Source organism: Mesorhizobium sp. M1273, from assembly GCF_040318195.1.
Classification (GTDB): domain Bacteria; phylum Pseudomonadota; class Alphaproteobacteria; order Rhizobiales; family Rhizobiaceae; genus Mesorhizobium.
In genome coordinates, this window is the sequence record NZ_JAMYLV010000043.1 from 1 (window position 1) to 46,092 (window position 46,092).

59 protein-coding genes and 1 tRNA gene are annotated in these 46,092 nt (G+C 63.8%); 37 read left to right on the top strand and 23 right to left on the bottom strand.

The genetic code is table 11. The annotated features are described in order from the left end of the window. Window positions 1-196: 196 nt before the first annotated feature. Window positions 197-520 carry a hypothetical protein gene (locus tag NKH30_RS29090; protein ID WP_352539878.1) on the top strand — a complete coding sequence of 108 codons (324 nt, stop codon included), beginning with the start codon at window positions 197-199 and terminating at the stop codon, window positions 518-520. A gap of 39 nt (window positions 521-559) precedes the next feature. Here NKH30_RS29090 and NKH30_RS29095 read toward each other — a convergent pair whose 3' ends face one another. From NKH30_RS29095 to NKH30_RS29105, 3 genes are all read right to left on the bottom strand, one after another. After that, window positions 560-775, bottom strand: a complete 216-nt coding sequence (locus NKH30_RS29095) for a hypothetical protein (RefSeq protein WP_352473044.1) — start codon at window positions 773-775, stop codon at window positions 560-562. Between the two features lie 17 nt (window positions 776-792). After that, on the bottom strand, window positions 793-1,164 hold the full coding sequence (locus NKH30_RS29100) for a SpoIIAA family protein (RefSeq protein WP_352970331.1): 372 nt from the start codon (window positions 1,162-1,164) through the stop codon (window positions 793-795). A gap of 99 nt (window positions 1,165-1,263) precedes the next feature. Further along, the gene (locus NKH30_RS29105) at window positions 1,264-2,445 is read right to left on the bottom strand and encodes a DUF3182 family protein (RefSeq protein ID WP_352997672.1); all 1,182 of its coding nucleotides are present in this window, start codon (window positions 2,443-2,445) and stop codon (window positions 1,264-1,266) included. 180 nt (window positions 2,446-2,625) lie between these two features. Between NKH30_RS29105 and NKH30_RS29110 the strand changes: the two genes are divergently transcribed. Both NKH30_RS29110 and NKH30_RS29115 read left to right on the top strand, forming a co-directional pair. After that, a complete protein-coding gene (locus tag NKH30_RS29110) occupies window positions 2,626-3,093 on the top strand; it encodes a YbhB/YbcL family Raf kinase inhibitor-like protein (protein WP_352997673.1) in 468 nt (155 codons plus the stop codon). Between the two features lie 49 nt (window positions 3,094-3,142). Then, window positions 3,143-3,337 (top strand): hypothetical protein, encoded by a 195-nt coding sequence (locus NKH30_RS29115; RefSeq protein ID WP_352997674.1) that lies wholly within the window; start codon window positions 3,143-3,145, stop codon window positions 3,335-3,337. A 78-nt stretch (window positions 3,338-3,415) separates the two neighbouring features. On the opposite strand, the gene cyoD is transcribed toward NKH30_RS29115, so the two are convergent. The 4 genes from cyoD to cyoA are packed head-to-tail and all read right to left on the bottom strand — an operon-like array spanning window position 3,416 to window position 7,420. Further along, window positions 3,416-3,844 (bottom strand): cytochrome o ubiquinol oxidase subunit IV, encoded by a 429-nt coding sequence (gene cyoD / locus NKH30_RS29120; protein WP_352473039.1) that lies wholly within the window; start codon window positions 3,842-3,844, stop codon window positions 3,416-3,418. Then, entirely contained in the window at window positions 3,841-4,491 is a 651-nt protein-coding gene (gene cyoC, locus NKH30_RS29125; protein WP_352997675.1) for a cytochrome o ubiquinol oxidase subunit III, read from the bottom strand. The genes cyoD and cyoC overlap by 4 nt, the downstream gene beginning before the upstream one ends. Then, window positions 4,488-6,494 (bottom strand): cytochrome o ubiquinol oxidase subunit I, encoded by a 2,007-nt coding sequence (gene cyoB / locus NKH30_RS29130; protein WP_352997676.1) that lies wholly within the window; start codon window positions 6,492-6,494, stop codon window positions 4,488-4,490. Before cyoB ends, cyoC begins: the two co-directional genes overlap by 4 nt. Window positions 6,495-6,496: 2 nt before the next feature. Beyond that, a complete protein-coding gene (gene cyoA, locus NKH30_RS29135) occupies window positions 6,497-7,420 on the bottom strand; it encodes a ubiquinol oxidase subunit II (RefSeq protein WP_352539884.1) in 924 nt (307 codons plus the stop codon). 358 nt (window positions 7,421-7,778) lie between these two features. Here cyoA and NKH30_RS29140 point away from each other — a divergent pair, with 358 nt between their 5' ends. The 12 genes from NKH30_RS29140 (at window position 7,779) to NKH30_RS29195 (ending at window position 20,162) form a co-directional block, all read left to right on the top strand. Next, window positions 7,779-7,970 (top strand): hypothetical protein, encoded by a 192-nt coding sequence (locus tag NKH30_RS29140; protein WP_352997677.1) that lies wholly within the window; start codon window positions 7,779-7,781, stop codon window positions 7,968-7,970. Window positions 7,971-8,029: 59 nt separating this feature from the next. Further along, entirely contained in the window at window positions 8,030-9,172 is a 1,143-nt protein-coding gene (locus NKH30_RS29145) for an extracellular solute-binding protein (RefSeq protein WP_352997678.1), read from the top strand. Further along, on the top strand, window positions 9,172-10,023 hold the full coding sequence (locus NKH30_RS29150; RefSeq protein WP_352615125.1) for an IclR family transcriptional regulator: 852 nt from the start codon (window positions 9,172-9,174) through the stop codon (window positions 10,021-10,023). Before NKH30_RS29145 ends, NKH30_RS29150 begins: the two co-directional genes overlap by 1 nt. A 23-nt stretch (window positions 10,024-10,046) precedes the next feature. Beyond that, a complete protein-coding gene (locus NKH30_RS29155) occupies window positions 10,047-11,078 on the top strand; it encodes a sugar ABC transporter substrate-binding protein (protein ID WP_352920088.1) in 1,032 nt (343 codons plus the stop codon). A 139-nt stretch (window positions 11,079-11,217) separates the two neighbouring features. Further along, window positions 11,218-12,201 (top strand): ABC transporter permease, encoded by a 984-nt coding sequence (locus NKH30_RS29160; RefSeq protein WP_352997679.1) that lies wholly within the window; start codon window positions 11,218-11,220, stop codon window positions 12,199-12,201. Next, on the top strand, window positions 12,191-13,723 hold the full coding sequence (locus NKH30_RS29165) for a sugar ABC transporter ATP-binding protein (protein WP_352997680.1): 1,533 nt from the start codon (window positions 12,191-12,193) through the stop codon (window positions 13,721-13,723). The genes NKH30_RS29160 and NKH30_RS29165 overlap by 11 nt, the downstream gene beginning before the upstream one ends. A gap of 30 nt (window positions 13,724-13,753) precedes the next feature. Next, window positions 13,754-14,749 (top strand): ABC transporter permease, encoded by a 996-nt coding sequence (locus NKH30_RS29170; RefSeq protein WP_352501149.1) that lies wholly within the window; start codon window positions 13,754-13,756, stop codon window positions 14,747-14,749. Between the two features lies 1 nt (window position 14,750). After that, window positions 14,751-15,536, top strand: a complete 786-nt coding sequence (locus tag NKH30_RS29175) for an SDR family NAD(P)-dependent oxidoreductase (protein ID WP_023677038.1) — start codon at window positions 14,751-14,753, stop codon at window positions 15,534-15,536. Window positions 15,537-15,554: 18 nt separating this feature from the next. After that, on the top strand, window positions 15,555-16,760 hold the full coding sequence (locus NKH30_RS29180; RefSeq protein ID WP_352615121.1) for a CaiB/BaiF CoA transferase family protein: 1,206 nt from the start codon (window positions 15,555-15,557) through the stop codon (window positions 16,758-16,760). Window positions 16,761-16,762: 2 nt separating this feature from the next. Then, window positions 16,763-17,545 (top strand): enoyl-CoA hydratase/isomerase family protein, encoded by a 783-nt coding sequence (locus NKH30_RS29185; protein WP_352769357.1) that lies wholly within the window; start codon window positions 16,763-16,765, stop codon window positions 17,543-17,545. Then, on the top strand, window positions 17,542-19,317 hold the full coding sequence (locus tag NKH30_RS29190) for a CoA-transferase (RefSeq protein WP_352997681.1): 1,776 nt from the start codon (window positions 17,542-17,544) through the stop codon (window positions 19,315-19,317). Before NKH30_RS29185 ends, NKH30_RS29190 begins: the two co-directional genes overlap by 4 nt. 11 nt (window positions 19,318-19,328) lie before the next feature. Further along, window positions 19,329-20,162, top strand: coding sequence for an SMP-30/gluconolactonase/LRE family protein (locus tag NKH30_RS29195; RefSeq protein ID WP_352997682.1), 834 nt, complete (start codon window positions 19,329-19,331; stop codon window positions 20,160-20,162). A gap of 31 nt (window positions 20,163-20,193) precedes the next feature. On the opposite strand, the gene NKH30_RS29200 is transcribed toward NKH30_RS29195, so the two are convergent. Both NKH30_RS29200 and NKH30_RS29205 read right to left on the bottom strand, forming a co-directional pair. Further along, entirely contained in the window at window positions 20,194-20,535 is a 342-nt protein-coding gene (locus NKH30_RS29200) for an antibiotic biosynthesis monooxygenase family protein (RefSeq protein ID WP_352821576.1), read from the bottom strand. 170 nt (window positions 20,536-20,705) lie between these two features. After that, the gene (locus NKH30_RS29205; RefSeq protein ID WP_352539895.1) at window positions 20,706-21,224 is read right to left on the bottom strand and encodes an EF-hand domain-containing protein; all 519 of its coding nucleotides are present in this window, start codon (window positions 21,222-21,224) and stop codon (window positions 20,706-20,708) included. Window positions 21,225-21,247: 23 nt separating this feature from the next. On the opposite strand from NKH30_RS29205, the gene NKH30_RS29210 reads away from it, so the two are divergent. After that, window positions 21,248-21,670 carry a DUF3606 domain-containing protein gene (locus NKH30_RS29210; protein ID WP_352997683.1) on the top strand — a complete coding sequence of 141 codons (423 nt, stop codon included), beginning with the start codon at window positions 21,248-21,250 and terminating at the stop codon, window positions 21,668-21,670. A 33-nt stretch (window positions 21,671-21,703) separates the two neighbouring features. On the opposite strand, the gene NKH30_RS29215 is transcribed toward NKH30_RS29210, so the two are convergent. Together NKH30_RS29215 and NKH30_RS29220 are read right to left on the bottom strand one after the other, a co-directional pair. Then, on the bottom strand, window positions 21,704-22,252 hold the full coding sequence (locus NKH30_RS29215) for a DNA-3-methyladenine glycosylase (protein ID WP_352539897.1): 549 nt from the start codon (window positions 22,250-22,252) through the stop codon (window positions 21,704-21,706). Between the two features lie 94 nt (window positions 22,253-22,346). Beyond that, a complete protein-coding gene (locus NKH30_RS29220) occupies window positions 22,347-22,676 on the bottom strand; it encodes a hypothetical protein (RefSeq protein WP_352539898.1) in 330 nt (109 codons plus the stop codon). Window positions 22,677-22,933: 257 nt separating this feature from the next. Here NKH30_RS29220 and NKH30_RS29225 point away from each other — a divergent pair, with 257 nt between their 5' ends. From NKH30_RS29225 to NKH30_RS29235, 3 genes are all read left to right on the top strand, one after another. Beyond that, entirely contained in the window at window positions 22,934-23,461 is a 528-nt protein-coding gene (locus NKH30_RS29225; protein ID WP_352821632.1) for a metallophosphoesterase, read from the top strand. Window positions 23,462-23,511: 50 nt separating this feature from the next. Next, on the top strand, window positions 23,512-24,810 hold the full coding sequence (locus NKH30_RS29230; protein ID WP_352997684.1) for a cytochrome P450: 1,299 nt from the start codon (window positions 23,512-23,514) through the stop codon (window positions 24,808-24,810). A 73-nt stretch (window positions 24,811-24,883) separates the two neighbouring features. Continuing rightward, window positions 24,884-25,198, top strand: coding sequence for a hypothetical protein (locus NKH30_RS29235; RefSeq protein ID WP_352474772.1), 315 nt, complete (start codon window positions 24,884-24,886; stop codon window positions 25,196-25,198). 106 nt (window positions 25,199-25,304) lie between these two features. Here NKH30_RS29235 and NKH30_RS29240 read toward each other — a convergent pair whose 3' ends face one another. The 5 genes from NKH30_RS29240 to NKH30_RS29260 form a co-directional block, all read right to left on the bottom strand. Beyond that, entirely contained in the window at window positions 25,305-25,538 is a 234-nt protein-coding gene (locus NKH30_RS29240; protein ID WP_352474765.1) for a hypothetical protein, read from the bottom strand. A gap of 38 nt (window positions 25,539-25,576) precedes the next feature. After that, entirely contained in the window at window positions 25,577-25,786 is a 210-nt protein-coding gene (locus NKH30_RS29245) for a hypothetical protein (RefSeq protein WP_352474763.1), read from the bottom strand. A 274-nt stretch (window positions 25,787-26,060) separates the two neighbouring features. Then, on the bottom strand, window positions 26,061-27,035 hold the full coding sequence (locus NKH30_RS29250; protein ID WP_352997685.1) for a DUF2332 domain-containing protein: 975 nt from the start codon (window positions 27,033-27,035) through the stop codon (window positions 26,061-26,063). Window positions 27,036-27,297: 262 nt separating this feature from the next. Continuing rightward, window positions 27,298-27,374, bottom strand: a tRNA-Arg gene (locus NKH30_RS29255). 163 nt (window positions 27,375-27,537) lie between these two features. After that, window positions 27,538-28,458 (bottom strand): zinc-binding dehydrogenase, encoded by a 921-nt coding sequence (locus NKH30_RS29260; RefSeq protein WP_352682358.1) that lies wholly within the window; start codon window positions 28,456-28,458, stop codon window positions 27,538-27,540. Window positions 28,459-28,656: 198 nt separating this feature from the next. Here NKH30_RS29260 and NKH30_RS29265 point away from each other — a divergent pair, with 198 nt between their 5' ends. Continuing rightward, on the top strand, window positions 28,657-29,463 hold the full coding sequence (locus NKH30_RS29265) for an AraC family transcriptional regulator (RefSeq protein WP_352619408.1): 807 nt from the start codon (window positions 28,657-28,659) through the stop codon (window positions 29,461-29,463). A gap of 33 nt (window positions 29,464-29,496) precedes the next feature. On the opposite strand, the gene NKH30_RS29270 is transcribed toward NKH30_RS29265, so the two are convergent. Next, a complete protein-coding gene (locus NKH30_RS29270) occupies window positions 29,497-30,387 on the bottom strand; it encodes a D-alanyl-D-alanine carboxypeptidase family protein (protein WP_352997686.1) in 891 nt (296 codons plus the stop codon). Between the two features lie 251 nt (window positions 30,388-30,638). Between NKH30_RS29270 and NKH30_RS29275 the strand changes: the two genes are divergently transcribed. The 4 genes from NKH30_RS29275 to NKH30_RS29290 all read left to right on the top strand — a co-directional run bounded on the left by NKH30_RS29275 (window position 30,639) and on the right by NKH30_RS29290 (window position 32,888). Further along, window positions 30,639-31,745 carry a hypothetical protein gene (locus tag NKH30_RS29275; RefSeq protein ID WP_352997687.1) on the top strand — a complete coding sequence of 369 codons (1,107 nt, stop codon included), beginning with the start codon at window positions 30,639-30,641 and terminating at the stop codon, window positions 31,743-31,745. A 76-nt stretch (window positions 31,746-31,821) separates the two neighbouring features. Then, the gene (locus tag NKH30_RS29280) at window positions 31,822-32,442 is read left to right on the top strand and encodes a nucleoside triphosphate hydrolase (RefSeq protein ID WP_352997688.1); all 621 of its coding nucleotides are present in this window, start codon (window positions 31,822-31,824) and stop codon (window positions 32,440-32,442) included. Window positions 32,443-32,512: 70 nt separating this feature from the next. After that, complete coding sequence (locus NKH30_RS29285) at window positions 32,513-32,773, top strand: hypothetical protein (RefSeq protein ID WP_352750554.1); 261 nt, start codon at window positions 32,513-32,515, stop codon at window positions 32,771-32,773. Continuing rightward, window positions 32,760-32,888 carry a hypothetical protein gene (locus NKH30_RS29290; RefSeq protein WP_302893450.1) on the top strand — a complete coding sequence of 43 codons (129 nt, stop codon included), beginning with the start codon at window positions 32,760-32,762 and terminating at the stop codon, window positions 32,886-32,888. The genes NKH30_RS29285 and NKH30_RS29290 overlap by 14 nt, the downstream gene beginning before the upstream one ends. Window positions 32,889-32,909: 21 nt before the next feature. On the opposite strand, the gene NKH30_RS29295 is transcribed toward NKH30_RS29290, so the two are convergent. The 3 genes from NKH30_RS29295 to NKH30_RS29305 all read right to left on the bottom strand — a co-directional run bounded on the left by NKH30_RS29295 (window position 32,910) and on the right by NKH30_RS29305 (window position 35,217). Continuing rightward, window positions 32,910-33,614 carry a glutathione S-transferase family protein gene (locus NKH30_RS29295; RefSeq protein ID WP_023677015.1) on the bottom strand — a complete coding sequence of 235 codons (705 nt, stop codon included), beginning with the start codon at window positions 33,612-33,614 and terminating at the stop codon, window positions 32,910-32,912. A 135-nt stretch (window positions 33,615-33,749) separates the two neighbouring features. Further along, the gene (locus NKH30_RS29300; RefSeq protein ID WP_352744792.1) at window positions 33,750-34,958 is read right to left on the bottom strand and encodes a beta-ketoacyl-[acyl-carrier-protein] synthase family protein; all 1,209 of its coding nucleotides are present in this window, start codon (window positions 34,956-34,958) and stop codon (window positions 33,750-33,752) included. 4 nt (window positions 34,959-34,962) lie between these two features. Further along, entirely contained in the window at window positions 34,963-35,217 is a 255-nt protein-coding gene (locus tag NKH30_RS29305) for an acyl carrier protein (RefSeq protein WP_023677013.1), read from the bottom strand. A 202-nt stretch (window positions 35,218-35,419) separates the two neighbouring features. On the opposite strand from NKH30_RS29305, the gene NKH30_RS29310 reads away from it, so the two are divergent. From NKH30_RS29310 to NKH30_RS29330, 5 genes are read left to right on the top strand one after another with little or no spacing between them, the layout of a single operon-like run. Beyond that, window positions 35,420-36,262: an urease accessory protein UreD gene (locus tag NKH30_RS29310; RefSeq protein WP_352615097.1), complete on the top strand. Its 843-nt coding sequence runs from the start codon at window positions 35,420-35,422 to the stop codon at window positions 36,260-36,262. 28 nt (window positions 36,263-36,290) lie between these two features. Continuing rightward, window positions 36,291-36,593 (top strand): urease subunit gamma, encoded by a 303-nt coding sequence (locus NKH30_RS29315; protein WP_352771138.1) that lies wholly within the window; start codon window positions 36,291-36,293, stop codon window positions 36,591-36,593. Between the two features lie 18 nt (window positions 36,594-36,611). Then, the gene (locus tag NKH30_RS29320) at window positions 36,612-36,869 is read left to right on the top strand and encodes a DUF1272 domain-containing protein (RefSeq protein WP_352997689.1); all 258 of its coding nucleotides are present in this window, start codon (window positions 36,612-36,614) and stop codon (window positions 36,867-36,869) included. Window positions 36,870-36,904: 35 nt separating this feature from the next. Further along, the gene (locus tag NKH30_RS29325; RefSeq protein ID WP_352615150.1) at window positions 36,905-37,498 is read left to right on the top strand and encodes a HupE/UreJ family protein; all 594 of its coding nucleotides are present in this window, start codon (window positions 36,905-36,907) and stop codon (window positions 37,496-37,498) included. A gap of 7 nt (window positions 37,499-37,505) precedes the next feature. Next, the gene (locus NKH30_RS29330) at window positions 37,506-37,811 is read left to right on the top strand and encodes an urease subunit beta (protein ID WP_023677008.1); all 306 of its coding nucleotides are present in this window, start codon (window positions 37,506-37,508) and stop codon (window positions 37,809-37,811) included. A 26-nt stretch (window positions 37,812-37,837) separates the two neighbouring features. Here the strand turns inward: NKH30_RS29330 and NKH30_RS29335 are convergent, their stop codons facing one another. Continuing rightward, the gene (locus NKH30_RS29335; RefSeq protein ID WP_023677007.1) at window positions 37,838-38,332 is read right to left on the bottom strand and encodes a hypothetical protein; all 495 of its coding nucleotides are present in this window, start codon (window positions 38,330-38,332) and stop codon (window positions 37,838-37,840) included. A 126-nt stretch (window positions 38,333-38,458) separates the two neighbouring features. Continuing rightward, window positions 38,459-38,842 carry a hypothetical protein gene (locus NKH30_RS29340; RefSeq protein WP_352997690.1) on the bottom strand — a complete coding sequence of 128 codons (384 nt, stop codon included), beginning with the start codon at window positions 38,840-38,842 and terminating at the stop codon, window positions 38,459-38,461. A gap of 179 nt (window positions 38,843-39,021) precedes the next feature. Here NKH30_RS29340 and ureC point away from each other — a divergent pair, with 179 nt between their 5' ends. From ureC to NKH30_RS29375, 7 genes are all read left to right on the top strand, one after another. Continuing rightward, on the top strand, window positions 39,022-40,734 hold the full coding sequence (gene ureC, locus NKH30_RS29345) for an urease subunit alpha (protein ID WP_502895709.1): 1,713 nt from the start codon (window positions 39,022-39,024) through the stop codon (window positions 40,732-40,734). A 47-nt stretch (window positions 40,735-40,781) separates the two neighbouring features. Next, window positions 40,782-41,375, top strand: a complete 594-nt coding sequence (locus tag NKH30_RS29350) for a hypothetical protein (protein ID WP_352539912.1) — start codon at window positions 40,782-40,784, stop codon at window positions 41,373-41,375. A gap of 57 nt (window positions 41,376-41,432) precedes the next feature. Beyond that, window positions 41,433-42,008 carry an urease accessory protein UreE gene (locus NKH30_RS29355; RefSeq protein ID WP_352997691.1) on the top strand — a complete coding sequence of 192 codons (576 nt, stop codon included), beginning with the start codon at window positions 41,433-41,435 and terminating at the stop codon, window positions 42,006-42,008. Next, window positions 41,995-42,690, top strand: a complete 696-nt coding sequence (locus tag NKH30_RS29360) for an urease accessory protein UreF (RefSeq protein ID WP_502901195.1) — start codon at window positions 41,995-41,997, stop codon at window positions 42,688-42,690. Before NKH30_RS29355 ends, NKH30_RS29360 begins: the two co-directional genes overlap by 14 nt. Beyond that, window positions 42,687-43,127 (top strand): DUF3995 domain-containing protein, encoded by a 441-nt coding sequence (locus NKH30_RS29365; protein ID WP_352997692.1) that lies wholly within the window; start codon window positions 42,687-42,689, stop codon window positions 43,125-43,127. The genes NKH30_RS29360 and NKH30_RS29365 overlap by 4 nt, the downstream gene beginning before the upstream one ends. Beyond that, entirely contained in the window at window positions 43,124-43,765 is a 642-nt protein-coding gene (gene ureG / locus NKH30_RS29370) for an urease accessory protein UreG (protein WP_352997693.1), read from the top strand. The genes NKH30_RS29365 and ureG overlap by 4 nt, the downstream gene beginning before the upstream one ends. An 81-nt stretch (window positions 43,766-43,846) precedes the next feature. Continuing rightward, on the top strand, window positions 43,847-44,614 hold the full coding sequence (locus tag NKH30_RS29375) for a class II aldolase and adducin N-terminal domain-containing protein (protein ID WP_352997694.1): 768 nt from the start codon (window positions 43,847-43,849) through the stop codon (window positions 44,612-44,614). A 22-nt stretch (window positions 44,615-44,636) separates the two neighbouring features. Here NKH30_RS29375 and NKH30_RS29380 read toward each other — a convergent pair whose 3' ends face one another. After that, a complete protein-coding gene (locus NKH30_RS29380) occupies window positions 44,637-45,269 on the bottom strand; it encodes an HAD family hydrolase (protein WP_352997695.1) in 633 nt (210 codons plus the stop codon). A gap of 361 nt (window positions 45,270-45,630) precedes the next feature. Here NKH30_RS29380 and NKH30_RS29385 point away from each other — a divergent pair. Continuing rightward, on the top strand, window positions 45,631-46,092 hold a 462-nt coding region (locus tag NKH30_RS29385), incomplete at its 3' end, for a helix-turn-helix domain-containing protein (protein ID WP_352997696.1).

Consider the following 46,092-nt stretch of genomic DNA (forward strand, 5'->3'; position numbering starts at 1 on the left):
TGAGGGAGGGCGGCTACCCTCTCTCAGCGTTCCTTTCTGACCCATTCGGCAGCGAAAGTCATAAGACAAGCAATTCCAGGAAAAGTGTGAAACGGTTTTCCGTTCGGAATTGTGTCAAAACAAGAGAGATCGGTTCAGCGTTTCCCCCGATGAACCGTTCTAGGCTCGGACAGCCCTTCTTCGAGGGAGAACAATCATGGCTCACGCCCAGCAGGAACTGGTCGAATTCGTTATCAGCAAAGCGTTCAATCCGGTCATGCGGGCCAAACCAGACGGAAAATCCGATGCCGAACGCAAGACGCTCGAGCACGTCCAGCAAGCCACGAAGACCGAGATCGAGCGCTATCGCCATTACGGCTCGGCCGAGGAGGTCGCGACCAATTTCAAGCGCGACCTGAGCTCAGATGCCGCCAAAAAGTTGCACGCCCAGCTGCGGCGCCTGCATCTGCCGACGATCGAGGATATTCGCGACGAATTTGAGGACAAAGCCCGCAAGCTCGGGGTCAAGGCCTCGTCGTAGATCCGCGACCGGTCCTCGGTGACGTCCGTCAGGCTGTCATCACAAACCGTCCTTGGTCGGAGGCCACCCTGACCGAACCGTCTCGGGGATGTTGTCCGACGTCAGATCGCCCCGATTGAGCTTTTCAATCGCTTCATCGGCTTCGCTTTCGTCGAGACCGGAAAGCGGCAACCCGCCGACCACGACGGCTTCGTCGCTCTCGCTGTCATAGACCTCCCAGAGGCCTTCCGGATCCTGTCGTTTGTCGAACGGCATGGCACTCCCCAACACCGCTATTGTACGCCTGCCACCCATTTCAGGGCCTGGGCTTTTTCGTCCTCCGGGAACACCCGCGCCTCGATTTGCGGAAACAGCGCGTCCGTCAATTCCGTGGCTGCCTTGATCCATTGCTTGTCGGAAATCACCGCGGCACGTTTGAAGCGGTGGAGCTCGCCAAGTTTGCTCAGCCCATACTGCAGGTCGCGCCGCAAGGCGCCAGCCGTCATGTCTTCGAAATCAGTAAGATCGGTCAGGACGCCGATGTCCTTATGGTCGCTCAGTTTCGCTTCGATTGCCGGGATGACTCTGTCGTAGTCGTCCGCCGTCACAGTGCCGGTGACACGAAAGGCGGCGACGTTCTGGGGAGCCGAAATCATCTCGATCATTTTTTCCTCCGGTTTCTGACTGGCTGGCTGCCTGAAACAAACTCGGGCCATTGGCGGATGTTCCCTGCCGGAGGCGTGCTTGGCTTCAACCTGACATGGTTAGAACGACGATCGGCCGGCCTCCCCGACCGGCGCTCGGATCGCCTGGGTGACGACGGTGTAACGCGTGATTTGGCCCTCCTCGGGGTCCACTCCGTCGAAGTGGATTTCTGCATTCAGCGGCAGCTGCGCGGTGTTGCCGAACTGCTTGACCGCGGAGACATGCACGATCTGCACGTCGGGGTCGCGCTTCATGGCGTCCATCGCCGCAAGCTCGGCGCTGCTGCTGCCGCCGATCCGCCAGCTGGCTTCCAGCACTCCCGATCGCCAGATGCCCGAGGAATCGACACCTTGGCCGATGTCGTAGTTGCGCCGTGAGGCAAAGAATCCGGGATAGCCATCCATCGCGGCGTCGTAGATCCTCGCCTGCGCAACAGCCAAACTTAGCGCCGGAGAAAGCTGCAGCCCGTCCAGCGCCTCCCATCCGCCGCGCACGACGACCAGATCGGATCCGCCGTAAACGGGCTGTCCGGCATTGTCGGCCGTCATTCGCTGCACGCCGTAATAGGCGACCGATGTTCCGTCGATCGCCGTTCTGCCAATGCTCAGCGTGACGATGTCGCGAAGCTCCGTTTCGAGAACAAGGCCGTATTCCCTCAGGTCGGAGGATGGATATCGTTCCAGCAGCCTTTCGATGTCGGCAACGGTCGCGGCGGTGTGCTGGTCGCGGCCTCGCGATGCGCGCGGTGGCTTGAACCGGACCAGCCCCACCTGCAGCAGACGTTCCGCTGCGCGCAGCGCGTCATCGCGTGAAAATGCGGTATAGCCGGGCAGTACGGCAGCGCCGACGGCTCTGCCGAAGCCGGCTGGCCATTCTTTTGGCCGTGCCGCCGACCCGTCCACCAGCTCGTGGGTTATGGCCTTGGTGGTTGCGAGGCGCCAGGGCACCACGCCGCCGAAGAGGTCGTCGGGCCCGTTGATGCCCAGTTGGACCGCATCGGCAGCAAGCAGGCTGTCGTCCGGCACGAAATACACTCGGCGACTGTCACCGCCGCCGTCACGCAGGCCCTCGCGGAAGGAAAATCCCTTCAACGCTGCAATCGTGCGCGCGACGGCAGCGACGGTTTCCCGTTCGTGGGCATAGATGGTCTCGCCGCCCGGCGCGGAGAATGCGACCACAACACCTTTCGCCCCGCTTGGTTGCTTACCGCTTAGCCCGGTCATGTCGCGCCCTTCGTCCATTGCCGAGCCTCTTGCCGCCATTCCGCGGCGATGCGTCCGAACCGAAAAACCCGCTTCCTCGGCGAATGTTCCGGCCAACGGCCGGCAATCCGGTTTGACCGGGTTTGACCGGGGCGGCGACCGGAACATCGGCGGCTCGTAGCTGTTTATGAGGGAATCTCAGACAGGGAGATGGAGACCGTGGCTTTCACTCTCAAAAGCTCTGCCTTTGCCGATGGCGAAAAAATACCGCCGCGCTATTCCCGCGACGGCGGCAACGTCTCGCCGCCATTGGAGTGGACGGACGCGCCGCAACGAACCAAAAGCTTCGTCCTGGCCGTCGAGGACCCCGACGCCCCTTCAGGCATGTTCCGTCATTGGGCGGTCTACGACATCGACGCACAGCGCAACTTTCTTCCCGAAGGCACGACCGCCGGCGCCAAGACCGAGAGCCTCGGACACGGCGTCAACGATTTCGGCAATCCTCATTATGACGGCCCCCAGCCGCCGCCTGGGCATGGGCTCCACCATTACCATTTCCGGCTTCTTGCACTCGACGCCGAGACGCTTCATCTCGGCGAGAAGGCTGCCGTCGAAGACGTGCTGAAACAGGCCGAGCCGCACGTCGTGGGAGGGGCCGAGCTCGTCGGCACGTTCGAACGGGCTTGAGGACGCCACGCCACCCCGTCGCCTGGTTCGGCACAAACGGAGAAGCATGATGGACAACAAATCAAACCCTGTCGACCAACCCATATCCGGCAAGAAAGCCAGCGGCAGCGACAAGGCCGAGGCACCGAAGGAAGCAGGCGATCAGGCACGGAAAGCCCAGGAGTGGGGCGGCGGCTTAAAGGCCTCGAAAGGCGCGATATCGCCGCAGGATCGCAAAAATCAAAACTCCAGCCAGCGCAGCTGATACCGGTCCGTCATCCGGCAACGCGTCTGAAGCGGCGGGCAAGGCCGGGCTGGAGGCACTGCGCTGCGCCTCAAATCGCTAGCGGTTCATGTTCATGATCGCATTCATCGGCATCAAATTGTGGTCGAGATTGGCCATGATCCAGATCGAGCCGCCGATCACCAGAACTACGATCAGCACGCCGAAGGCAAGCGCCAGGGCGTTGTTGGTGTTGTCCGGTCCCGTCGTGATGTGCAGGAAGAAGACGAGATGCACGCCCATCTGGGCGATCGCCAGCACGACCAGCGCCACCGGAATGCCGGGTGCCCATATCAGGTTGGTTCCGGGCAACCAGAACGAGGCGATGGTCAGCAGCGTTGCCAGCCCGAGGCCGATCACATAGCCGCGTAGCCCGGATCCGACCTCGGTGTCGCCGAGGTATTCGTCACCCGGCGCCGTATCGATGTCGTAGCGCTCCAGGCCATCGGTGTCGCGCCGTTGCGCGTGGCGATCGTCCGCATTGCTCATCGACTTGCTCCCAGGAGATAGACCACCGTGAACAGGGCGACCCAGATGATGTCGAGGGCGTGCCAGAACAGGCTGAAGCACATGAAACGCCGAAGAATATCGTCGCGGAATCCCTTGGCGAAGATCTGCGCCATCATCGTGAGCAGCCACAGCAGCCCCGCCGTCACGTGAAGGCCATGGCATCCCACCAGCGTGAAGAACGCCGACAGGAAAGCGCTGCGCGTCGGTCCGGCACCGCTGGCAACCATATGCGCGAACTCGCGCAACTCGAGCAGGATGAAGCTGGCGCCGAGCACGAAGGTGACAGTCATCGCGACATAGAACCAGGAGCTTCGCCGCGCTGTCACGGCAAGGCTGGCGAGACCGCAGGTAAAGCTCGAGAACAGCAAAGCGGCCGTCTCGATCGCGACGTTGCGCAGGTCGAACAGCTCGGCCCCGCTCGGCCCGCCCGCCGTCTTGCCCGCCAGCACGGCATAGGCCGCGAAGAAGGCCGAGAACATCACGATGTCGCTCAGAAGGAAGATCCAGAAGCCGTAGCCCACGACGATCCGGATCGGTGCCGGGCCGCCGTCGCCGTGGCCGGGTGCATGGCCGTGCCCGCCATGGAGGCGGTAGGGGTCACGCTCTCGAACGTCGATCGCGGTCATGGCCTTGGCCCCGTGTAAGTGGCCAGCGCCTCGCGGCGCGCACTTCGGTTGGCGCGGTCGATCCGGGCGACTTCGGCGGCAGGAATGACGTATTCGGGGATGTCGCGCCACGCGAATACGACGAAGGTGGCCAAAGCACCGAGCGCGCCGAGCGCCACCATCCACCAGATGTGCCAGATGAGAGCAAAGCCCATCACGGTCGCAAAGAAGGCGCAGATGAACCCGGTGGGACTGTTGCGGGGCATCTCGATCGGCTCGTAGTCAGGCTCGTCGCGCAGCCGGTTTTGCTCGCGTGCCCGCTGCTTGATGCTCCAGTAGGGCTCTTCGCCCTCGACATGCGGAAGCGCGGCGAAGTTGAAGACCGGCGGCGGCGAGGGCGTGGCCCATTCCAGCGAGCGGCCGTCCCAGGGATCTCCGGTGGCGTCGCGAAGCGCCGCGCGCTGCCGGATGCTGACGACGAGTTGTACGATCTGCGCGACCACGCCGGCGGTGGTGATCAACATGCCGACGCCGGCAACCAGCACCCACGGATGCCAGGCCGGCACGTCGAAATGCTGCATGCGGCGGGTCATGCCGAGCAGGCCGACAGTGTAGAGCGGCACGAAGGTGGCGTAGAACCCGATCAGCGTCAGCCAGAAGGCCAGCTTGCCCCAGCCCTCGTGCAGCCGGAAGCCGAATGCCTTGGGAAACCAGTAGGTATATCCCGCGAAGGCGCCGAACAGCACGCCGGCGATGATGACGTTGTGGAAATGCGCCACCAGGAACAGGCTGTTGTGGAGCAGGAAATCGGCCGGTGGCACCGCCAGCAACACACCCGTCATGCCGCCGATGACGAATGTCACCATAAAGCCCAGCGACCACAGCATTGGCGTCGCGAAGCGGATGCGGCCGCCATACATGGTGAACATCCAGTTATAGATCTTCACGCCGGTACCGACAGCGATGATGCTGGTGGCGATGCCGAACGCGGCGTTGACGTCGGCGCCGGCGCCCATCGTGAAGAAGTGGTGCAGCCACACCATGAAGGAGACGATGCAGATGAAGAGCGTCGCGGCCACCATCGAGCGGTAGCCGAACAGCGGCTTGCTGGAGAAGGTGGAGATGACCTCCGAGAAGATGCCGAACGCCGGCAGGACGAGGATGTAGACCTCGGGATGGCCCCAGGCCCAGATCAGGTTCACGAACATCAGCATGTTGCCGCCAGCTTCATTGGTGAAGAAATGAAAGCCGAAATAGCGGTCGAGCGTCAGCATCGCGAGCGTGGCGGTGAGGATCGGGAAGGCGGCGACGATGAGCAGGCTGGCGGCAAGTGAGGTCCAGCAGAACATCGACATCCTGAGGTAACTCATGCCGGGCGACCGCATCTTCAGGATCGTGGTGACGAAATTGATCCCGGTGAGCAGCGTTCCGACGCCCGCTATCTGCACGGCCCACAGATAATAGTCGACGCCAACGCCCGGCGAATAGGCGGTCTCGCTGAGCGGCGGATAGGGCAGCCATCCGGTACGCGCGAATTCACCGATCACCAGCGAGATGTTGACCAGCAGCGCACCGGTGGCGGTGAGCCAGAAACTCACCGAGTTGAGCGTCGGAAAGGCAACGTCTCGGACGCCGAGCTGCAGCGGCACGACCAGGTTCATCAGGCCGATGACGAACGGCATCGCCCCGAAAAAGATCATGATGGTGCCGTGGGCGGAAAAGACCTGGTTGAAGTGGTCGGGCGGCAGATAGCCGGGCGCCTGGAAGGCGAGGGCCTGCTGCGACCGCATCATGACGGCGTCGCTGAAGCCGCGCAGCAGCATCAGCAGCGCCAGCAGCGTGTACATGACGCCAATCCGCTTGTGATCGACGCTGGTGATCCATTCGCGCCAGAGATAGGGGAAATGGCCGGCCAGGAAGACCCAGGCCAGCACGCCGAGGATTGCCAGGGCGACGACCGCCGAGGCGATCATCGGCAGAGGCTGATCGAACGGAATGACGTCCCAGCTCAATTTTCCGAGCATTGTCAGCCTCCTGCCTTGGGCGATACGCTCGGCCCGGGGCGACCGGCCTGGGGGCCGGGCGCGGGTGGAACGCCCTGCGTCGCGATTTCGTGGAAAAGGTCCGGCTCGACCGAGCGATAGGTCGAAGGCGGCACGTCGATGCTCTGTCTGGCCAGTTCCTGGTAGCTGGCCTTGTCGAGTGCCTGTCCCTGGCTTCGCGCCGAATTGACGAACGCCTCGAAGGCATCGGCCGCGACGGCATGCAGCACGAATTGCATGCCTGGAAAACCGTCACCGCTGAAATGGGCCGACCGCCCATAGAATTCGCCCGGCTGATCCGCCTGCAGGTGAAGCTGCGTCGTCATGCCGTTCATCGTGTAGATCATGCCGCCGAGCTGAGGCACGAAGAACGCATTCATGACGCTTGCCGAGGTAAGCGAGAAATGCACCGGCCTGCCCGCCGGCACCACGAGCTGGTTGATGCTCGCGACATTCTGCTCGGGGTAGATGAACAGCCATTTCCAGTCGAGCGAGACGACCTGCACCTCAAACGGCCTTTGCTGGGAATCCAACGGCTTCATTGGGTCGAGGTCATGCGATCCGATCCAGATGATGCCGCTCAGAAACAGGATGACGAGGATGGGGATCGACCAGACTACCAGTTCGATGCGTCCGGAATAGGCCCATTCCGGCAGGTACCGCGCTCTTGTGTTGGTTTCCCGGAACCACCAGGCAAAGCCGAGCGTCGCCACGATCGTCGGGATGACGATGGCCAGCATGATAGCGACCGAATTGAGCAGGATCGTCCGCTGCGCCGCCCCCACCGGCCCTTGCGGATCGAGCACGCCGCCCTGGCAGCCGGCAAGCAGCGCGGCAACAAGCATCGTCGCGCCGACGCGGCCAACACGGATGGCGGCACAATTTCGAACGATCGCCCTCAGCAACATGACATCTCGCCGTTTCCTGAAAACCGATGGAACGTTGCAGGCAGCGTGGCTGCCAACCCCCGAATGTGCGCGCCGGTGTGCTCCTGGCGACAGTTTCTTCACGCACGGGGCTCCGGCTGGCAGAACCACACGCGGCGGACGTCATCGTTAAGCGGTCAACCTGTCGAGAACCCTCCAAATCCTAAAAACCAGCGGCAAATCCCAAGCAACCAGAGCCAAATCCTAAGAAATCAGAAACAGTGCCCAGATCGAAGTTATCGCCAGAAACGTGGCGAATGCCAAGGCGGTAAACCGGTTCATGGCCCCGCCCACGGTTGGTCCATTTAGTCCGCTCCCTGCGACGTGGCTGCTGATTCCAATGCTGCTGCTCAAGATGGTTGCGCCAACCGAACGAATGTTCGTCGCGAAAGTTCCAAAAAGCCAGATCCGTCGCAGCCTTTGGTTGCAGGCCGGCGGCAACGCGATGCGCACCAGGGATGGTTGGGCGGCTTTCTCGCCAAGCGGAAGCGAGGACTGGCTTTGCGTATGTAAAAACTACTTGTCTAGGTGAAAATAGTTGCTACTAATCGGCTGGGCCGGCGCATGGCCGCCTCTGGGAGGAATTTCGGCATGACAAGACTGCGCGGCCTCGCGTGGGATCACCGACGCTGCTGGGGTCCGCTCGACGCCAGCATCGGGCCGTATTGTGCCGCCAATCCCGGTCTTGAGATCGAATGGGACCGCCGCAGCCTCTATGAGTTCGGCGAGGGCGCGCTTGGCCCGGTGCTCGGCGCCTATGACCTTGTCGTGTTCGACCATCCGTTCATCGGCGATATTGCCGAAGGCGGGCTGATGGTGCCGTTCGATTTGTCGGCCGAGCAGCGCCACGGCTTCGAACGGGATTCGGTCGGCACATCCTGGCAATCCTACGCAAGGGACGGGCTTCAATGGGCGTTGCCGATCGATGCTGCCTGTCAGGTTGCCTCGTATCGCCCCGATCTCCTGGAGCGCTACGGACCGCTGCCGCGCAGCCATGACGAGGTGCTGGAGCTCGGCCGGCGCGCCTTGAAGGACGGCAAATGGCTTGGGCTGCCGTTGGTGCCGACTGACGCCATGTGCCTGCTTTTGACGCTCGGTGAGCCCCGGGAAGACGGCGACGAGTTCATCGCCGGGGAAAAAATCGAGCGGGCCGTCGGGCAATTGCGCCAGCTTGCGGCGCTGTCGCATCCGAACTCGCCGAAATGGAACCCGATCCGTTGCTACGATCACATGATCGCGCATGACGACGTGGTCTACGTGCCGTTCGCCTTCGGCTATGTGAATTATGCCTCCAGGGCCGACAGGCCGTATCTGCGCTTCGCCGACGTGCCGACGCCGCGATCCGCCGGCGCCTTGCTCGGCGGCGCCGGCATCGGCGTCAGCGCCCAATCGCAACACAAGCAAGCCGCCATCGACTACGCGCTGTTTCTGTGCTCGCCCGGCTATCAGCGCGGCGACTATGTGAAATCCGGCGGACAGCCGGGGTCACTGGCGGCGTGGCAGGATACCGAGGTCAACGCTCTCTCGGGCGGCTTCTTCGCCTCGACGCTGGCGACGATCGAAGCCTCCTATCTGCGCCCGACCCATCCGGGCTTCATCAGCTTCTTCCGCCAATGCGCCCCTCATGCCGCGGCGGCGATCGCCGGCGAATTGCAGGCGGCCGAGCTCGCGGATCGGCTGAACCGGCTCTATCGCGAGACCAGGCATGGCCAGCCGCAACGGAGCGTCGCGTAATGGCCGCCGATATTGCCCAGATCGTCGACGAAGGCGAAAGCGGCCGCAACGGCTATCGGGTGCCCGCTGTGGAGAAGGCGCTCGACATACTGGAATTCATGGCTGCCAGCGGCGAGCCGCTGACCCAGACCGAGATCGCCACCGGAATGGGGCGCTCCATTCACGAGATATACCGCATCCTGCTGCTGCTGGAGAAGCGCGGCTACATTTTCCGGACGCAATCGGACCGCTTCCGCCTGTCGCTGAAGCTGTTCGAACTGGCGCATATGCATCCCCCGGTGAACCGCCTGGTCGAATGCGCGCTGCCGGTGATGCGCGGCCTCGCCGCCAATGCCGACCAGAGCTGCCATCTGGTCGTGCGCGAAGGCGAGAGCGCACTGGTCGTGCTGCAGATCGATTCGCCTTTGCCGATGCGTTATTCGGTTGCCCTTGGCTCGCATTTCCCGATCCTCGAAACGAGCTCCGGCGCGGTGCTGCTGGCGCATTCGAGCCGCGCCGAGCGCGACCGCATCGTCGAACGGATCGTCGCTGCAGGCGAAGGCCAAGGCAGCCGGGCGGAAATCGAAGCGCGGCTGAACGAAGTCGCAAGGCTCGGCTATGAAATGCGCGCCTCGCTGGCTGTCGAGGGCTGCACCAACATTTCGATGCCGGTGCGCGACCATACCGGCGCCGTCATTGCCGCGCTCACTGTCCCCTTCCTGCCGCAAAAGGCCGCCCGCTTCGATCGCAGCACCGTGTTCGAGCGGACGAAGGCGGCGGCCGAGGCGATATCGTCGGCGCTGGGCGCGGGCGAAGCTGCCGCCTCTTCACGTGCCGACCCGGAACGGCGGGACTATCCGTTCAGCAACTGACAAGAAATACAGGGAGAAGAAACATGAACTGGTCCAAATCGATGCTGTTTGCCTCGGCGGCGGTGCTTGCTCTGAGCGCCGCCGCGGCACACACCGAAAACATGCCGAAGCGCATCGGCTACGTCACCAACTACGCCACCCATGAGTGGTATCAGAACGTCATCAAGGGCATGCAGTCCCGCGCCAAGGAACTCGGTATCGAGCTCGAGGTGCAGGACGCCAATCTGGACGTTGCCAAGGAGGTCTCCGCCGCCGAAGATTTCATGGCCAAGGGCGTCGACGTCCTGATCATCACGCCCGTCAACGAGGAAGGCGTCGTGCCGCTGCTGCGCCAGGCGAAATCCAACAACGTTCCGGTCGTGCTCGAAGGCAATCCGGTCAAGGGCATGACCACAATGGTCGCGATCTGCGACTACGACACCGGCTACACCGCCGGCGTCGAAGCCGGCAAATACGCCAAGGAAAAGCTCGAAGCCAAAGCCAAGGTGATGAATGTCGGCCTGCCGCTGCTGTCCGCCACCGTGCTGCGGTCGCAGGGTTTCATGGATGGCCTCAAGACCATCATCCCCGACGCGGTCATGGTCCACGACCTCGACGGCGGCGGCAATCCCGATCGCGCGCTCGAAGTCTCTTCGGCGGCTCTTGCCAAGAACGCCGACATCAACATCATCTACGGCATCAACGATTCCTCCTCGCTCGGCGGCCTTCAGGCCTGGAAAGCGGCCGGCAAGTCGCAGGACGGCCTCTTGACTGTCGGCACCGGCGGCGAAGGCCTCGCCTTCATCAATGCGATGCAGAACGAGCCGTCCTACCGCATCGAGGCCGCGATGTTCCCGGAAAAGGAAGGCTACACCGCCATCGATGCAGCGGTTAAGCTCTTCAATGGCGAAGAGGTGCCGGAACACATCGTCAGCCCGACCGCGCCGATGAACGGCGACGACTGGAAGAAGTTCTACGACTACGATGGCACCACACGCAAAATCAAATGGGATGCCGTCAATGCGCTTCAGCCACCGGAAAAATGCATGAAAACTTCCGCCGATCTGAAGAAGTAAGGATTCCGGGTAGCCCTTCCCGCACGGCGGGAAGGGCGGCGGATCGGATATGCCGAACGGCAAAACAGGGCAACCGTCCTGTTTTGGCCGGCAGGTTCGAAACCGCGACGGCACCCGATGGCCCGGAAATGAAATGGACATGAGCGAGCTTACGCAATCCTCTGCGCCAAGGCGTTTCATCGGCGGCCAGCTGCTGGGCAGCAGCCAGCTGGTGCTCGGCGTGATCCTGGCCGTGCTCTGCATCGCCATTTCGATTGCCGCGCCGCAATTCTATTCCGAGGCCAACATCATCGCCATCCTGCGCCAATGCGCGCTGGTGCTGATCGTTGCCTCCGGCATGACGATGCTGATCATCACTGCGGAAGTCGACCTGTCGGTCGGTGCATCGCTGGCTTTTGTCGGCTGCATCGGCATGGCCGTGCTCAATTCAACGCACAGTCTGACGCTCGGGCTGCTGACGGCGCTCGCCTTTTCAGGCGCGGTCGGCCTTTTCAACGGCCTCGTCGTCACCAGCCTCAAGGTGAACTCGCTGATCGCCACCATCGGCACCATGATGATGCTGCAGGGCGGCGTTTACCTGTTCACCCGCGAGGCGGTGCAGAACCACCACCGGCTTGCCAGCTTCACCGATCTCGGCGCCGGCTATCTCGGCGCGATCCCGCTGCCCGTGGTCGTTGCCGCGCTGATTGTCGCGCTGGCCGCGGCAACGCTGCGCTTCACCACGCTCGGCCGCTATCTCTACGCTGTCGGCGCCAATGAGCGCGCGGTCCGCCTCTCCGGCGTGCGCTTGCAACGCTTGAAACTGTTCGCCTTCGTCGTCACCGGCCTGTGCGTCGGCGTCGCCGGCATGATCCTGTCGTCGCTGATGAATGCCGGCCAGCCGACCGCCGGCCGCGGCTTCGAGCTGACGGTGATTGCCGCCGTCATCCTCGGCGGCACCAGCCTGCTTGGCGGTCGCGGCTCGCTGCTCGGCACGTTGCTTGGAGTGCTCGTGCTGAAGGTCATCGACAACGGCATCATCATCCTCGGCTGGAACCAGGACCTGCAGATGGTGGTGCCCGGCATCGTCATCATCCTGGCGACCTATCTCGACATCGTGCGGAACAGAGCCAATGTCGGTTGATTTCCTTCACCCCGGCGAAACCGTGGCCGTCGACAAAAGCGTGCCGGCGCTGGAGATGCGCGGCATCGGCAAGCGTTTTCCCGGCGTGGTGGCGCTGGACAATGTCGATCTGACCTTGGAACCCGGCAAAATCCATGCCCTGATGGGCGAGAACGGCGCCGGCAAGTCGACGCTGATCAAGATCATGGCCGGGGTCTACGGCAAGGCTGCCGGCACCATCCGCCTGCGCGGCCGCGAGGCCGACATCAAGTCGCCGCGCGATAGCCTGAAAGAGGGCATCAAGGTGGTGTTCCAGGAGATCGCGCTGATCGCCGAATTCAGCGTCGCCGAAAACATCTTCCTCGAAGGCTATCCGACCGGCAAAGGCGGCTCGATCGACTGGAAGAAGATCCGTGCCGATGCGGCCGCTCTGTTCAAGCGTATCGGCTTCAACGTCGACCCGGCGGCGCGCACGGGATCGCTGCCGGTCAGCCAGCAGCAGATGGTCGAGATCGCCCGCGCACTCGCCCATGAGGCCCGCGTCGTGGTGATGGACGAGCCGACCTCCTCGCTGACGCCTAACGAGGTCTCGCTGCTGTTCACCGTCATCCGCCGGCTGGCCGCGCTGGGCATCGCGGTGCTCTATGTCAGCCACAAGCTCGACGAGGTCTTCGAGATCGCCGACACCGTGACCGTGCTGCGCGACGGCCGCCACGTCTCGACCAGGCCGATCGGCCAACATACCAACGACACGCTGATCCAGGACATGATCGGCCGGCGCATCGAAAACCTGTTCCCGCGCAAGCGCGGCGCGCCGGGCAGCAAGGTCGCGCTTTCCGTTGAAGGACTCAGCACCGCCAAGAAGCTGAAGGATGTGTCGTTCGAGGCGCATGCCGGCGAAGTCCTCGGCTTCTTCGGCCTGATGGGCGCCGGCCGGACCGAGCTCGCCAAGGCCATCGTCGGCTACGACCCGATCACTTCCGGCGCCATTTCGGTCGATGGCAGCCGGCTGCTGCCGCACGAAACGCACACCGGCGTCCGGCTCGGCATCGGCCTGCTCACCGAGGACCGCAAGAGCGAGGGGCTGATGGGCGAGTTGCCGGTCTACCAGAATGCCAGCCTCGCCTCACTCGGCGCCTTCGCCAGAATGGGCTTCATCGACAAGGTCAGCGAACGCAAGGCGGTGCAGGACTATGTCGACCGTTTCCGCATCCGGACGCCCAGCCTGTTCCAGCAGGTCAAGAATCTGTCCGGCGGCAATCAGCAGAAAGTGCTGATCTCGCGCTGGCTGATGCGCGGTCTCAAGGTGATCGTCGTCGACGAACCGACCCGCGGCATCGACGTCGGCGCCAAGTCGGAGATTTTTGCGCTCATCGACCGGCTCGCCGGCGAAGGCCTGGCGGTCGTCATGATGACGTCCGAAATGCCCGAGCTGCTGGGGCTTGCCGACCGCATCGCGGTGATGTGCGAAGGCCGCCTCACCGCGATCATGCCTCGCGACGAGGCCACGCAGGAGAACATCCTCAATGCGGCAATCGGCTAAGACGATGACGCTTCGCAAAGGGACCAAGCGATGAGCCTGGCAAGCACCGACACCATGAAAGCTGGGCCGTCCATGCTGGCGCGGCTCGTCGCGCGGCAGGAATTGGCATTGCTCCTCTGCCTCATCCTGGTGATCGCGTTCTTTTCCTTCACCGCCGAGAATTTCTTCTCCGTGCGCAACATCACCAATGTGCTCGGTCAGGCTTCGCTGGCGCTGACAGCCGGCATCGGCTGCGCCATCGTCTTCATATCAGGCGAGGTCGACATCTCGATCGGCTCGCTGCTGGCGACGATCGCACTGCCGCTGATCATCATCATGAACGACACGAATTCTCTGCTGCTCGGCATCAGCGGCGCGCTGCTGTTCGGGCTGATCATCGGCGTCGTGAATGGCTATCTGACGGCCTATGCCGGCATCAACTCGCTGATCGTGACCCTGGGCACGATGTTCATCATGCGCGGCGGCGTTTATCTCTATACCGGCCAGCGTGCTATTCCAGACGACGCCGCGCTCGACAGCTTCATCGCGCTGTCGGACGGCCGCCTGTTCAACGTCGTTCCCTATTCGGCTGTCATCGCCATCGTCCTGCTCGCCGTCTTCGCCTACGTGATGCAGCACCGGCCGTTCGGGCGGCAGATCTATGCCGTCGGCGGCAATCCGGAAGTGGCACGGCTGGCGGGTTACGACGTGCGCCGCGTCAAGTTCACCTGCTTCATCATCAGCGCGCTGCTGGCGACGGTAGCCGGCATCATCCTGGCAGCCCGCGTCGGTTCGGCGCAGCATACTGCCGGGCTGAATTTCGAGTTCCAGGTCGTCGCCGCCACCGTGCTCGGCGGGGTGAGCCTTGCCGGCGGCATAGGCAGCCTGACCGGCATGGCGCTCGGCGTGCTGATCCTGCAGTTCCTGTCCAACGGGCTGCGCGGTCTCGGCCTGCCGACCGAGTGGCAACTGGTCATCACCGGCATGATCATCATTGCCGCCGTCGCCTTCGACGAAGCAAAGCGCCGGCGCGCCATTGGAGGCTGATATGGATCGTCTCAAAGGGAAAACCGCAATCGTCACTGGCGCCGCCGACGGCATCGGCCACGCGATCAGCGAGGCGATGGCAAGGGAAGGCGCGCACGTCTTCCTCGGCGACATCGCCGACGAGAAGGGTGAAAAATTCGCAGCCGAGCTGCGCGCCGCCGGCCACCGCGCCGACTACATCCATTGCGACGTGGCGGAGGAGGCCGACATCGCCGCCCTGATCGACGCAGCCGTCGGCAAGACCGGCCATCTCGATATTCTCGTCAACAATGCCGCCATCGCCATCGGCGGCATGCCGGTTCACGAAATGAGCGACGAGCAGTGGCACCGGCTGATCGCGGTCAACCTTACCAGCGTGTTCCGCGGCTGCAAATATGCGCTGCCACATATGATCGCGCAGAAATCGGGCTCGATCATCAACATGGCCTCGGCACAAGGGCATATCGGGCTCGACGGCTGGACCGCCTATGCCGGCGCCAAGGGTGCGGTGATGGCGATGACGCGCCAGATGGCGGTCGAGTTCGGCCCGCTCAACATCCGCGTCAACTCGATCTCGCCCGGCACCATCAACACGCCGATGAACGACAAATTGGTCAAGGAGATCGGCGGCAATCTCGCCAAGGCCTGGGTCAAGATGCATCCGCTCGGCCGCATCGGCAAACCGTCCGAGGTGGCCGAAGCCGCCGTCTATCTGGCCTCCGACGCCGCCGGCTTCACCACCGGTACCGACCTGCGCGTCGACGGCGGCCTCACCGCGGCACCCCGCTACGTACCCGACCTGCTTTGACAACCAACGAGACATGAAATGAACAAAGCCCTCGAAGGCGTCCGCATTCTCGATTTCAGCCATCTGCTGCAAGGGCCGTTCGCCACGCAGCTGCTCGGCGACATGGGCGCCGACATCATCAAGATCGAGCGTGCCGGCGCCGGCGACATGTTCCGCGGCATGACCTTCTTCGCCAAATGGGTCGGCGGCTCCGAAAGCCCGAATTTCCTCGCCTGGAACCGCAACAAGCGCTCCATCGCGCTCAACCTGAAAAGTCGCAAGGTGCATGCCATCATCATGGACATGGCTGAGAAGGCCGATGTGGTGGTGCAGAATTTCCGCCCCGGCGTGCTCGCCAGGCTCGGCTATGGCTACGAGGATTTCAGGGCGGTCAATCCCGCCATCATCTATTGCTCGGGCTCAGGCTATGGCGAGGAAGGCCCCTATGTCGAGCGCCCCGGCCAGGACATGCTGATCCAGGGATTGTCCGGGTTGATCTCCAACACCGGCCGCGGCGATCAGGCTCCTGTTCCGGCCGGTGCCGGCCTGGCCGACCAGATCGGCGCCATGAACATGGTCTACGGCATCCTGTCGGCGCTCTACTATCGCGAGAAGACCGGCAAGGGCCAGAAGATCGAGGTCAATCTGCTCGCCGGCATGCTGGCGCATCTCAATCAGGAATATGTCGCCGTGCTCAATCTCGGCGAGGATTTCGTGCGCCCGAATTCCGGCATCGGCCACCCCGGCATGCAGGCGCCGTTCGGCGTCTACGAAGCGAAGGACGGCGGCTATGTGTCGATCGCCATGAGCCCGTTCAAGACGCTGTATGAAGTGCTGGAGGCGCCGCAGCTTGCTGTCTACGACGATCTGAAGACCCTGTTCGACAGGCGCGACGAGGTGTTCGACAAGGTCAACGCCGAAACCAGGAAGTTTGCCACGCAGGACCTGCTGGCGCGGCTGCTCGCAGCCGACATCTGGTGCGCCGAGGTGAAGGACATAAGGCGCGCAGCCGAGGACCCGCAGGTTAAGCACCTGGGCATGATCACCAGCTACGATCATCCCCGCGGCGGCAGGGTCAGGGTGGTCGCGCCGGCGGTCAAGATGAGTGAGACGCCGGCTACCATAGAGCGGCCGGCGCCGCTGGTCGGCCAGCATGGCCGCGAGATACTGGCCGAGTTCGGCCTCTCCAGCGGCGAGATTGCAGCGCTTGAGGCGTCCGGCGATATGACCGTGGATGCTGCCTGACGATGAGCGTTTACCAGACACTCAGCTTGGAAATATCCGGGCGCGTCGCAGTCGTCACCTTCCGGCGCGCCGATCAGCTCAACGCCATGAACCGGCTGATGCAAAGCGAGATCACCGAGGTTTTCGAGGCGCTGTCGCAGGATGACGGCGTCGGCGCGATCGTGGTGACCGGCGAGGGGCGCGGCTTCATGGCCGGCGCCGACATCAAGGAATACGCTGCCCAGACGGCTATCGAGTTCGACGCCTTCCAGGCCGCCGGCACGCGCATGTATGCGGCGGTCGAGAACAACCGCAAGCCGGTCATCGCCGCGGTCAACGGCTTTGCGCTCGGCGGCGGCATGGAGCTGGTGCTGTGCTGCGACATCGTCATCGCCAACCAGTTCGCGAAGCTCGGCCTGCCCGAGATCAAGCTCGGGCTGGTCCCGGGCGGCGGCGGCACGCAGCGCAGCGTCCAGAAGCTCGGCCGCAACCGCTCCAACCTTTTGCTGATGACCGGCGCCATCGTGCCGGCTTCCGAGCTCGCCGCCGGGCTGGTCAACGAGGTCGTCGACGCCGAAAAGCTGATGCCGCGGGCGCTGGAACTCGCCGGCATGATAGCCGCCGAACCGGCTGCCGCGATCGAGGCATTGAAGGCGCTGACGGCGCACGCCGTGTCGGGCGACTTGGCGGAAGGCCTTGCCATGGAGCGCGACGTACTGGGCGGGCTTTATCGTAGCGAGACCGGCCAGCAGCGGGTGAAGGCGTTCGCCGAAAAAAGCGCCGCGCGGCCGAAGGCTGGGCAATGACATCCCTGGTCAAGCAAAACCGGCCGCGCTTCACCGATGTCGAGGGCCTGGCCGCGATGGTCGGCGGCGGCGACGTCTTCGGTGTCGGTGGCCATCATTTTGCCCGGCGGCCGATCGCCCTGCTGCGGGCCATCGCCCGCTTGGGCGTCAAGGATCTTCGCTATGTCTGCTGGGCCGGCGGCCTGCCGCTCGAACTGCTTCTCGAAGCGAATGCCGTGGCGGAGGTTGATATCTGCTTTTCCAGCCTCGATATTTTTGGCTTGCCGCCGCGCTTCCGCGCGGCTGCCGAGACCAATGCCGTGCCGGTCCGCGACTGGACGGCGCTGGCCATGATCCAGGCGCTGCGGGCGGGGCAGCAGAACCTGCCGTCGATGCCGTTTCAGCTTCCGGAGGGTTCGGACATGCTGGCGCGCGTGCCGGGTGCGATCGCCGTGCCCGATCCGATCGTGGGAGCCACGACCGGGATCATCCCGGCCTTGCGGCTCGATACGTTCGTCGTCCATGCCCAGCGTGCCGACGAGAGCGGCAATGTCCAGATCATCGGACCACGGGCGCTCGATTTCGCCATGGCCGGCGCGGCGCGCGAGGTGCTGGTGACGGTCGAGGAGATCGTCCCGGTCGGAGCGCTGCGGCATGATGGTCGGCAGAGCATTTTGACCCGCAACCAGGTGTCGGCGATCGCGCTGGCACCAGGCGGCGCCTATCCCGCCTCCTGCCTGCCATTCTATGTGACGGATTATCAAGCGTTGGCGGGGGCGTTCGCGGCCAAGGAAATACCTTTGCCGGACAGACTGAGCATGCCTTCGGAAGGCGTGCCGGAGCGGGTTCAAGACGCTGCAAAAGTCGGCGCTGAAACAGTCCTCGCAATGCCCAGGCTCGTGCACGGCAACAAGGAGGCGTCCATCGACGAGATCATCGCCGCCCGCATCGCCGCTGAGCTTAACAATGAGAGCTTTGCCAGTGCCGGCGCGGTGTCGCCGCTCGCCAATGTCGCCTACCGGCTGGCCAAAGCGACGCACGCGCCGGACATGATCATCGCCACCATGAGTTGCGGCCATCTCGACATAGCACCGAGCCCGATGATCCTGTCGCTGATCGAAAGCCTCGATTGCGAGACGGCGGTGGCGCATGCCGGCGGCGACGACACCTATTCGACCTATTACCAGGCCGGCGCGGTGACGCATGAGATCGTCGGTGCCGCGCAGGTCGACCGCCGTGGGCGCGTCAACACCATTGCGCTGCGCAAGCGTGACGGCAGCCTTATCCGGCTGCCCGGGCAAGGCGGCATGGCCGACGTCGCCAACATGCATCGCGATTATCTGCTCTACGTCCCCCGCCATTCCGTGCAGTCGCTGGTCGAGACGGTCGAGATTGCCAGCTCGGCGCGCGGCCTGTTGACTGAGGCCGAACGCGAGCCGATGGGCTATCGGACCGGCGCGGCATTGGTGTTCACCGACCTTTGCGTGTTTCGGCTCGACGGGGAGAGCCGGCAATTGGCCGTCATCGAGACCATGCCGTGCGTGACGCGCCAGCAGCTCCAGGATGCCACCGGCTTTGCCCTGACATTCGATGCCGATTGCCGCGAAGTTGCGCTACCCTCGAACGAGACGCTCGACATCCTGCGAAACCGCATCGACCCGCTCGGTCTGCGGCGCCTCGAATTCGTCAGCGCGAGGGAGCGCAGCGCCCTGATCGCCGAGATCCTGGCTACCGACCGGCGGATGGTCGAGCGCTGCATCGCCGCACAGCGGTCGCATACTGCACCGGATTGAAGGGGGTGCGCATGGCAAAGCCGTTGCTCGAAATGTCGGCCGCGAGGGTCTTCTTCGATGGCATCTTCACCAGCCCGCGCGTCGCGCATCCGGAAGGCGTGGCGATCCATCGCGACGGCTCGATCTGGTGCGGCACCGAAACCGGCGACCTGCTGCGCTTGGCCGCCGATGGCGGCTCGGTCGAACGCATGGGCGGCACGGAAGGCTTTCTGCTCGGCATCGCCTTCGATAGCGCGGGAAACTGTTTTGCATGCGATTTGAGACATTCGGCGACCTTTCGCTGGGATGCCGCGACGGCTGATATGACGCGCTTCGCCTCGGCGGGCATCCGCGTGCCGAACTATCCCGTGATCGACGAGGCGCGCGGCTGGCTCTACGTGTCGGACAGCGTAGGCGAAGACAACCGCTCCGGCATTTTTCGCTACGATTTTAAGACCGGCGAAGGCGGCCTGTGGTGCAGCGAGACCATGGCCTTCGCCAACGGCATGGCGATGGCGCCGGGTGGCGATGGGCTTTACGTCGTGGAAAGCCATGCAGCCTGCGTCAGCTATGTGCCGATCCGTGCCGACGGCACGGCAGGACCTCGCCAGCTCGTCGTGGACGGCGTGAACAACGTTCCCGATGGCGTCGCCTTGGCGCCGGACGGTTCGCTGTTCATCTCATGCTACGAGCCGAGCCGCATCTACCGCTGGCGAAAGGATAGCGGGCTCGAGGTGCTGATCGAGGATCCGGCGGCAACGACGCTCGCCCACCCAACCAACATCGCCTTCAAGGGCGACAAGCTCTACACCGCAAATCTCGGCCGCTGGCACATCACCGAGATCGATTTGAAGGCGATTTCCTAGATCGGGCCGAACCGGGCGGCGTTCCTCAGGGCTATTGGAGGCGGCCGTGACTGGAGCGGATGCGCAACACCTGCACCCGCGACGGCAGCTCGATCAGGAACTCTTCGTCCCGCTCCAGATGGTGGATTTTCGTCGGATCGCCGCCGGTGAACGCCGCCATCGCCTCGACGTTTTCCCAATAGGAGATCGTCACGAATTCCGAATGGGTCGGCGTGTCCTCGCGAAAGGTCTGAACGCCCAGCGCCTTCTCGATCAGCGGCTTGATGCCGGCCTCGTAATTGTAACTCTCGTAGGCATCCGCCTTTTCAGGCGCGGTTCTGCCGCGCCAGATACGAGCGATGGTCGGGGTTTTCTCCGTAGCTTTCTCTGTCATGGCCAATGAATTCCTGCTGGTCTGATTGGTCCGCGGCGTTCGGCAAGGCCAGCCAAGGAACGCATCTCCCCGGCTGGCAGCCTGGTATCCAGTTGCCGGCGACTTTTTATCCTCCCCGGCCGACGAGCTCGCGCTGCCCCAGACAGGCCTCCTGCCGACCGGTAGGAGACTTACTCCTGATCCTCGGCGCCGCCTCCGTGGAAGAAGGACCGGATTTCCTGCATGTCGACGCTGCCGTCACCGTCCTCATCGACGGCGTTGAATATTCGCCCGACGAAATCCTGGACTTCGCTCTGAGAAAGCGCGCCATCGCCGTCCGCATCTACTATGGCGAACATCATTCGCATCTTCGCGCCATGCATCCCGCGTGGAATGCCGCCGCGCCCTCCCATCTCCCACCCTCGCTCAGGCGGGCCCATCCTGTAGTCGCGATGCCAGCGGTCGGGACCTCGCCGTTCTGTCCAGGGCGCGCGATCTTCCTGCATTCTCTCCTCCAGCATCTCAGTCATCATCTGGCGCATCATATCGCGCATGGCATCCTGGCTCTGCCCGATCACTCCGGGCGACGGTTCGGCGCCACGATCCGGTGCCGGCGCGGCGGGCGCAGGTGGGCTCGTCTGGCCGAATGCCGGCGCGGCCAACATGGCCAGCGCCGCGACAATTACAGTGGTTTTGCTTGCGAGCGTCATCGTATTCTCCATCGGTATGAATTGTGGCCGAATATGTCTGCATCCAAGCCAAACCGGCTGCTCGCCTCATGGTTCCTGGGCAGTCGGCACAACGGCGGAAAAGTCCGCCCGATCGCGGCAACGAAAGCTCGTTGTCCACGTTGCCATGGATGGATGCGACGCTCCACCAGGAGGAAAAAATGGCCGACGATAAGAGCAAGCGAGATTTCCGCGAGCGCGACCGCGTTTCTACGGAAGACGACCGTGAAGTCGAGTATTTTGCCCAACAGAACGGCATCACCGCCGATCAGGTCCGCCAGCTGATCAAGAGCTTCGGCAATGATCGCGGGCGCCTGACCGTAGCTGCGAAGGCATTGCGAGGGATTTCACCTGCCGGAGCCGACGAGGTGACCAGGGAAGCCCGCCAGCAGGCGACATCCATGCATCTCGGCAAACCCGACGAGTGATGCCAGGCAACTGCTCTGCCGCTGCCGCGGGCGTCAGAACTTGCGGCTCAAATAGTCCGAGCCGCGCAGGCCGAACCGCCACTCTGCATCGACAGCCTTGGAAATGCCGATCCGGCGGCCTGTCAGAACGGCGCTGGCGTCGCCCGGCTGCCTGAATTCGAATGGCGGCACGTCCAGCGGCAGCCCGTCATGGGATTTGTCGATTGCCAGCGCCTGGCAAAGGCGACCCGGTCCCGAACAAAGCAGCCGGGGATCGTCAACGCCGCGATTGGCCCGCATCACCTCCAGCCCGGATTGCGGTTCGATTGCGCGGACAAGCACGGCACTGCCGGGCAGGCACACGGCATTGAGGCACCAATGCAGGCCATAGGAGCGATAGACATACGCGCTGCCTGGGGCGCCGAACATTGCGCCGTTGCGCACCGTCCTGCCACCGAACGCATGCGAAGCCGGGTCATCCGGGCGATAGGCCTCGGTCTCGACGATGATGCCGCCAACGCCGTGCAAGAGCAGCGAGGCGCCAATCATGTCGCGCGCCACGGTGGTGGCGTCACGGGCAAAGAAACGATGGGTCGTGGTCATTGTGCGGCAGACTCGATCGCGCCTGGACCTGGCGCGTCAGCAAGTTCCCGGACCGGACACGAAATGTCCAGCCACAGCTCTCGGATGAAGGTATTCAGCGCAGCATGGCTGCGCCGATGAAAACCGCCGCGGCCAGCACGACGATGGCGGCAATCACCAGCACCGGCCAATATCTGCTCGGTTGGACGTCGGGCTCATCCGTCAGCGGGCGCATCGCATTGGCATAGCTCGCCTGGTTGGTAAACTTCGCCGTTTCATGGCGCGCGGCAGGGCTCTTCGGCGGAGCGTTGCCGGCTGATTCCGCGTCGGTCTCCATGGGAGCCGCAGCCGGGTCGATGCCCGGGGTCTTGTCCCCTTCGCGCCCGGCGTCGATATCGCCCCGCGCTTGAGCCGGGCTTCGCCCAAGAGGTGCTGCGTCGGTCATCGTCGAGGTCCTTTCAGAGCATCGGCCTCAAGCATTCTAACCTGCGTCTCATTTCAAAGTTCCCCCGTTTCAAAATTCCCCGGTTCAAAGTTCCCCGGTTCAAAGTTCCCCCGTTTCAAAGTGCCAACGAGCGGAAACCGCCTGGGCCTGCTTCCAGGAACAACCGGCGATCGAGCGGGTTGAGCAAGCATCGGGAGAGCAACATGGACTTGGTGCGCCACGCGCCCAGATCGGCAGTTCGAAACAGGCTCCAGCGCATGATCTACTTCACCGCCGACACGCATTTCAGCGACCCGCGCATTTTGCGCATCGACCGCCGCCCGTTCGGCTCGCTGGCGGAACATGACCGGTCGCTCGTTGCGTTCTGGAACGAGACTGTCGGGCCGGACGACGAGGTCTGGCATCTCGGCGATTTTGCCAGGGGATCGGCCGCGTTCGTGTCGTCGCTTCTGGCGTCTCTTCATGGCAGCAAGCATTTGATCATCGGCAACAACGATGCTGCGGCCACCATCGAGGCCACAGGTTGGGCGAGCACGCAACACTACAAGGAGCTGGCGCTCGACGGCAGTCTGCTGATCCTTTGTCACTACCCTTTTCGCACCTGGAACCAGATCGGCAGGAAATCGATCGACCTGCATGGCCATTCCCACGGCAGGCTGACCCCGGTCACGCGCCAGTATGACGTCGGCGTCGACAGCTGGGATTTTCGTCCGGTCACGCTGACCACCATGCTTGCCAGCCGCGGCCGAAGGGCGGCGCGGCAAAGCCGTCAAAAAGTCGAGTGATCGAAAGTGCCGGCCGTGCGTTGAGGAATTTCAACGCCAGGGAGCACGCCATGAACAGACGTGAACTGATCGATGCCGACGGCGGCAAGCGTGTCGCAAAGCCCATCCCGCGCGATGCCGCGTTCGACAGCACCTTGGCCCTGCTGCGCGAGGGCTATGACTTCATTTCGGCCCGCTGCCGGCGCATGAACACCGACATCTTTGCGACGCGCCTGATGCTGCGGCCGGCAATCTGTGTCCGTGGTGCCGAGGCTGCCGAGATGTTTTATGGCGGCGACCACTTCACCCGAATTGGTGCGATGCCGCAGACCACGCTGCGTCTGCTGCAGGACAAGGGCAGCGTCCAGGCGCTCGACGGCGCCGCTCACCGCCACCGCAAGGCGCTTTTCCTGTCGATCCTGTTGGATGGTGACCAGATCGAGCGGCTCCGCGCAACCTTCCGTCGCGCCTGGCTCGACCAGCTGGAAGACTGGCAGCGGCGTGACGAGATCGTCCTGTTCGACGCCGTAAACCTCGTCCTGACCCAGGCGGCAGCGGCTTGGGCCGGCATCCCCGCCGACAAGGATCGCGCCGAACTCTGCCGCGAGCTCAGCGGCATGGTCGAGAACGCCGGCGGCATTGGGCCGTCGACCGTGCTGGCGCTGTGGCGGCGACGCCGGACCGAACGCACTATCGGCGAGCTTGTACGGCGCGTTCGAAGCGGCGCGCTTGATTTGCCGGCAAACAGCCCGGTCCGCCTGGTCAGCGAACATGTCGATGCCGAGGGAATGCCGCTCGATCTTGCCAGTGCCGCGGTCGAAATCATCAACATTATCCGTCCAATCGTCGCCATCGGCCGCTTCATCATGTTTGCGGCGCTGGCGCTTCACCAGCACCGCCAATGGTATGACAAGTTCGCCGCCGGCGATGACGACGGGCTGGAAGCCTTCGCCGAGGAGATTCGCCGGCTCTACCCGTTCTTCCCGTTCATCGGCGGCCGCGCCCGCCACCCCTTCGAATGGAAGGGCTACCGTTTCCACCAAGGCGACTGGGTCCTGCTCGACCTGCACGGCACCAACCATGATCCGCGCCTGTTTGTGGAGCCGGACCGATTTATCCCGGAGCGCGGCTTGAGCTGGAAAACCCACGGCTTCGACTTCATCCCGCATGGCGGCGGAGATCCGGCGACTACCCATCGCTGCCCCGGAGAAGCCGTCACCGTCGCGCTGATCATAGAAGCGGTTCGCCTGCTGACGCGGTCGATGGCCTACCAGGTGCCTGATCAGGATATGACCGTCTCGCTTGCCCGCATGCCGGCGCGGCCGAAATCCGGGTTCAGGATAGATAATGTGCGGCAAACACCCCGCTGAAAGGCTGCCGGTCGAACCGGAACCTCTGCGGAGCTGAGGCGTTCGAAAATTGCAAGGCGTAAAGGCAAACGCAATGGCTCAGAAGATCACGACAGGCGCGAACGACCGGCCGCGCAATGAAACCATCGGCCAATCCGGCGAAGGCCTGCCGGACGACAGCAGCAGGCCGCTCGAGGTCGACGAAGGCTGGGTCGCCCGGCTGAGAAACAAGCTGCAGGGCAACCCCCGGCAAGCCGCTCAGACCAACACGGACGAAGTCCCCGCAGGCACTCCAGGCGCTGGCGAGAATATTTGCCGCCGCTGTGCAGGGTCAGGCATGATCGACGGCCGCACCTGCCCCGAATGCGGCGGAACCGGCAAGGTGATGACGCCGATAGGCGGAGGCTGAGCAATTCCAGGAAAAGTGTGAAGCGGTTTTCCGTCCGGTATTTGCGTCAAACAATAAGATAGACAGGTTCTGCGTTTCCGCGGAACGATGAACCGTCCAGCGCCGGTCAGATCGCCGGCACCCACTTCCAGAACACGCCCTCCTTGCGGTCGGGGTAATGCTTGAACTCGCATTCGAAGCGCCAGCCATAGTTCTTGGCGGTGGCAAGCGCCTCTTTGCTGACCGGGTTCATGCCGGTTCCCGGCGCAAACCAGTCCTCCAGCAAGTCGTCGGGGATATAGGCGCCGATCCTCAAAGGCAGCTTTTCGAGGACGACATCCATTTCAGGTGGTGCAGGCACGGGGGCGCTCCTTTGAAACCTACCCGCGAAGAAGCCGTTTAACGCCAAGCGGGTTCATTCTTCTGTTCATAGTCCTGGAACGCCTTCTGGAGACCGCCGATCACCTCGGCAGACGTCTCGAACATCGCCTTCAGCTGCGGCTCATCGACCTTCTCGATGTCCTCGCGAAGGTGCTGCTTCACCTCCTCCAACTTTTTCTGCATTTTCTGCGTGTGGTGGCGTGGATCGCGGTCGGCAGCGCTAGTCATGATCAATCTCCAATTTGTGGATCTCGGAGAACTCGCCCGGCTCTGAGGATCGACAGGCGGGTTTGCAGCGTAAACGGCTTGCCGATAGCTGTGGTTCCCGACTGCGGATGCGGTCTTCGCGCGCCCTGCGCGCCGTTCCTTCTTTCAACCGCCCGATAGCAAGTCCGAAGGGCGCTTGCCGCGAATTCAAGACGCAAGCAGTGGCAAACGAGCATAGATGAAACTGAGAACTGGTGGCGTCTCTGGCCAAGGACGGCAATCCACCACCTATAGCCTACGCCTCGTCCGCGATCCATTCGAGCGAGGCGCCATGCGGGTCAGTCCAAGCTAGAGGGGAGCCGTTCGCAGATAGGAGGAAGCGGCCAGGCGGCCAGCTTGTTCCGGTGCGTGTGGCGATGGACGGGAAGACGCGAGGGAACTCGTTCGATACCCAATAAGGCGCGAGACGCATCGCCTGCTCGGCGAAAGCTTCTCTGTCACCAAGGTCGGAGACATAGTCGAGGACGGCTGTGTGAAAGATGACGAGTGTAGCGTCGTTTGGCGCTTGGTTGCAGAGTTGCACGAGGTCGCTCCCGCGCAGGTCGCCCTTCACCACCCGAGGTTTGACTGTGGCAGCGATCTTTAGGGCCGCCCGCAGATTGGCAAGCCGTGCTGTCTGTTCCGGCCAGACCAGTGTCTCAAGCCATGCGACTTGCGAGTCGTCCGAAGCATCTATCGGGCTCAGGTCCAATCCCGCCCGCCAGACGACTTGCGGCAAGGCCGTCGGCAATGGCGTTGTTTCGCTGGCGAGGCATCGGAAGACAGGCGGCTCCAAGGCCATTGCAGGTGCGCGGATCACCTTGCGTCCGTAGTCATAGCCGTAGAGGTCGGGCATGAGGCAGAGCCCTGCGGAGGTCCCGACCTCGATGAGGGCCAGCGGCTGCGGCAAACGCGCCAGGACGGGGAGCAGGGTGGCGCATCTTCCCGGCTCGTTGGTTTGCGTTGAGCGCTCGAGCATGAGCGAGCGGATAGCGTCGGGATTAGCCTGAAGCGCCTGGCGAAGCTCGGTCCACCCTGTCGGCGTGCCGAACAGGTGACGCACCGCTGCAAGTAGAAGGTTCGGTTGCCGCTTTAGGTCCGGAAGAGTCGACAGGAAACCGAGCGCCTCCCGATCCCCAGCGACTGCCCGAGCCAACTCCTCGTAGAGCGGCGAGCGACCGCGAGCTTCCGTATCGGCGAAGCGAATATATCGGGCTAAGATCTCGGCCAAGCCCTCCTCGTCCATATCCGCTGATCCTCGGTCCCGACGTCTCATCACAGTACACGATCCACGGATCTGATTGGAGCCAGGCCCGGCGTTTTTACACAGGCTTGACCCCCGCGGACTTGCCGCGGTCGCCTGCTTAACCGTTGCGCTAGGAGGCTGTGCGCAATCCAAAATCTGGGGAACTGGTGTCTCGCCCAGGGGTGCGGTCCACCATGTCTCCGGTATAAACCGCAACCCATGTCTCCGGGTTGGACAATTTGAGATTTGGCGCACCCGACAGGATTCGAACCTGTGACCTCTGCCTTCGGAGGGCAGCGCTCTATCCAGCTGAGCTACGGGTGCCTTCAGGATCGGTGATCCCAAAAACGAACCAGCCGGTAAACCGGCCAGCCACGGCTTCTTAGCGGAAGCAGGCGCCGGCTTCAACGGGCAATCGCCAGCGGGCTCAAGTTGCCGTAGCAGTCCGGAGGAGACAGACATCGTCCCGTCCGGCGCCACCGCCTGCTCATTCTGTCACGGTAAGCACTGCCTTGCCGCTGATGCTGCGCTGCCGCAGCGCGTCGAGGGCTTGGCCGACGTCCCGCCACGGCACGGTCAGGACCACACGCGTTTCGAGCCGGCCGGCTGCGATCAGCGCGAGCAGCGAGGCGATGTCAGCGCCAACCTCCGGACCGGAGGCGTAGTAGGCGAAGGTCTGCAGCCGAGCGCCTTCGTGCCCCGGAACGAACTGGCGGAAGCCGATGGGCGTGAGTTCGCCGCTGCTCGAGCCGAACATGACGACTGTCCCGCCGGGCGCGATCCGTTCGATCGCGTGGGCGAGGCTATCGCCGCCCACCGATTCGGTGATCAGCGAGAACAGTCCTTCGGCCAGCTCGATCGTTTCGACGACCCGCTCGGCTCCGAGACCGCGGAGATCGTCGGCATGCCGCTCAGCGGCGACGGCCACCACCGACGCGTCCTGCTGGCGGGCGATCTGGATCTGGAACCGGCCGACCGCGCCGCTTGCGCCGGTAATCAGGACCCGCTGGCCGGCCAGGTCACCGCCGAGGCGCAGGGTCCGCAGCGCGGTCGTGCCCGCGACCGGAACAGTGGCGGCGGAGACGAAGCTGACGTCGTCCGGCAGGACGGCGAGGTGGTCGGTCGGAACGGCGACCCGTTCGGCCCACCCGGCCTCGTCGACCAGAGCCGCAACCCGGGCGCCGACGGCCGGCCCGGAGCCGTCGGCCGCGGCGCGCTCGACAATTCCGGCGACGTCCTGGCCAGGCACCCAGCCGTTCGGACGGATGTTGAGCAGGCGCAGTTCGCCGCGGTTCAGCGAGACTGCCCGGACCGAGACCAGCGCCTCATGCGGGGCGGGCTCGGGCTCACCAAGCTCGGCGAGCCGCAACCCGGTGGCGCTGTCGGAAGATGTGACCAAGGCGAGCATCGGTATCGTCCCTTCTTGCTGCGTGGCGGACGCCAGCCTGTTTTCGTGCGCCGGGCTTGTTGGTCCGACGTTCAGAACGCAAGCAGGGCATGACTGGAAGCCCGCCTGTCGGCTTCTGAGTAGCTCATCCCTAAACTATCGACTTTCCTGTGTGATTAATTTAGATATCTTGGCAGTCGATCGCTAAAATCAGTCAATATGAGGCAGCCTCTCCGCTACCCCTGGCCTTTCGATCCGGATGATGTCCTCGCCCCGGCAATCGCCGTGCGCGTTGACGTTACCGAAACCAGGGCGGAGGTGCCGGACCACCACCACCGCAAAGGGCAACTCGTCTTCGCGCTGGGCGGTGGCGTCACATGTCGCGTCCCCAGCGGCCTGTGGATGGTGCCGCCGCATTGCGCGGTGTGGATTCCCGGCGACATGGAGCACAGCAATATCGCGACCGCCAATGCCCGGATTTTCTTCGTCTATATCGAACCGGGAGCTACCGACTTGCCGGACCGGTGCTGCACGCTTTCGATCACGCCGTTGCTGCGCGAGCTCATCATAGAGCTGACGGATCGCGTTGAGGACGATGACGCGAGGGGCGAGCTCCTGACCAGGGCTCTGCTCACCGAACTGCCGCGCATGCCTGTCCAGCAGCTGCATTTGCCGATCTCGTCCGAGCCGCGCTTGAGGCGCATCGCGGCGGCGTTGGCGCAAGATCCTGCCGATCGCAGCACCCTGGCGGAATGGGCCAGTCGCGTCGCGCTCAGCGAGAGCAGTCTCGCACGTCTCGTGGTGAAAGAGACAGGGCTGACCTTCGGGCGCTGGCGCCAGCAACTGCACCTGATCGTCGCAATGCGCGAGCTGGCCTCCGGCGCCAGCGTGCAGCAGGTTTCGGCCGATCTCGGTTACGAATCGGTCACCGCCTTCATCACCATGTTCAAGAAAGCGCTTGGCAAGCCGCCGGCAAAGTATCTCAGCAGTGTCGCGCAAAACGGCGGCTCTGCGTTTGTCGCCTGAACCCGTACGCGGTCAACACTCGGACGTCACCTCTCACTGCTCCTCGGCATACAGCAGCCGCGTCTTTGCCTCGGAGGTCGGCAACAGGCTGCGCTGGATCAGCGCCTCGACGTGGTCGTTGCGCTGGCGCGCGCTGTCGGCGCCCATCACCACGATGATCAGCCTGTGCCCGTCCGCATTATAGGAGGTGACGATGTTGAAGCCCGAAGCCCTGATGTAGCCGGTCTTGATGCCGTCGACCCCGCGCACCCGGCCGAGCATGTCGTTGTGGCCGCGCACCAGCCTGCCGCGGAACATGAAGTCGCTTTCAGAGAAATAGTGGAAATGCTGCGGGAAGCGGGTGTGCAGCGCCATGCCGAGCACCGCCATGTCGCGCGCGCTCGTGTGCTGGTCACCGTCCGGCAGGCCCGAGGCATTGCGGAACACGGTGCTGCTCATGCCGATCTGGCGCGCCTTGGCGGTCATCATGCCGGCGAACGCCTCTTCGCTGCCGCCGAGATATTCGGCAATTGCGACCGCCACGTCATTGGCCGATTTGACGACGATGGCGCGGATCGCCGAATCGACGTCGATGGTCTCGCCGCGCCTGAACCGCAGCTTGGTCGGCGGCTGCCGGGCGGCATTGTCCGACACCGGGATTTGTGTCTCCTTGCTGATGCGGCCAGAATCCAGCGCCTCGAACAGAAGGTAGAGCGTCATCATCTTGGTCAACGACGCCGGATAACGCGGCGCCGTCGAATTGACCTCGAACAGCGTATTGCCGGTGCCGGCATCGATGACCATGGCGGCATATTTCTGCGGCGGCGCCGGTACCGCCAGCACGCTGTCGGGCGGCGTGACAGTCGTGCAGCCGGCAGCAAACAGCAGCAGCGCCAGCACAGCGACGCATTTGTGGATGGACGAAAAGAACCGGAAGGCGGACAAGTCAGTTCCGAAGGCAGGCAGTTTCTGAGACGAGGCGAAGCTATCTTAACGCAAAGGCACAGTCCATTTGGTTAATATCGGTCTGGCCCTCGAACGGTGCCCTGTCCACAGGCCGACGTGGCGCCGCCTGAGGTGAATTGCCGGCCACCGCGCTTGCGCAACCGGCGGCGAGTGGGCTTTGCTGGCGCCGACAGAATCGGGCCGCCAGAATCGGGCTGGCAGAATCGGGCTGGCAGAATCGGTAGGTGCACATGGATACGGTCACGATCACGGCGAAGGGCATTTCGGTATCGGTCGATCTTGCCGTCGGCCATCTCCCCGACATGACGGTCGATATCGATGGCCGCCGGCTGAAGCCGCTGCATCGCGCACCCTGGGTCAGCGAGCCGCGCGAGATGCTGCCGAAAGATCTGCCCGAAGGGACGGTCCACCTGTCCGGCGATTTCCTCTGCGCGCCGTTCTCGATCAGCGACGTCGAAGCGGCACCTTTGCATGGCTGGCCGGCAAATAGTCGCTGGGACGTCGTCGACAGCGCGGCAACGGCCGACGGCTGGCGCGCCGTCTTCCGCCTGCAGCACCCGGTCATGGGCGCAACCGTCGACAAGATCCTGACCTTGCGCGACGATCATCCCTTTCTCTATCAGGAACACGTCTTTTCCGGCGGGGCCGGCGCCATCCCCGTCGCCCACCACCCGATGACGGTGATGACGGCCGGCGGCAGGCTGGCCTTCTCGCCCAAGCGCCTTGCCGCAACGCCGAGTGAGGCGCCGGAGCCCGATCCGGCCCGCGGCCGCTCTTTGCTCGCCTACCCGGCGCGAACCGCCGACCTGACGCGCTTTCCCACTGCCGACGGCGGCACGATTGACCTGACCACCTATCGCATGGACCAGCTGCGTGAGGACTTCGTCACGCTGGTCGAAGCCGACCATGGCGGACCGGGCTGGACGGCGCTGGCGCGCCAGGCGGAAGCCGACCTCGTGCTGGTGCTGAAGAACCCGGCCGAACTGCCGGTCACCATGCTGTGGGTCAGCAATGGCGGGCGCGACTATGCGCCGTGGAGCGGCCGCCACCGCGGCGTGCTCGGCATCGAGGACGGCCGCACGGCCGTCGGCCACGCCGCATCGCTCGGCGACAATTGGCTGAAGCGCGAAGGCGTGGCGACCGCCTTTGCCCTTTCCGAAGGGCGCCGCTTTTCGTTCCGCCATGTCATCGGCGCACTGCCATGGCCATCCGGCGAGCCGCCGCACGACGTCACGACCTCGCCGGGCCGCATGCGCATCCTGGCGGCTGACGGTGCCGTGCGCGACATCGGCTTCGACGGCGATTTCCTGCGGATCGGTCAATCCAGGCCCGATTGAAGGCTTGGCACAATCCGGCGTTTGAAATTTTCGAAAACTGCCGCCAAAATGCGCCAGAACCACCGTAAGGGGGCCAATGTCAGAAATCGCCCATATCGCTGCTGCCATTTTCAAGCGCGCCGGCAAGGCGCCGCGCTTCATCGTTGCCATTGCGGGCCCTCCCGGCGCCGGCAAATCGACATTGTCGGCAGGCTTGCACGACTTGCTGCCGGAAGGCACGGCGGAAGTCGTGCCGATGGATGGCTTCCATTACGATGATGCCGTTCTCGAGCGGCGCGGCCTTCGCGCGCGAAAAGGCGCCCCGGAAACCTTTGATTTTGCCGGCTTCGAAGCGCTGCTGAGGCGCATCCGCGCCGGCGAGCCGGATATCGCCATCCCGGTCTTCGACCGCAGCATGGAGCTGTCGCGCGCCGCTGCTGCGATCATCGCCGCCGACACCAAATTCATTCTGGTCGAAGGCAATTATCTCCTGCTCGACGAGGAACCCTGGACGCGGCTGGCGCCGCTGTTCGACTTCTCGATCTTTGTCGATGTGCCGCGCGCCGAGCTCGAGAGCCGACTGCTGGCGCGATGGCACGAGCACGGCCGCTCCGACGAGGACGCGCGCGCCTGGATCGCCTCTAACGATATGCCGAACATCGACCGCGTGCTTGCCCGTCGGCGGCCCGCCGACCTGGTGGTCGGCGACCTGGCCTGACTTGCAAGGAACCGCCCGGCCGGAACCTTGACAGTTTCAGGCCGTTATCCCGGACACGGCAATTGTGCCCATGAGGGAACCGTTCGATGGAAACCATGGCAAGAAAGCCTGCGCCCGCCAAGGGCAGGGCAACACGATCAAAAGCCACTCGAGTGAAAACCAGCGCCGGCCCGGCAGCGGCGGCCCGCTCCAAGGATGCGGCAAAGCCCAGCTTTGGCAAGGCGGCGCCGAAAAAGGTGATGCCTGCCGCGGCCAAAGCCGCTGCACCCAAGCCCAAAAGATCGGCAAGCAGCAGAGGATCGATCGCAGGCAGCGCAATGCGCACTGTTAAAGCAACGGCCAATGTCGCCGCCGGTGCCGTGCTTGCCACCGCCAAAGGTGCGGCGTCGCTTGCTGCTTCCGTAGTCGGCAAGGGCGGCTCAAAACCCCGGACCAAGGCAAAATAGCCGAGCGGAATCGACGTAAGATCAGCTTCTGGCCGGAATGGTGAGGCCCCTCTGCACCGCCGGCCGGGCGAGGCCACGCTCCAGCCATGCGCCCACGCTGGGGAAATCGTCGAAACCGACGAGTTCCCGCGCCTCGTAGAAGCCGATCAGATTGCGCACCCACCCAAGCATCGAAATATCGGCGATGGTGTAATCGTCGCCCATGATCCAGCTGCGGCCCTTGAGCCTCGTTTCGAGGACGCCGATCAGCCGTCGCGACTCGTCGCGATAACGTTCCAGCGGGCGCTTGTCGGCGATTTCGCGCCCAGCGAATTTGTGGAAGAATCCGACTTGGCCGAACATCGGCCCGATCGAAGCCATCTGGAAGAACACCCACTGGATCGTCTCATAACGCAGCGTCGCGTCTGCCGGCACCAGCTTGCCGGTCTTGTCGCTGAGGTAAAGCAGGATGGCGCCGGATTCGAACAAGCCGATCGGCTTGCCGCCCGGGCCGTCCGGATCGATCATCGCCGGTATCTTGCCGTTCGGGTTCAAAGACAGGAATTCCGGGGTCCAGCTCTCGTTCTTGCCGATATCGACGGCATGCGGCTCGTAAGGCAGGCCAAGTTCCTCCAGCGCGATCGATATCTTCACCCCGTTCGGCGTCGGAAACGAATAAAGCTGGATGCGGTCGGGGTGGCTCGCCGGCCAGCGCCTGGCAATCGGAAACGCGGACAGATCGGTCATCGAAACTCCTGGTAGGGACCGCGCCGAGCGGCACGGTCATGGCGGGTCGCAGAGAGTTAGGCGCGACGCCTGGCGCGATCAATATGCGCATGGAAAGTTTCGCCGGCCCCGGTGAAGGACCCGCAAGGGGTGCGGTCACACGGCCTTTACCGCCAGCACCGCATTGGTGCCGCCGAAGGCGAAGCTGTTGCTGATCGCGGTGCGCACGGTGCGTTCGCGCGCCACGTTCGGCGTGATGTCGAGATCGCAGTCGGCGTCGGCTTCCCGATAATTGGCGGTCGGCGGCACGATGCCTTCGCGGATCGCCATCACACAGGCGATCATTTCCAGCGCGCCGGAGGCGCCGAGGCAGTGGGCGTGCATCGATTTGGTCGAGGACACCGAAAGCTTGTAGGCATGGCCGCCGAACACGCGTTTGATCGCCGCCGTCTCGATCTGATCGTTAGCCTTGGTGCCGGTGCCATGCGCGTTGAGATAGTCGACGTCCTCGGGATTGAGCCCGGCATCGACGAGGCAGAAGCGCATCGCCGCCTCAGGCCCTTCGATGGTTGGCGCGACGATATCGGAGGCGTCGGCGGAAAGGCCGACGCCGGCGATTTCGGCAAGGATGGCGGCGCCGCGCGCCATGGCATGCTCATATGTTTCCAGCACCACCATGCCGGCGCCTTCGCCGAGCACGAGCCCCTGGCGGTCGGCCGAAAACGGCCGGCAGGTGTCCGGCGATAATACCCGCAGGGCCTCCCAGCCCTTGAGTATGCCCCAGACCAGCGGCGCATCGGTGCCGCCGGCGACCATGACGTCGGCCCGGCCGAGCCTGATCTGATCGACCGCCGAGGCAATGGCGTGGTTGGATGACGAGCAGGCAGAGGTGATGCCGAACACCGGCCCGCGCAGACCAAGATTCATGCTGACATGGCCGGCTGCAGCGCCCGGCATTACTTTCGGGACGGTGAAGATGCCGGCGCGGTTCTTGCCTTCGAGCAGGATGGCGCGATAGTTCTCTTCGATTGCCTCCCAGCCGCAGACGCCGACGCCGACGATGGTGCCCATCCGGTAGGTGTTGGCCGCGTGCGGGTTCAATCCCGCCTGCTGTGCCGCCTCCCGCGCGGCGATCGTCGCCAGAAGGCTGAAGCGGTCCATCGACACGACCTGCTTGCGGTCGATGCCGTGCTCGGGAAGCGCCTTGATTTCGCAGCCGACCTTGACCTTCAGATCATGCAGCAGCGGATTGTCGATCGCGCCGATTGCCGAACGGCCGGCGCGCATTTCATTCCAGATTGCCGATGCATTGGTGCCGAGCCCGCATAATCCGCCGATGCCCGTGATGACGACGCGCTTGTGCATTCAGTCAGGCTTTTTTCGCGATCAGCGCGCGAACCGCCTCGACCATGTCGCCGACATTCTTCAGATTGCTCCAGGCATCGACAGTGTTCATCTCGATTTCGATGCCATACTCTTCCTCGAGATCGAAGATGATCTCCGTCAGTTCCAGCGAATGGATGCCAAGGGCGGTCAGTTCGGTACTGGTGGTGATTTCCTCGCCGCCCGGCTCGGCATGAGCCTTGATCTTGGCGATGATATCGTTTGCCAGCTGGTCAGCCATTCGGTTTCTTCCCCAACTCTGTCGTTTCCCGACGCCAACTGATCAGCGCCCCTTTTGTCCTCGATTACGTCGTCATCGTCGCCTTTTACCCCCGCCAGGCGCCGGTGACCGTACCAAGGTGGCTCCCTCTATAGAAACCGAAACGCTGTCAAGCAACAAGCTATATATCGACAAAGCCGCCGCAGTGCTTAACGTTGGCGTCGTGGATACGATCGCATATAGCTTGACTTCAGTGCCGGCGGCCCAGCGTGTTGCCGGCGTCGCGCGGCTTGGCTGCGACTGGAACGGGGGCCGCACGCGTCTTCGGCGTCTGTACCAGGACGGTTCGGCCAAGATCCGCATGCCGGCGGTCTCGGCCGATCCGCTCGAAGCCGTCCTGATCAACACCGCCGGTGGGCTGACCGGTGGCGACCGTCTCGCCTGGGAGGTCGATGTCGGTGCCGGCGCCTCCGCAACCATAACAACGCAGGCCTGCGAGAAAATCTATCGCGCCGCGTCCGACCGCGCCGAAGTGCGGGTGCAGCTGACTGTCGGGGAAGACGGCCACATTGCCTGGCTGCCACAGGAAACCATTGTCTTCGACCGCTCGGCCTTTGCCCGCAGCCTTGACGTGGAGCTTGCCAGCGGAGCCGAGGCGCTGATCCTGGAGGCTACCGTCTTCGGCCGCCTGGCCATGGGTGAACGGGCTTCGCAAGGCCATTTCCACGACCGCTGGCGCGTCCGCCAGGACGGGGCGCTGGTCCATGCAGAGGAGTTCCGCATCGGGCCGGACATTGCGGCCACCTTGAACCGTCCCGCAGCGGCCGGCGGTGCCGTCGCCGTGGCGACGCTGCTGATGGTGTCGCCACGGGCAGAGGCTTTGCTCGAGCCGACCCGGGGCATAGTCGGCGGCCAGGGCGGCGTCAGTTTCTGGAGCGTGCGGAAATCTGGCAAGCTTCTTGCGAGGCTGTTCGCTGAGGACGGCTACCAGCTCCGCAAGCGGCTGGTGCCGCTTGTCGAATTGCTCAACGGACGGGCGGGCCTGCCCAAATTATGGTCACTCTGATTTCGATTGTGCCACCGCAGGAAAAAGCATGAATCTGACGCCGAGGGAGAAAGACAAGCTGCTGATCGCCATGGCGGCGATCGTGGCCCGCAAGCGGCTCGAACGCGGCGTCAAGCTCAATCATCCGGAAGCGATCGCGCTGATCACCGATTTCGTCGTCGAGGGTGCCCGCGACGGCCGCGCGGTCGCCGAGCTGATGGAGGCCGGCGCCCATGTCGTCACCCGGGCCCAGGTGATGCAAGGCATTGCAGAAATGATCCACGATGTGCAGGTCGAGGCGACGTTTCCAGACGGCACCAAGCTGGTGACCGTGCACGAGCCGATCAGATAACACCGCCAAGGAGAGGAAATGCTTGAGCTGCGTCCCAACTGCGAGTGCTGCGACAAGGATCTGCCGCCCGACGCGACGGATGCGGTGATCTGCACCTTCGAATGCACCTTCTGCGCCGACTGCGCACAAAACGTGCTCGGCGGCGCCTGTCCGAATTGCGGCGGCAACTTCTCGGCCCGCCCGATCCGTCCGGCAGCGCTGCTGAAGGAATATCCGGCCTCCACCAAGCGCGTCCTCAAGGCAGAGGGCTGCGGTCCGGCCCGCAAGGCAGCGTGAGAGGGATGATGATCTCAAAGATGGAAGGCACGCCGATGATCCCCGCTACGATGAAACGCTCAACGCTGTCGGCGGTCCTGTTGCTGGCGGCAGCAATGCCAGCCTATGCCCATGTCGGCGTCGGCACGGTTTGGTCCTTCACCGCCGGCTTCTCCCACCCGCTCTCCGGCCTCGATCACATGACGGCGATGATTGCCGTCGGGCTATGGGCCGCGCTCAAGGGCGACAAAGCGATCTGGGCATGGCCGCTGGCCTTCGTAAGCGTCATGCTGGCCGGCGGCGTGCTTGGCATGCTGCATGTGCCGATGCCTTTCGTCGAGCCGGCGATACTGGCGTCCGTCGTGGCACTCGGGCTGCTGGTTGCGCTCGCCGTCGATCTTCCTGTCTCGGCCGGCGTCGCCGTCATCGGCCTGTTCGCGCTGTTCCACGGCTATGCCCATGGCACCGAGGTGCCTGAGAATGCCGGCGGACTCGGCTATATGGCGGGCTTTGCCGTTGCCACGGCACTGCTCCACGCCGTCGGCATCGCGGCCGGTCTCGGCCTCGGCTGGCGCTTCCGCGGGCTTGCCCGCGCCGCTGGCGCCGCTTGTGCCGCGATTGGCGCCGGCCTCGCTTTCGGCGTCGTGTGAGGCCGCGATGATCCCCGGCGAAATCATCACGGCAAGCGGCGAGATCGAACTGAACAAGGGTCTGGCGACGGTCACCTTGAAGGTAGCCAACAGCGGCGACCGGCCGATCCAGGTAGGCAGCCATTATCATTTCTTCGAGACCAATGAGGGACTGAGATTCGATCGCGACAAGGCCCGCGGCATGCGCCTCGACATCGCTGCCGGCACCGCCATGCGTTTCGAGCCCGGCCAAGAGCGCGACGTTACCCTGGTGCCGTTCGGCGGCAAGCGCGAGGTCTACGGATTTCAGCAGAAGATCATGGGCGCGCTGTGAGATCGAAGGCGTCGAGCAGTTTCGGCTCAGCCGGGCGGCTTGGCCGCCGCATAGATGACGACCTTTCCCGGATCGTCGAATTCCACCGCCAGAACGTCCTCGGTTTGCACTCGCCGCGAATCGATGGCGTTGAACAGCAATGCGTTCGCCTCGATCTCCTTGCGCAGCTCGGCGATGTCGTCCCGATGTTGCCTGACCTTGTTTTCGATCGCCGGCGGCGGGCCGCCTTCGGTGCGCGCGGCATCGGTAAGAAACACGATATCGACCTTGTCGAGCTTGGATGTCTTGCGCACGGCGGCGATGTTTTCACGCGTGCGGTCGATCGCCGAACTGACCTTGCCGGCTTCCGCATTTGTCTGGGTCTCTTCCTGGCCGACCTCCGAGCCGACGATCCGGTTGACGGTCTCGGCGCTGTCGAGGCTCTGCGCGTTCAGCGCGGCGTGCGGAATGCTGGCTGCCAGAAACGCGGTCGCGGCAATCCCATGCAGCCATCTGGTGTCGGAGAAGGTGGTGATCGCCATCGCTCGTTCTCAGGGTCCTTTTCGAGGCTCGTGTCAGGGCGACAGGACCGAAACGCAACGTCCCCCGTGAAGGTTCCCTTTGCGATGCGGCGGGCTGGCCGGGCGCCGGCCCGCCGCCTCGTCTCGTCAGCTCGCTTTCTTGGTGATCAGCGTCAGCGCGCCATTGGTGCTCATGCTGGCGGCGATCACATGCGCCGAGGTGAGCCCCTTGGCTTCGAGCGCGGATTTGACCTGCGGTGTCGCGTCGATCGAGCCGCGCAGTTTCTGCAGGTCGGCATCGCTGCGCTTGGCGATGACCTCGTTGACCTTGGCTTGAGTGTCCGCGGGCAGATCCTTGATATCGACGACGTTGATCGCGTGGATGGTGGGCGCCTGCGGCTGCGCCCCGGGCGTGGCAGGAGCAGGCGCGGCCGGCGCCGGACTGGGCTGCTGCGCGGGCTGTTGCTGGGCGCTGGCGGCGGTTGCGAGCACCAGCGTGGCGGCGGCTGCCAGAAGGGTCGTTTTGCGCATGGATGTTCCTTTCCATCGATTGGCAAATTGTGGTTTTGGGGTGGCCCGGCCACCTCAAACGCTAAATGGGATCGGAAAGTGTCGCTCAGCGGGTCATTGCGTGACCATAGGATGGCGGCAATGTGGGGCCCGGCTTCGACAAGCGGTATTTTCGGGCTGTATTTCGGGAGCAATTGCTGATGGCTAAAATCACCCGCGCCGCCTATGCGCAGATGTACGGCCCGACCGTCGGCGACAAGGTCCGGCTCGCCGACACCGAGCTGTTCATCGAGGTCGAAAGGGATCTCACTCTTTACGGCGAGGAGGTGAAGTTCGGTGGCGGCAAGGTCATCCGCGACGGCATGGGCCAGAGCCAGGTGTCGCGCGCGCAAGGCGCGGTCGACACCGTCATCACCAATGCGCTGGTCGTCGATGCCACCGCCGGTATCGTCAAGGCAGATATCGGCCTCAGGGACGGCCGTATCGCCGCGATCGGCAAGGCCGGCAATCCGGATACCCAAGGCGGCGTCACCATCATCATCGGTCCCGGCACCGAGATTATCGCCGGCGAGGGCAAGATCCTGACCGCCGGCGGCTTCGACGCGCATATCCACTTCATCTGCCCGCAGCAGATCGAGGAAGCGCTGATGTCGGGCATCACCACCATGCTCGGCGGCGGCACCGGCCCGGCGCACGGCACGCTGGCCACCACCTGCACGCCTGGGCCGTGGCATCTGGCGCGCATGATCCAGTCTTTCGACGCCTTCCCGATGAATATCGGCCTGTCGGGCAAGGGCAACGCGTCGCTGCCCGCCGCGCTCGAGGAGATGGTGCTTGCCGGCGCCTGCTCGCTGAAGTTGCACGAGGACTGGGGCACGACGCCGGCTGCAATCGACTGCTGCCTGTCGGTTGCCGACGATTACGACGTGCAGGTAATGATCCACACCGACACGCTGAACGAGTCCGGCTTCGTCGAAAACACGGTCGCGGCGATCAAGGGCCGCACCATCCATGCCTTCCACACCGAAGGCGCCGGCGGCGGCCACGCGCCTGATATCATCAAGGTCTGCGGCCTGCCTAACGTCATTCCGTCCTCGACCAACCCGACACGCCCCTACACGATCAACACGCTGGCCGAACACCTCGACATGCTGATGGTCTGTCACCATCTGTCGCCGTCGATCCCCGAAGATATCGCCTTTGCCGAGAGCCGCATCCGCAAGGAAACCATCGCCGCCGAAGACATTCTGCACGACATCGGCGCCTTCTCGATCATCTCGTCGGACAGCCAGGCCATGGGCCGTGTCGGCGAAGTGGCGATCCGCTGCTGGCAGACCGCCGACAAGATGAAGCGGCAGCGCGGTTCGCTGCCGCAGGAGACCGGCGACAACGACAATTTCCGCGTCCGCCGCTACATCGCCAAATACACCATCAATCCGGCCATCGCGCATGGCCTGTCGAAGGACATCGGCTCGGTGGCGGTGGGAAAACGCGCCGACCTCGTGCTGTGGAATCCGGCCTTTTTCGGCGTCAAGCCGGACATGGTGCTGATCGGCGGCATGATCGCCGCCGCCCCGATGGGCGATCCCAACGCCTCGATCCCGACGCCGCAGCCGATGCATTACCGGCCGATGTTCGGGGCCTACGGCAAGGCGATGACCAATTCGTCGGTGACCTTCGTTTCGAAGGCCGCGCTCGACGCCGGCCTGCGCGGCAGGCTCGGCGTCGACAAGCAGATGGTCGCGGTCGAAAACACCCGCGGCGGCATCGGCAAGCATTCGATGGTGCTCAATGACGCCACGCCGCATGTCCAGGTCGACCCCGAAACCTATGAGGTCCGCGCCGACGGCGAACTCTTGACCTGCGAGCCAGCAACCGTGCTACCGATGGCGCAACGCTACTTCCTGTTCTGAACCATAGGCGTTAGAACGACCGATGTAGAACATGCCGCGCCAGGCCTATGGACCAGCAACTCCCCTACGCCCACGACATTTTCCCGCATATCCGCATCGTCCTGGGCATGGTGATCGGCCTTGGCGTCACACGGCTGCTGTCGGGGCTCGCCCGCATCGTCCAGCATCCCGGCCAGTACCGGCTCTATCCCGTGCACCTCGCCTGGGTTGCGTCGGTGCTTTTGATGCTGGTGCATTTCTGGTGGTGGGAGTTCGGTCTGTTCCAGATCGAGAATTGGACCTTCGGCAAATACCTGTTCATCATCTTCTACGCCGTCACGCTGTTTTTGCTTTGCGCGCTGCTGTTTCCGGATTCGATGCTGGACTACACCAGCTATGAGGATTTCTTCTATTCGCGCCGGGCCTGGTTCTTCGGCCTGCTGGCGGCGACCTATCTGCTCGACGTGATCGACACGCTGCTGAAAGGGCCGGAGCATTTCGCCCATTTCGGCGTCGAATATCTGATCCGCACCCCGGTTTTCGTTGCGCTTTGCGTCATTGCGATCCTAATGCGCGACCGCCGTTTCCATATCGCCTTTGTCGCCGGCGCGCTCGTCTATCAGATATCGTTCATCCTGCGGCTCTTCGACACGATCGTCTGAGCCCCATTGGGGCGGCGGATGCGATAGGCTAGGCTTTTTGGGAGAGGCAGTTTTTACATGAAGCTCGATATTCGCACCGACTTCACCAAATTCCCGCGCGCCGTCTCCGCCCTGGCCGCAGGCGAAGCCGGAACCACGACGCCATACGACAGTGCGGTGCTTGCTCATGACGAGCGGCATCTGCGCCGTCGCGCCATCGAAACGGCCCGTAGCGACAAAGTGCTGGTCGACCTGCCCGAACCGGTGACCTTGAACCATGGTGACCGGCTGGTGCTGGAGGATGGCCGCCACATCGAGATCATCGCGGCCGAGGAGCCGCTCTACGATATCCGTGCCGGCGGCCCTGTCCATCTGGCCGAACTTGCCTGGCATATCGGCAACCGTCATCTCGCGGCAAGCATCGAGGCTGACCGAATCCTCATCCTGCGCGACCATGTCATCAAGGCGATGCTGGAAGGGCTGGGCGCCACGGTGAGCGACGTCTCCGAGCCATTCAAGCCGGTGCGCGGCGCTTATTCCGGCCATGGCCATTCTCACGCCGAGGCGCATGCGCACAGCCATGCCGAAGCGCATTCCCATACCCATACCGAATCGCATTCCCACAGCCATTCGCACGACCATGACCATGACTGACCAGCCTTCCAACGTTGCCCAGCCTTCCAATATTGCTTTGTTGCGGCTGATGGCGTGGCTGTCGCCTTCCTTCCCGGTCGGCGGCTTTTCCTACAGCCACGGTCTCGAGCAAGCCGTGCATGCCGGGCTGGTTGCCGACAGCAAAGAGCTCGCCGCGTGGCTGGAAACGCTGGTCGAGATGGGTTCGGGCTGGAATGATGCGGTGCTGTTTGCCGAAAGCTGGCGCAGGGCGCGCGAAACCGGCGATCTCGATGAAATCGTCGCCCTTGCCGAAGCTCTGGCAGGCTCGCGCGAGCGCCATGCCGAGACCATGCTGCAGGGCTCTGCTTTCCTGAAGGCGGCCTTCGCCTGGCCGTGCCAGGTGCTGGATCGCCTGCCGGCCGAATGTGCCTATTGCGTTGCCGTCGGCGCCGTTGCCGGCGATCACGGCATTGCGCTGGGGGACGCCCTGGCGGCCTTTCTGCAGGCCTTCTTCTCCAATCTCGTCCAGGCTGCGATCCGGCTTGGCATCGTTGGCCAGAGTGCCGCGATGACGCTACTGGCCGCCTTCGAACCGCTTGCCCTGGCCACGGCCGACCGCGCTGCCGGCTCGACCCTCGATGATCTCGGCGGCTGCGCTTTCATCTCCGACGTCACGGCGATGAAGCACGAGACCCAGTATTCGCGGCTGTTCCGCTCATGATCGTCCTCGCTTTCGCTCTCACGCTCGTCCTGCTGTTGATCACAGCACTGCATGTCTATTGGGGCATTGGCGGCATCTGGCCAGGCAGGGACGCCGCCTCCTGCGCTCGTGCGGTCATCGGCTTTCATGGCGTCGACGAGATGCCGGCACCCTTCGCCAGCTTCGCCGTTGCCGCCTGCCTCGGCCTGGCGACGCTGTGGCCGATGGCGCTCGAGGGCATCTTTGCCACGCCTTTTCCCGAGGCCGGACTGGCCGCCACGGCGCTGCTCATCGCGCTGGTGTTCCTGGCGCGCGGCATTGCCGGCTTCACGCCCTGGTGGCGACGGCTGGCGCCCGAACAGCCTTTCGCGCGGCTCGATGTCCGCTACTATTCGCCGCTCTGCCTTTTGATTGGGGCAGGCTTCGCCGTTCTTGCGATCACGGAGTTCCCCGCATGATATCACCCAACGGTCCTCTTCGCGTCGGCATCGGCGGTCCGGTCGGCTCGGGCAAGACGACGCTCACCGAAAAGCTCTGCAAGGCGCTGCGTGACGAGTTCTCGATCGCTGTCGTCACCAACGACATCTACACCAAGGAAGATGCCATGATGCTGGCCCGGCTTCAGGCGCTGCCCGAGGATCGCATCATGGGTGTTGAAACCGGCGGCTGCCCGCACACCGCCATTCGCGAGGACGCCTCGATCAATCTGCAAGCGATCGCCGAGATGACCAAGAAATTCCCGGATCTCGATGTCGTCTTCATCGAATCGGGCGGCGACAACCTCGCCGCCACCTTCTCGCCGGACCTGGCCGACCTGACGCTTTATGTCATCTCGGTTTGCCAGGGCGAGGAGATCCCGCGCAAGGGCGGGCCGGCAATCACACGGTCGGATTTCCTGGTCATCAACAAGAGCGACCTTGCGCCCTATGTGAACGTCAATCTCGACGTGATGGAAAGCGACGCTGCCCGCATGCGCGGCAAACGGCCGTTCGGCTTCACCGACCTGTCGCGCGGCAAAGGGCTTCAGGAGGTGATAGATTTCATCGTCGAACATGGCGGGCTGAGGGTCGGCACTGCCACCAGCACGGCGGCATAACGGCGCTCGCCTGCACCAAACGAAACCGGTTGCGCGTGTTCCAGCCGCGCGGCATCCTTGCTTCTTTCACGGAGGTTTACGATGAGCATCACGCGCCTGCAGAAGGAAGTGCTGACCAACCTGGCGTTCTATGAGGAGCGCGTCGATCTGGCTTGCGCCTTCCGCTGGACGGCGCGGCTTAACATGCATGAGGCGGTGGCCAATCATTTTTCGCTGGCGGTCAACGACGATGGCTCGCAATTCCTGATGAACCCTAACCAGGTGCATTTCTCGCGCATCAAGGCGAGCGATCTGCTTCTGATCGACGCCAATGATCCCGACACGCTGGTCGGCCCGAATGCGCCTGACCCGACGGCGTGGGGCCTGCATGGTGCCATCCATCGCAACGTGCGTCATGCGCGCTGCGTCATGCATGTTCACTCAATCCACGCCACCGTGCTTGCCTCGCTCGCCGACTCGACGCTGCCGCCGGTCGACCAGAACTCGGCGATCTTCTTCAACCGCCATGTCGTCGACGCTCATTATGGCGGGCTGGCCTTCGAGGAAGAGGGCGAGCGCTGCTCCCAGCTTCTTGTCGACCCGAAGGTCAAGGTGATGGTGATGGGCAACCATGGCGTGCTGGTCATCGGCGACAGCGTCGCCGACACCTTCAACCGCATGTTCTATTTCGAGCGCGCCGCCGAAACCTATATCAAGGCGCTGTGGACCGGCCGGCCGCTGCGGGTACTGTCGGATGAGATCGCGGAGAAAGCGGCAACGGAACAGGAAGACTATCCCGGCCAGGCCGAGCGCCACCTTTCCGAACTGAAGGCGATCCTCGACGAGCAGGAGCCTGCCTACCGGAGTTGAGGGCGGTCCCGCCGGGGCTGGCTTAAAGCCCGAGTTCGGCCCGCAATTCAGCGGCGCTGTTAATGACGATCGCGCCGGGCGGCCCCTCCATCGGCGCCTCCGGCCAGAAGATCGTCCTCATCCTTGCCGCCAGCCCGGCCGTGGCGCCGGTCACGCTGTCGTCGACCGCCACGGCCTCGGCGGGATCGACGTCGGCCAACCAGGCGGCGCGCAGGAAAGGTTCGGCATGCGGCTTGCCTTCACGCACGTCGTTGCGGCTGACCGTCTTCATGCCGGGATATACGAGGCCTACGGCGCGCAGATTGGCATCGACGATCAGTCTGTCCGAGTTGGACACCACCGCTTGCGGCACGCCAAGCGCGCGCAGCTCATTGAAAATCTCGATCGCGCCGGTGCGTGGCGTCAGCGTTTCGGCCATCGGCAGATAGTGATCGTATTTGCGCACGATCCAGTCGTCGAAAGGCAGGTCGAGGCCGAACTCGTCGCGCAGCATTTCGTAGACCGGCCATGCGGCGATGCCGAGCACGCGCTCATGCAGGTCGGCCGGCGGCGCGATGCCGACGCTGTGCAGCGCCGCAATCAGCGCCGCCTCGTGCAGCGGCTCGCTGTCGACCAGCGTGCCGTCCATATCCCAGAAAACCGCTTTCGGTGTCATGCAAGGCTCCATTCTCAAAAAATTCCTTAAAGCGTTTAGCGCGCGAGATAAACCGCCGCGTCCCCGCTAATCCATGTCGCGCAAAGTGTGCAGCGGTTTTGCGATGACGACATGCATAAAAAGGAACCTAAAACGCGTCGCATGAGGCCGATCGAACGCAACGCGCTTTAGAACCGGGATTGGTGCGACCTCGACAGCCTTGCTGTTGCAACGAGACTGGGTCGACCTGTCACTTCGCTCCAAACACCCAAGTTTCATCACTAAGCAATTGCTCTTACAATAGGCAATTGCGCGCAAGTTCATTCCCTGCGAAACTACTGCGCTCCGCCTCTTATGCTCGGCGGGGTTGGGAGGCAGGAACTTGAATTCGCGGCAGGACAGCGGCGGCAACAGGCTGGACGACGCGGCGCGTGCCGGCTGGCTCTATTATGTCGCGGGCAACACCCAGGACCAGATCGCCGCCACGCTTGGCATCTCGCGGCAGACGGCGCAGCGGCTGGTGTCGCTCGCAGTCTCCGAAGGGCTGATCAAGGTGCGCGTCGACCATCCGATCGCCAATTGCCTCGACCTTGCGGCACGGCTGAAATCGTGCTTTGCGCTCGATCTGGTCGAGGTGGTGCCGAGCGACCCTTCTTCTTCCTCCACCGTCATAGGCGTCGCCGAGGCGGCGGCGGCCGAGATCGAACGGCGGCTGCGGTCGCGGGGGGGGGGGGGGGGGGGGGGGGGGGGGCGCGCCCCCCCCCCCCGCACCACCCCCGGAGCAAACACCACCCAAAAAAAGACCACCCCAAAAAACAGAAAGGGCCGGGACAGCAAACACAAC

Excerpts from the sequence above, each read along its gene's own strand:
- NKH30_RS29230 (WP_352997684.1), top strand. The coding sequence starts at position 23,512 with ATGAACAGACGTGAACTGATCGATGCCGACGGCGGCAAGCGTGTCGCA.
- NKH30_RS29220 (WP_352539898.1), bottom strand. The coding sequence starts at position 22,676 with ATGACCGACGCAGCACCTCTTGGGCGAAGCCCGGCTCAAGCGCGGGGC.
- NKH30_RS29190 (WP_352997681.1), top strand. The coding sequence starts at position 17,542 with ATGACATCCCTGGTCAAGCAAAACCGGCCGCGCTTCACCGATGTCGAG.
- NKH30_RS29175 (WP_023677038.1), top strand. The coding sequence starts at position 14,751 with ATGGATCGTCTCAAAGGGAAAACCGCAATCGTCACTGGCGCCGCCGAC.
- cyoD (WP_352473039.1), bottom strand. The coding sequence starts at position 3,844 with ATGAGCAATGCGGACGATCGCCACGCGCAACGGCGCGACACCGATGGC.
- NKH30_RS29090 (WP_352539878.1), top strand. The coding sequence starts at position 197 with ATGGCTCACGCCCAGCAGGAACTGGTCGAATTCGTTATCAGCAAAGCG.
- NKH30_RS29265 (WP_352619408.1), top strand. The coding sequence starts at position 28,657 with ATGAGGCAGCCTCTCCGCTACCCCTGGCCTTTCGATCCGGATGATGTC.
- NKH30_RS29305 (WP_023677013.1), bottom strand. The coding sequence starts at position 35,217 with ATGGCTGACCAGCTGGCAAACGATATCATCGCCAAGATCAAGGCTCAT.
- NKH30_RS29195 (WP_352997682.1), top strand. The coding sequence starts at position 19,329 with ATGGCAAAGCCGTTGCTCGAAATGTCGGCCGCGAGGGTCTTCTTCGAT.
- NKH30_RS29185 (WP_352769357.1), top strand. The coding sequence starts at position 16,763 with ATGAGCGTTTACCAGACACTCAGCTTGGAAATATCCGGGCGCGTCGCA.
- NKH30_RS29100 (WP_352970331.1), bottom strand. The coding sequence starts at position 1,164 with ATGATCGAGATGATTTCGGCTCCCCAGAACGTCGCCGCCTTTCGTGTC.
- NKH30_RS29335 (WP_023677007.1), bottom strand. The coding sequence starts at position 38,332 with ATGGCGATCACCACCTTCTCCGACACCAGATGGCTGCATGGGATTGCC.
- NKH30_RS29205 (WP_352539895.1), bottom strand. The coding sequence starts at position 21,224 with ATGACGCTCGCAAGCAAAACCACTGTAATTGTCGCGGCGCTGGCCATG.
- NKH30_RS29290 (WP_302893450.1), top strand. The coding sequence starts at position 32,760 with ATGCGCACTGTTAAAGCAACGGCCAATGTCGCCGCCGGTGCCGTGCTT.
- NKH30_RS29200 (WP_352821576.1), bottom strand. The coding sequence starts at position 20,535 with ATGACAGAGAAAGCTACGGAGAAAACCCCGACCATCGCTCGTATCTGG.
- NKH30_RS29315 (WP_352771138.1), top strand. The coding sequence starts at position 36,291 with ATGAATCTGACGCCGAGGGAGAAAGACAAGCTGCTGATCGCCATGGCG.
- NKH30_RS29340 (WP_352997690.1), bottom strand. The coding sequence starts at position 38,842 with ATGCGCAAAACGACCCTTCTGGCAGCCGCCGCCACGCTGGTGCTCGCA.
- NKH30_RS29295 (WP_023677015.1), bottom strand. The coding sequence starts at position 33,614 with ATGACCGATCTGTCCGCGTTTCCGATTGCCAGGCGCTGGCCGGCGAGC.
- cyoC (WP_352997675.1), bottom strand. The coding sequence starts at position 4,491 with ATGACCGCGATCGACGTTCGAGAGCGTGACCCCTACCGCCTCCATGGC.
- NKH30_RS29170 (WP_352501149.1), top strand. The coding sequence starts at position 13,754 with ATGAGCCTGGCAAGCACCGACACCATGAAAGCTGGGCCGTCCATGCTG.
- NKH30_RS29245 (WP_352474763.1), bottom strand. The coding sequence starts at position 25,786 with ATGACTAGCGCTGCCGACCGCGATCCACGCCACCACACGCAGAAAATG.
- ureG (WP_352997693.1), top strand. The coding sequence starts at position 43,124 with ATGATATCACCCAACGGTCCTCTTCGCGTCGGCATCGGCGGTCCGGTC.
- NKH30_RS29350 (WP_352539912.1), top strand. The coding sequence starts at position 40,782 with ATGGACCAGCAACTCCCCTACGCCCACGACATTTTCCCGCATATCCGC.
- NKH30_RS29115 (WP_352997674.1), top strand. The coding sequence starts at position 3,143 with ATGGACAACAAATCAAACCCTGTCGACCAACCCATATCCGGCAAGAAA.
- NKH30_RS29140 (WP_352997677.1), top strand. The coding sequence starts at position 7,779 with ATGCTGCTGCTCAAGATGGTTGCGCCAACCGAACGAATGTTCGTCGCG.
- ureC (WP_502895709.1), top strand. The coding sequence starts at position 39,022 with ATGGCTAAAATCACCCGCGCCGCCTATGCGCAGATGTACGGCCCGACC.
- NKH30_RS29375 (WP_352997694.1), top strand. The coding sequence starts at position 43,847 with ATGAGCATCACGCGCCTGCAGAAGGAAGTGCTGACCAACCTGGCGTTC.
- NKH30_RS29180 (WP_352615121.1), top strand. The coding sequence starts at position 15,555 with ATGAACAAAGCCCTCGAAGGCGTCCGCATTCTCGATTTCAGCCATCTG.
- NKH30_RS29365 (WP_352997692.1), top strand. The coding sequence starts at position 42,687 with ATGATCGTCCTCGCTTTCGCTCTCACGCTCGTCCTGCTGTTGATCACA.
- NKH30_RS29275 (WP_352997687.1), top strand. The coding sequence starts at position 30,639 with ATGGATACGGTCACGATCACGGCGAAGGGCATTTCGGTATCGGTCGAT.
- NKH30_RS29330 (WP_023677008.1), top strand. The coding sequence starts at position 37,506 with ATGATCCCCGGCGAAATCATCACGGCAAGCGGCGAGATCGAACTGAAC.
- NKH30_RS29300 (WP_352744792.1), bottom strand. The coding sequence starts at position 34,958 with ATGCACAAGCGCGTCGTCATCACGGGCATCGGCGGATTATGCGGGCTC.
- NKH30_RS29155 (WP_352920088.1), top strand. The coding sequence starts at position 10,047 with ATGAACTGGTCCAAATCGATGCTGTTTGCCTCGGCGGCGGTGCTTGCT.
- NKH30_RS29280 (WP_352997688.1), top strand. The coding sequence starts at position 31,822 with ATGTCAGAAATCGCCCATATCGCTGCTGCCATTTTCAAGCGCGCCGGC.
- NKH30_RS29325 (WP_352615150.1), top strand. The coding sequence starts at position 36,905 with ATGATCCCCGCTACGATGAAACGCTCAACGCTGTCGGCGGTCCTGTTG.
- NKH30_RS29320 (WP_352997689.1), top strand. The coding sequence starts at position 36,612 with ATGCTTGAGCTGCGTCCCAACTGCGAGTGCTGCGACAAGGATCTGCCG.
- NKH30_RS29285 (WP_352750554.1), top strand. The coding sequence starts at position 32,513 with ATGAGGGAACCGTTCGATGGAAACCATGGCAAGAAAGCCTGCGCCCGC.
- NKH30_RS29145 (WP_352997678.1), top strand. The coding sequence starts at position 8,030 with ATGACAAGACTGCGCGGCCTCGCGTGGGATCACCGACGCTGCTGGGGT.
- NKH30_RS29215 (WP_352539897.1), bottom strand. The coding sequence starts at position 22,252 with ATGACCACGACCCATCGTTTCTTTGCCCGTGACGCCACCACCGTGGCG.
- NKH30_RS29380 (WP_352997695.1), bottom strand. The coding sequence starts at position 45,269 with ATGACACCGAAAGCGGTTTTCTGGGATATGGACGGCACGCTGGTCGAC.
- NKH30_RS29105 (WP_352997672.1), bottom strand. The coding sequence starts at position 2,445 with ATGGACGAAGGGCGCGACATGACCGGGCTAAGCGGTAAGCAACCAAGC.
- NKH30_RS29260 (WP_352682358.1), bottom strand. The coding sequence starts at position 28,458 with ATGCTCGCCTTGGTCACATCTTCCGACAGCGCCACCGGGTTGCGGCTC.
- cyoA (WP_352539884.1), bottom strand. The coding sequence starts at position 7,420 with ATGTTGCTGAGGGCGATCGTTCGAAATTGTGCCGCCATCCGTGTTGGC.
- cyoB (WP_352997676.1), bottom strand. The coding sequence starts at position 6,494 with ATGCTCGGAAAATTGAGCTGGGACGTCATTCCGTTCGATCAGCCTCTG.
- NKH30_RS29225 (WP_352821632.1), top strand. The coding sequence starts at position 22,934 with ATGATCTACTTCACCGCCGACACGCATTTCAGCGACCCGCGCATTTTG.
- NKH30_RS29165 (WP_352997680.1), top strand. The coding sequence starts at position 12,191 with ATGTCGGTTGATTTCCTTCACCCCGGCGAAACCGTGGCCGTCGACAAA.
- NKH30_RS29360 (WP_502901195.1), top strand. The coding sequence starts at position 41,995 with ATGACCATGACTGACCAGCCTTCCAACGTTGCCCAGCCTTCCAATATT.
- NKH30_RS29235 (WP_352474772.1), top strand. The coding sequence starts at position 24,884 with ATGGCTCAGAAGATCACGACAGGCGCGAACGACCGGCCGCGCAATGAA.
- NKH30_RS29355 (WP_352997691.1), top strand. The coding sequence starts at position 41,433 with ATGAAGCTCGATATTCGCACCGACTTCACCAAATTCCCGCGCGCCGTC.
- NKH30_RS29150 (WP_352615125.1), top strand. The coding sequence starts at position 9,172 with ATGGCCGCCGATATTGCCCAGATCGTCGACGAAGGCGAAAGCGGCCGC.
- NKH30_RS29160 (WP_352997679.1), top strand. The coding sequence starts at position 11,218 with ATGAGCGAGCTTACGCAATCCTCTGCGCCAAGGCGTTTCATCGGCGGC.
- NKH30_RS29095 (WP_352473044.1), bottom strand. The coding sequence starts at position 775 with ATGCCGTTCGACAAACGACAGGATCCGGAAGGCCTCTGGGAGGTCTAT.